The 55910-nt window shown below is 59.4% G+C and carries 57 protein-coding genes and 1 tRNA gene (2 of these 58 cut by a window edge); 21 read left to right on the top strand and 37 right to left on the bottom strand.

Features of this window, described 5'->3' with window-relative positions; all coding sequences use genetic code 11:
* The 5 genes from ACZ9W6_RS10905 to flgA all read right to left on the bottom strand — a co-directional run.
* Positions 1–1290: the 5' portion of a DEAD/DEAH box helicase gene (locus ACZ9W6_RS10905; RefSeq protein ID WP_465191164.1), read on the bottom strand. It extends 117 nt beyond the left edge of the window; only the first 1290 of its 1407 coding nucleotides appear in the window; it begins with the start codon at positions 1288–1290; the stop codon falls past the left edge of the window.
* A gap of 101 nt (positions 1291–1391) precedes the next feature.
* Positions 1392–2306 (bottom strand): CobD/CbiB family protein, encoded by a 915-nt coding sequence (locus tag ACZ9W6_RS10900; protein WP_465191163.1) that lies wholly within the window; start codon positions 2304–2306, stop codon positions 1392–1394.
* A gap of 63 nt (positions 2307–2369) precedes the next feature.
* Positions 2370–2843, bottom strand: a complete 474-nt coding sequence (gene flgN / locus ACZ9W6_RS10895; protein ID WP_465191162.1) for a flagellar export chaperone FlgN — start codon at positions 2841–2843, stop codon at positions 2370–2372.
* A gap of 5 nt (positions 2844–2848) precedes the next feature.
* Positions 2849–3139, bottom strand: coding sequence for a flagellar biosynthesis anti-sigma factor FlgM (gene flgM / locus ACZ9W6_RS10890; RefSeq protein ID WP_465191161.1), 291 nt, complete (start codon positions 3137–3139; stop codon positions 2849–2851).
* A gap of 76 nt (positions 3140–3215) precedes the next feature.
* Positions 3216–3953, bottom strand: coding sequence for a flagellar basal body P-ring formation chaperone FlgA (gene flgA, locus ACZ9W6_RS10885; protein ID WP_465191160.1), 738 nt, complete (start codon positions 3951–3953; stop codon positions 3216–3218).
* A 68-nt stretch (positions 3954–4021) separates the two neighbouring features.
* On the opposite strand from flgA, the gene ACZ9W6_RS10880 reads away from it, so the two are divergent.
* Positions 4022–6103, top strand: a complete 2082-nt coding sequence (locus tag ACZ9W6_RS10880; protein ID WP_465191159.1) for an autotransporter outer membrane beta-barrel domain-containing protein — start codon at positions 4022–4024, stop codon at positions 6101–6103.
* A gap of 72 nt (positions 6104–6175) precedes the next feature.
* Here ACZ9W6_RS10880 and thrC read toward each other — a convergent pair whose 3' ends face one another.
* From thrC to ACZ9W6_RS10860, 4 genes are all read right to left on the bottom strand, one after another.
* The gene (gene thrC / locus ACZ9W6_RS10875; protein ID WP_465191158.1) at positions 6176–7582 is read right to left on the bottom strand and encodes a threonine synthase; all 1407 of its coding nucleotides are present in this window, start codon (positions 7580–7582) and stop codon (positions 6176–6178) included.
* Between the two features lies 1 nt (position 7583).
* A complete protein-coding gene (locus tag ACZ9W6_RS10870) occupies positions 7584–7904 on the bottom strand; it encodes a hypothetical protein (RefSeq protein ID WP_465191157.1) in 321 nt (106 codons plus the stop codon).
* The gene (locus ACZ9W6_RS10865; RefSeq protein WP_465191156.1) at positions 7897–9207 is read right to left on the bottom strand and encodes a homoserine dehydrogenase; all 1311 of its coding nucleotides are present in this window, start codon (positions 9205–9207) and stop codon (positions 7897–7899) included. The genes ACZ9W6_RS10870 and ACZ9W6_RS10865 overlap by 8 nt, the downstream gene beginning before the upstream one ends.
* A 123-nt stretch (positions 9208–9330) precedes the next feature.
* Positions 9331–10560 (bottom strand): pyridoxal phosphate-dependent aminotransferase, encoded by a 1230-nt coding sequence (locus ACZ9W6_RS10860; RefSeq protein WP_465191155.1) that lies wholly within the window; start codon positions 10558–10560, stop codon positions 9331–9333.
* A gap of 139 nt (positions 10561–10699) precedes the next feature.
* Between ACZ9W6_RS10860 and ACZ9W6_RS10855 the strand changes: the two genes are divergently transcribed.
* The gene (locus ACZ9W6_RS10855) at positions 10700–11068 is read left to right on the top strand and encodes an Mth938-like domain-containing protein (RefSeq protein ID WP_465191154.1); all 369 of its coding nucleotides are present in this window, start codon (positions 10700–10702) and stop codon (positions 11066–11068) included.
* An 81-nt stretch (positions 11069–11149) separates the two neighbouring features.
* Here ACZ9W6_RS10855 and ACZ9W6_RS10850 read toward each other — a convergent pair whose 3' ends face one another.
* The 8 genes from ACZ9W6_RS10850 to queA form a co-directional block, all read right to left on the bottom strand.
* The gene (locus ACZ9W6_RS10850; protein WP_465191153.1) at positions 11150–11506 is read right to left on the bottom strand and encodes a carboxymuconolactone decarboxylase family protein; all 357 of its coding nucleotides are present in this window, start codon (positions 11504–11506) and stop codon (positions 11150–11152) included.
* A gap of 149 nt (positions 11507–11655) precedes the next feature.
* A complete protein-coding gene (ubiB, locus tag ACZ9W6_RS10845) occupies positions 11656–13167 on the bottom strand; it encodes a ubiquinone biosynthesis regulatory protein kinase UbiB (protein WP_465191152.1) in 1512 nt (503 codons plus the stop codon).
* A 31-nt stretch (positions 13168–13198) separates the two neighbouring features.
* On the bottom strand, positions 13199–13765 hold the full coding sequence (locus tag ACZ9W6_RS10840) for a ubiquinone biosynthesis accessory factor UbiJ (RefSeq protein ID WP_465191151.1): 567 nt from the start codon (positions 13763–13765) through the stop codon (positions 13199–13201).
* A gap of 1 nt (position 13766) precedes the next feature.
* Positions 13767–14093 carry a DMT family transporter gene (locus ACZ9W6_RS10835; protein ID WP_465191150.1) on the bottom strand — a complete coding sequence of 109 codons (327 nt, stop codon included), beginning with the start codon at positions 14091–14093 and terminating at the stop codon, positions 13767–13769.
* Positions 14090–14614, bottom strand: a complete 525-nt coding sequence (locus ACZ9W6_RS10830; protein WP_465191149.1) for a M15 family metallopeptidase — start codon at positions 14612–14614, stop codon at positions 14090–14092. Before ACZ9W6_RS10830 ends, ACZ9W6_RS10835 begins: the two co-directional genes overlap by 4 nt.
* Positions 14614–15351, bottom strand: coding sequence for a bifunctional demethylmenaquinone methyltransferase/2-methoxy-6-polyprenyl-1,4-benzoquinol methylase UbiE (ubiE, locus tag ACZ9W6_RS10825; protein WP_465191219.1), 738 nt, complete (start codon positions 15349–15351; stop codon positions 14614–14616). Before ubiE ends, ACZ9W6_RS10830 begins: the two co-directional genes overlap by 1 nt.
* Before the next feature lie 4 nt (positions 15352–15355).
* Positions 15356–15727 (bottom strand): gamma-butyrobetaine hydroxylase family protein, encoded by a 372-nt coding sequence (locus ACZ9W6_RS10820; protein ID WP_465191148.1) that lies wholly within the window; start codon positions 15725–15727, stop codon positions 15356–15358.
* A 3-nt stretch (positions 15728–15730) separates the two neighbouring features.
* Positions 15731–16756 carry a tRNA preQ1(34) S-adenosylmethionine ribosyltransferase-isomerase QueA gene (queA, locus tag ACZ9W6_RS10815; RefSeq protein WP_465191147.1) on the bottom strand — a complete coding sequence of 342 codons (1026 nt, stop codon included), beginning with the start codon at positions 16754–16756 and terminating at the stop codon, positions 15731–15733.
* Between the two features lie 250 nt (positions 16757–17006).
* Between queA and aroQ the strand changes: the two genes are divergently transcribed.
* From aroQ to ACZ9W6_RS10785, 6 genes are all read left to right on the top strand, one after another.
* A complete protein-coding gene (gene aroQ / locus ACZ9W6_RS10810) occupies positions 17007–17456 on the top strand; it encodes a type II 3-dehydroquinate dehydratase (RefSeq protein WP_465191146.1) in 450 nt (149 codons plus the stop codon).
* A 24-nt stretch (positions 17457–17480) separates the two neighbouring features.
* On the top strand, positions 17481–17942 hold the full coding sequence (gene accB, locus ACZ9W6_RS10805; protein WP_465191145.1) for an acetyl-CoA carboxylase biotin carboxyl carrier protein: 462 nt from the start codon (positions 17481–17483) through the stop codon (positions 17940–17942).
* 123 nt (positions 17943–18065) lie between these two features.
* Entirely contained in the window at positions 18066–19418 is a 1353-nt protein-coding gene (gene accC / locus ACZ9W6_RS10800) for an acetyl-CoA carboxylase biotin carboxylase subunit (RefSeq protein WP_465191144.1), read from the top strand.
* 5 nt (positions 19419–19423) lie between these two features.
* On the top strand, positions 19424–20314 hold the full coding sequence (gene prmA / locus ACZ9W6_RS10795) for a 50S ribosomal protein L11 methyltransferase (RefSeq protein ID WP_465191143.1): 891 nt from the start codon (positions 19424–19426) through the stop codon (positions 20312–20314).
* Positions 20315–20316: 2 nt separating this feature from the next.
* Positions 20317–21582 (top strand): DUF3426 domain-containing protein, encoded by a 1266-nt coding sequence (locus ACZ9W6_RS10790; RefSeq protein WP_465191142.1) that lies wholly within the window; start codon positions 20317–20319, stop codon positions 21580–21582.
* 63 nt (positions 21583–21645) lie between these two features.
* Complete coding sequence (locus ACZ9W6_RS10785) at positions 21646–22224, top strand: redoxin family protein (protein WP_465191141.1); 579 nt, start codon at positions 21646–21648, stop codon at positions 22222–22224.
* A gap of 34 nt (positions 22225–22258) precedes the next feature.
* Here ACZ9W6_RS10785 and ACZ9W6_RS10780 read toward each other — a convergent pair whose 3' ends face one another.
* The 7 genes from ACZ9W6_RS10780 to hemE form a co-directional block, all read right to left on the bottom strand.
* Complete coding sequence (locus ACZ9W6_RS10780) at positions 22259–23254, bottom strand: NAD(P)H-dependent glycerol-3-phosphate dehydrogenase (protein ID WP_465191140.1); 996 nt, start codon at positions 23252–23254, stop codon at positions 22259–22261.
* Positions 23255–23707, bottom strand: coding sequence for an SH3 domain-containing protein (locus ACZ9W6_RS10775; RefSeq protein WP_465191139.1), 453 nt, complete (start codon positions 23705–23707; stop codon positions 23255–23257).
* Positions 23707–24159 carry a protein-export chaperone SecB gene (gene secB, locus ACZ9W6_RS10770; RefSeq protein ID WP_465191138.1) on the bottom strand — a complete coding sequence of 151 codons (453 nt, stop codon included), beginning with the start codon at positions 24157–24159 and terminating at the stop codon, positions 23707–23709. Before secB ends, ACZ9W6_RS10775 begins: the two co-directional genes overlap by 1 nt.
* Positions 24160–24235: 76 nt before the next feature.
* The gene (gene grxC / locus ACZ9W6_RS10765; RefSeq protein WP_465191137.1) at positions 24236–24493 is read right to left on the bottom strand and encodes a glutaredoxin 3; all 258 of its coding nucleotides are present in this window, start codon (positions 24491–24493) and stop codon (positions 24236–24238) included.
* 47 nt (positions 24494–24540) lie between these two features.
* Positions 24541–25929 (bottom strand): D-alanyl-D-alanine carboxypeptidase/D-alanyl-D-alanine endopeptidase, encoded by a 1389-nt coding sequence (dacB, locus tag ACZ9W6_RS10760; RefSeq protein WP_465191136.1) that lies wholly within the window; start codon positions 25927–25929, stop codon positions 24541–24543.
* Positions 25930–28095 carry a primosomal protein N' gene (locus ACZ9W6_RS10755; RefSeq protein WP_465191135.1) on the bottom strand — a complete coding sequence of 722 codons (2166 nt, stop codon included), beginning with the start codon at positions 28093–28095 and terminating at the stop codon, positions 25930–25932.
* Positions 28096–28446: 351 nt separating this feature from the next.
* A complete protein-coding gene (gene hemE, locus ACZ9W6_RS10750) occupies positions 28447–29511 on the bottom strand; it encodes a uroporphyrinogen decarboxylase (protein WP_465191134.1) in 1065 nt (354 codons plus the stop codon).
* Between the two features lie 500 nt (positions 29512–30011).
* Between hemE and ACZ9W6_RS10745 the strand changes: the two genes are divergently transcribed.
* Positions 30012–30692, top strand: coding sequence for a GntR family transcriptional regulator (locus tag ACZ9W6_RS10745; RefSeq protein ID WP_465191133.1), 681 nt, complete (start codon positions 30012–30014; stop codon positions 30690–30692).
* Positions 30693–30773: 81 nt separating this feature from the next.
* Here ACZ9W6_RS10745 and folA read toward each other — a convergent pair whose 3' ends face one another.
* Both folA and ACZ9W6_RS10735 read right to left on the bottom strand, forming a co-directional pair.
* Positions 30774–31259, bottom strand: coding sequence for a type 3 dihydrofolate reductase (gene folA, locus ACZ9W6_RS10740; RefSeq protein ID WP_465191131.1), 486 nt, complete (start codon positions 31257–31259; stop codon positions 30774–30776).
* Positions 31256–32050, bottom strand: coding sequence for a thymidylate synthase (locus ACZ9W6_RS10735; RefSeq protein WP_465191129.1), 795 nt, complete (start codon positions 32048–32050; stop codon positions 31256–31258). Before ACZ9W6_RS10735 ends, folA begins: the two co-directional genes overlap by 4 nt.
* Before the next feature lie 106 nt (positions 32051–32156).
* Here ACZ9W6_RS10735 and flhB point away from each other — a divergent pair, with 106 nt between their 5' ends.
* The 6 genes from flhB to ACZ9W6_RS10705 are packed head-to-tail and all read left to right on the top strand — an operon-like array spanning position 32157 to position 39278.
* Positions 32157–33323, top strand: coding sequence for a flagellar biosynthesis protein FlhB (flhB, locus tag ACZ9W6_RS10730; RefSeq protein WP_465191128.1), 1167 nt, complete (start codon positions 32157–32159; stop codon positions 33321–33323).
* A gap of 21 nt (positions 33324–33344) precedes the next feature.
* Positions 33345–35423, top strand: coding sequence for a flagellar biosynthesis protein FlhA (gene flhA, locus ACZ9W6_RS10725; protein WP_465191127.1), 2079 nt, complete (start codon positions 33345–33347; stop codon positions 35421–35423).
* A gap of 3 nt (positions 35424–35426) precedes the next feature.
* A complete protein-coding gene (flhF, locus tag ACZ9W6_RS10720; protein WP_465191126.1) occupies positions 35427–36908 on the top strand; it encodes a flagellar biosynthesis protein FlhF in 1482 nt (493 codons plus the stop codon).
* Positions 36905–37768, top strand: coding sequence for a MinD/ParA family ATP-binding protein (locus ACZ9W6_RS10715; RefSeq protein WP_465191125.1), 864 nt, complete (start codon positions 36905–36907; stop codon positions 37766–37768). The genes flhF and ACZ9W6_RS10715 overlap by 4 nt, the downstream gene beginning before the upstream one ends.
* A gap of 2 nt (positions 37769–37770) precedes the next feature.
* Positions 37771–38511, top strand: a complete 741-nt coding sequence (locus ACZ9W6_RS10710) for an RNA polymerase sigma factor FliA (RefSeq protein WP_465191124.1) — start codon at positions 37771–37773, stop codon at positions 38509–38511.
* A 20-nt stretch (positions 38512–38531) separates the two neighbouring features.
* Positions 38532–39278 carry a flagellar motor protein gene (locus tag ACZ9W6_RS10705; RefSeq protein WP_465191123.1) on the top strand — a complete coding sequence of 249 codons (747 nt, stop codon included), beginning with the start codon at positions 38532–38534 and terminating at the stop codon, positions 39276–39278.
* Positions 39279–39340: 62 nt separating this feature from the next.
* Here ACZ9W6_RS10705 and ACZ9W6_RS10700 read toward each other — a convergent pair whose 3' ends face one another.
* The 9 genes from ACZ9W6_RS10700 to ACZ9W6_RS10660 all read right to left on the bottom strand — a co-directional run bounded on the left by ACZ9W6_RS10700 (position 39341) and on the right by ACZ9W6_RS10660 (position 45286).
* Positions 39341–39979, bottom strand: coding sequence for a hypothetical protein (locus tag ACZ9W6_RS10700; RefSeq protein WP_465191122.1), 639 nt, complete (start codon positions 39977–39979; stop codon positions 39341–39343).
* A 24-nt stretch (positions 39980–40003) separates the two neighbouring features.
* Positions 40004–40645 (bottom strand): HAD family hydrolase, encoded by a 642-nt coding sequence (locus ACZ9W6_RS10695; protein ID WP_465191121.1) that lies wholly within the window; start codon positions 40643–40645, stop codon positions 40004–40006.
* An 82-nt stretch (positions 40646–40727) separates the two neighbouring features.
* Positions 40728–41924, bottom strand: a complete 1197-nt coding sequence (locus tag ACZ9W6_RS10690) for a tryptophan--tRNA ligase (protein ID WP_465191119.1) — start codon at positions 41922–41924, stop codon at positions 40728–40730.
* Between the two features lie 28 nt (positions 41925–41952).
* Entirely contained in the window at positions 41953–42591 is a 639-nt protein-coding gene (locus tag ACZ9W6_RS10685; RefSeq protein WP_465191118.1) for a site-2 protease family protein, read from the bottom strand.
* Positions 42592–42604: 13 nt separating this feature from the next.
* Positions 42605–43225: an L-threonylcarbamoyladenylate synthase gene (locus tag ACZ9W6_RS10680; RefSeq protein ID WP_465191117.1), complete on the bottom strand. Its 621-nt coding sequence runs from the start codon at positions 43223–43225 to the stop codon at positions 42605–42607.
* Positions 43207–44100, bottom strand: coding sequence for a 3',5'-nucleoside bisphosphate phosphatase (locus tag ACZ9W6_RS10675; RefSeq protein WP_465191116.1), 894 nt, complete (start codon positions 44098–44100; stop codon positions 43207–43209). Before ACZ9W6_RS10675 ends, ACZ9W6_RS10680 begins: the two co-directional genes overlap by 19 nt.
* Positions 44097–44315 (bottom strand): oxidoreductase-like domain-containing protein, encoded by a 219-nt coding sequence (locus tag ACZ9W6_RS10670; protein ID WP_465191115.1) that lies wholly within the window; start codon positions 44313–44315, stop codon positions 44097–44099. Before ACZ9W6_RS10670 ends, ACZ9W6_RS10675 begins: the two co-directional genes overlap by 4 nt.
* On the bottom strand, positions 44312–44530 hold the full coding sequence (locus ACZ9W6_RS10665; protein WP_465191114.1) for an RNA-binding S4 domain-containing protein: 219 nt from the start codon (positions 44528–44530) through the stop codon (positions 44312–44314). The genes ACZ9W6_RS10670 and ACZ9W6_RS10665 overlap by 4 nt, the downstream gene beginning before the upstream one ends.
* 198 nt (positions 44531–44728) lie before the next feature.
* Complete coding sequence (locus ACZ9W6_RS10660; RefSeq protein ID WP_465191113.1) at positions 44729–45286, bottom strand: AAA family ATPase; 558 nt, start codon at positions 45284–45286, stop codon at positions 44729–44731.
* Positions 45287–45350: 64 nt separating this feature from the next.
* On the opposite strand from ACZ9W6_RS10660, the gene ACZ9W6_RS10655 reads away from it, so the two are divergent.
* Entirely contained in the window at positions 45351–45539 is a 189-nt protein-coding gene (locus ACZ9W6_RS10655; protein ID WP_465191112.1) for a hypothetical protein, read from the top strand.
* Between the two features lie 11 nt (positions 45540–45550).
* Here ACZ9W6_RS10655 and ACZ9W6_RS10650 read toward each other — a convergent pair whose 3' ends face one another.
* Together ACZ9W6_RS10650 and ACZ9W6_RS10645 are read right to left on the bottom strand one after the other, a co-directional pair.
* Positions 45551–46540, bottom strand: coding sequence for an asparaginase (locus ACZ9W6_RS10650; RefSeq protein ID WP_465191111.1), 990 nt, complete (start codon positions 46538–46540; stop codon positions 45551–45553).
* Positions 46541–46637: 97 nt separating this feature from the next.
* Entirely contained in the window at positions 46638–47960 is a 1323-nt protein-coding gene (locus ACZ9W6_RS10645; protein WP_465191109.1) for a sodium-dependent transporter, read from the bottom strand.
* A gap of 370 nt (positions 47961–48330) precedes the next feature.
* On the opposite strand from ACZ9W6_RS10645, the gene ACZ9W6_RS10640 reads away from it, so the two are divergent.
* The 5 genes from ACZ9W6_RS10640 to ACZ9W6_RS10620 all read left to right on the top strand — a co-directional run.
* Positions 48331–48404 (top strand) — tRNA-Gly (locus ACZ9W6_RS10640).
* Positions 48405–48430: 26 nt separating this feature from the next.
* Entirely contained in the window at positions 48431–50596 is a 2166-nt protein-coding gene (locus ACZ9W6_RS10635) for an AsmA family protein (RefSeq protein ID WP_465191108.1), read from the top strand.
* Between the two features lie 128 nt (positions 50597–50724).
* A complete protein-coding gene (locus ACZ9W6_RS10630; RefSeq protein ID WP_465191107.1) occupies positions 50725–54399 on the top strand; it encodes a PAS domain-containing protein in 3675 nt (1224 codons plus the stop codon).
* A gap of 21 nt (positions 54400–54420) precedes the next feature.
* Positions 54421–55608, top strand: a complete 1188-nt coding sequence (locus tag ACZ9W6_RS10625; RefSeq protein ID WP_465191106.1) for a response regulator transcription factor — start codon at positions 54421–54423, stop codon at positions 55606–55608.
* A gap of 51 nt (positions 55609–55659) precedes the next feature.
* A protein-coding gene (locus ACZ9W6_RS10620; RefSeq protein WP_465191105.1) for an ATP-binding protein crosses the window boundary here: on the top strand, positions 55660–55910 show its 5' portion. Its footprint extends 1969 nt past the window's final position; the window shows 251 of its 2220 coding nt (coding positions 1–251); it begins with the start codon at positions 55660–55662; its stop codon lies off the right edge, out of view.

The following is a 55910-nucleotide window of genomic DNA, read 5'->3' as shown; positions in this document are numbered from 1 at the left end:
GAAGTCACGCGGCTTTTCCACCGGCTGCAGCAAGCCGCGCGGTGTTTCGCGCTCACGCTCGCGCCGGAAGTCACGACCGCTGTCATCGCGACGACGCTCGCTGCGTTCGCCACGCTCGGCCCGCTCTTCACGCTCGCGCGGCGGACGCTGGCTGAAACTGTCAGGCAGCGGCAACGGGGTCAAAGTCTGGCGGGTTAGCTTTTCAATGGACTCGTGCTGCTTGGTCTCGTCTGGCGACATCAGCGAAATCGCCACACCGGACGCGCCGGCACGACCGGTACGGCCGATACGGTGCACATAGTCTTCTGGCGAATTCGGCATTTCATAGTTAACCACGAATGGCAGCTCGGAAATATCGAGGCCACGCGCCGCAACGTCGGTCGCCACCAATACGCGCAGGTCACCACTCTTGAAGCGCTCCAGCGTTTCCAGACGCGCACTCTGCGCCTTGTCACCGTGAATCGCCTCGGCCACATGGCCATCGCGTTTCAGATCGCGCGACAGCTGGTCGGCAGAAATCTTGGTCTTGCAGAATACGATTACCTGGCTCATCTCGCGTTCGCGTATCAGGTGCGACAGCAGCGCGCGTTTACGGAAGCCGTCTACGGCGTAGACCAGCTGCTCGACCTGGGCATTGGTCGAATTCTGGCGTGCGACTTCGACAGTCTGCGGCTCGTGCATGAAGTCGGCGGCCAACTTCTTGATCTCGGGCGCGAAGGTTGCCGAGAACAGCAGGGTCTGGCGCTGACGCGGCAGCAGGGACATGATCTTGCGGATGTCCTGGATGAACCCCATATCCAGCATGCGGTCGGCTTCGTCCAGCACCAGCACGTCAACCTTGTTCAGCTGGATGGTTTTTTGCTGGATGTGGTCAAGCAGACGGCCCGGAGTCGCAATCACGATTTCGACACCGCGACGCAGCTCGGCCACTTGCGGGTCCATATTCATGCCGCCATACACGGTGGTGCTGCGCAGCGGCAGATGCTTGGTATAGGCCTTGGCATTCACCCCGATCTGGTCAGCCAGTTCACGCGTCGGGGTCAGGATTAGCGCACGGACCGGATGCATGGCCGGCGATACGCTGGGATTGGCAAATTTTTTCAGTCGTTCGAGGATAGGCAGCAGGAAGGCTGCTGTCTTGCCGGTTCCCGTCTGTGCGGCAGCCAGCAGGTCGCGCCCGGTCAACACCAGCGGAATGGCCTTGGCCTGTACCGGTGTCGGATCGCGGTAACCCAGCTCGTCGATGGCCCGCAGGATTTCGGGCGACAGACCCAGCTCGGTAAAAGACATAGTCAAACTCCATCAGGCTACGCCGCCTTGCGGCCAACCTGCATTATTTAATTAAATGCAAAGCGCCGCCCTCTGCCAGGCGGCGCAAGTTTTGATGACGATCAGGCCAGCAAACCGGCCACGCTGAACAGCAGCACCATGAACAGCCACAGCAGCACCGTACGCCACACCAGCCCTACCGCACTCTTGAGGTAGGATGGATCGGCATCATCGCCAACGCCCAGTTCCGGGCGGTACTTGATGGTGTAGTCCTGACGCAGCGGATCACCCAGACGCACACCCAATGCACCCGCCGCCGAAGCCAACAGGATACCGGTCGCGTAATTACCCCAGGTACGAGCCTGCGAGCGCCAGCAATAGACCGCGTCTTCAAAGTCACCCATCACGGCAAAGCTGATTGCCGTCAGACGCACAGGGATCCAGTCCAGCCATTCACCGGCTCGCTGGGCAAAACGCCCGAACAGGTCATCATCACGCCAGCCCCACTTTTGCGCCAACATCTGGGTGGCGCGGTAGAGCACGGCGCCGGTTGGGCCTGGCAACACCACAAACCAGAACATGGTGCCAAACACATGACGGTAGCTATCCTGTACACCTTGCTCGATCGCCAGACGGGAGACCTCCTCGACCGACAACTCGGCGGTTGGCTGGTTGATCCACTTGCCCAGCTCAAGGCGCGCATCGATATCACGGCCTTCGTTCAGTGCCAGCGAAATACCCGAGAAGCTGCCGGAGAAATGGCGAAAGCCCATGGTCAGATACAGCACGAGCACATTCCACGCCAAGGCCAGCAACACGCTGACCTGCCCCAGCAGGTAATAACCGCCACCTGCCAGCAGCAGCAAAGGCAATACGGCAGCCGCCCACGCCAGTACACCATGGCGGTTATGGCCGGCATTCAGGTTTCGTTCCAGATAATTGGCATAGCGGATGAAAACCAGCCAGACGCGATTGCGATTACCTAGCGGACGAAGCTGTTCTAGTGCCAGGGCAATGACGAGGGAGATCAAAGTCATGGATCAGGAAAGGCGCAAGTATGGGACTTGCGTGCGAAGATAACATAAAAAGCAACAAGCCGCTCAGGCCGAGCCCAAACGGCGTGAAGACGGACCGGATGGTGAGGCGAAGGTACCATGCCGGCCATAACCATCAATCTGGCGCGCCTCGTCACGCAGGGTACGCAAGGCCTTGTCTGCGAAATCCATACGCTCTTGCGCCATGCTGGCATTGATGTCGTTCATGGCATGAACCCGCGCAAGGCTGTGCTCAAGACCAATCCACCCTTGCTGTACAGCTGGTTCGGACTGCGATAGCCAGCCAAGCAGCTGTGACTGTTCTGTCAGACCAAGTTGGCCGCATAGCTCGACCCGCATCTGTTTACACTGCTGCAGTGCCAGCAAGGCATCCTGCTTCTGCTTGGCCAGATCATCAATACGGAAAGCGTCAAAACGCACGATGGCACTTTGTTCTTCTTCAAGCAAAGACAGCAGTGCGGCAAGCACTGCTGTTTCCTGTTCACAGCATTGCACGAATTGTGCAGTCACAGCATCCATAAATCTTACCCGGCGAGCAGCTCTTTGGTACTGGCAATCAGACTGTCAGCAATGGCGTCCGGATTGATCTTGAATTCGCCATTGGCAATAGCGGCCTTGATGGCAGCAACTTTCTCGGCATCAAAAGCCTCAGCAGCCTGCGCAGACTTCTCGACACCCTGAGCACGGCTGGCAAACGAGTTGATGGAAACGCTCTCGCCCGCGACTGCCGGTTTGCCGGATGCCTCGTCTTTTTTGGCAGCGCGTACCGGGGTACCGTAGGCCGCTGCCACTTTGCCCGAATTGTCGATCTTCATTTTTCACCTGCCCGAAAAAATGTTTGCTTATCTAGCTTTATTATCGCCCGAAACAAGCCAGACTTGACGACTTTTTCTAGGGGGATGACAACAAGACTGTCAAGTCGTCTTGCACTACGCCCGAAACAATCTTGCCGGATGGCACCCGCACATTGACCCGATCCCCGACTGAAGCACTTCCCAGCGCGACACCTTCACCATTGATGCTGAAATTGTCACTACGCACCACGATTCTGACCGGCTGACTCATTTTAACCACAATGGGTAGTCGCAGCTGAGTCGCCCGTAAAACCGAGTTGGCCGCAATCGTAGTTAGCGCTGCCTTGCCGACAATCAAAGCCTCATCGCGAATGGCCTGAACCGCCAATGAGCGGTTATCAACCGGCAACAGGCGCACATCTCCTGCCTGCAATACCTCACCAGCCCTGATTTGTCTGACCGAGTAATACGCCATCACTCTTTCACTGGCCGTCAGGGGCATTTGTACCTTCCAGCCCATTGCCGCACAGCTGACACCCAATGCCGTATGCGGCATGCCCCTTTTGGGCAACCACTCGAACTGAAATGCTTCCGGACAAGCTTTTAGCCGCCAGCGCACGTCGGCCTTGGCAACATCATACTGATAAGGATTATCTTCACTCAGTCGCGAAACGAACTCCCGCGCCTGCTGGTCAAGTATGCGCAAGTCTTGTACGGCCGCCATTACCGGGCCTGCCAGCGCCCCCAACAGACACAGAAAAGTCATTTGTTTTTTTGCCATAAGCCATTGTAGCGTGATGTCGCAACTGGCAAAAACATTGACTGGCAAAAACAAACGTTTGACTATTTATGAGCAATAGATGATTACGTATTGCCCACAATACCAACACGGAGGAGAAACCCATGCACAAGAAACTGAAACCCCTGACCCTTGCCCTGCTGCTTGCCAGCAGTCTGCCCGCTACCGCCGGCAGTTTCAGCCAGCTTTATCTGTTTGGCGACAGCCTCACCGACAGCGGTGCCTTTGCCGGCCAGGCTATTCCGAACGGCAGCGGCGGCTTCAGCCTGCTGCCGGCCGGTGCGCGCTGGACCATAGACAATGCGGCCAACCATGCAGATGTGCTGGCTGGCAAGCTGGGCCTCAGTGTCAAGGCTGCCAATGCCGGCAGCACCCTGGGCAGCAGTGGTAACAACTTTGCTCAAGGCGGCGCCCAGTCGGTCAATTACGCTACCGGTGCCACCCTGCCTGGCGGCAGCACCCAAGGCCCGGGCCCTGGCGGTCTGGATATTCGTGATCTGCCGCAGCAGGTACAAGACTATCTGACTGCCCACGGCGGCCAGGCCGATCCAGCCGCCCTGTATTTTGTCTGGACTGGCGGCAATGATATTCCGACCGCCGCCGCAGCCGGCAGCAGCAGTGCCGCTGGCGTTGCGGCAGCCGCAGCACAAAGCCAGGTCGCCCAGATCGCCGCGCTGAAAAATGCCGGCGCCAAGCTGATCATGGCACCTAACCTGCCCTCTTTCGGTAATACACCAGCCGCCTTCTTCGCCATCATTGATGGCAACAGCCTGCTGAACGACACCCAGAAGAACGCACTGAAAGCCGCCACCGCCAACGTGCTGCGCAGCGGCAGCACCCTCGACAGTACCAGTCAGCAGGCACGCATCGGCGCCGCACTCGACCTGTTGGCCGCACAACTCTCCGGCGCGACATCCGGCGCAGCATTTGACACAGTTCGCGGCCAACTGGCCAACGGCTACCAGACCGCCAGCAAATCGCTTAACGATCTGACCACGGTCTACAATCTGGCCGCCGACACCGCCATCGCCAGCAGTGGTGCCAATGTGATTCGCGCCAATGTGAATGCGCTGTTTGCCGAAGCGCTGGCCAATCCGGCCGCTTTCGGCTTCAGCAATGTTACCGGCCCAGCCTGCGGTGGCAATGCCGCCAGCGGGGTGAACTCCTCACTGGTTTGCAGCAGCAGCCAGACTGGCAGCGAAACTTATCTGTTTGCCGATGACCGTCACCCATCGCCGCAAACCCACCAGATGCTGGGCCAGTACTTTGCCAGCCTGGTGCTGGCGCCGGAGTACGCACTCGCCATGGGCAGTGCGGTGGCCAATGATGCCCGTGCCATTGGCAGTCAGCTGCAGGCACGCCTGCAGCAAGACAACGGCAAGGTCGGCAGCCTCGGCGCCTTCTCTTCGGTGCTGGGTGGCAAGCAGAATCTGCCAGGCGGCAAGCAGGATGGTGCGCTGCTGACACTCGGCATCGACTACCAGCAAAGCGACAGCCTGAAGCTGGGTCTGGCCTTCAGCCAGGGCAAGCGTGACATCAGCCTCGGCGCACTGGGCAATATCGATGCCGATCATCAGGCAATCAGCACCCTCGCCGGTTATCAGCAGGAGAACTGGTGGCTCAATGGCAGCTTCACACTGGGCAGCGCCGATCTCGACAGCCGCCGCAGCATCACCCTCGGCGCACTCAATCGCACCGAGTCTGGCAAGACCCGTGCCAACTACCATCAACTGCAGCTGCAAGCCGGCCTGACGATGCCCTATGCCGGCTGGCAAGGCGGCCCGCGTGTTGGTCTCAGCCTGACCGGCGGTCGCGTAGCAGCACTGACCGAAACCAGTCTGTCGAGCACCGGCATGCGCTTTGACAAGCAGAAGCTCGATAGCCAGCAATTGCAGCTGGGCTGGCAAGCGCAGCGTGATCTGGGCAACTGGCAGCCGTATGTCGCACTGGATTTCGTCAGCGAGCTGGGCAACAGCACCCCGGCCCTGAGCGCCGGCCTGACCAGCAATAGCAGCCAGTTCCGCTACGAAGGCCAGAAGCGCGACAAGCAATGGCTGCAGTGGCAGACCGGCGTGCGTGCAAAACTGGGCGACGCGCTGCAAGGCTATCTGCAGGTACAGGGCAGCAGCGGTCGCAGCGGCGAAAACGCCACGCAGTACCAGCTGGGTCTGGCCGCGCAGTTCTGAGCCAGGCACTGATCAGCAAAATGCCCCGCGATTGCGGGGCATTTTGTCTTGCGGCCAACGTCAGTGCTGCGATCAATTCAGTGCATGCTCGACATAGGCTTTGACAGCAGCAGCGTCAGCATCGAATACCGTTACCCGCTGCGGCAGATCTTCCAGCCCTTCGAAACCGGCCGGACGCGGTGCATCACGGTTCAGCGCCTCGCGAATGGTATCGGCAAACTTGGTCGGCAAGGCGGTTTCGAGACACACAATGGTCTCGCCCGGCAGACGCAGTTCCCGCGCCACCTTGATACCGTCGGCGGTGTGGGTATCCACCACCACGCCATCTTCGGCATCCACCTGACGGATGGTTTCCAGACGGTCGGCATGACTGCTCTTGCCCGACACGAAACCGAAAGTCTCGCGCACGGCGGCAAGCTTGGCCGCAAGGTCGAAGCCTTTACCGCTGTCCACGTCCTGCCACAGTGCCTTCACGCTATCGCCATTGCGGCCAACCAGATCGAACACGAAGCGCTCGAAGTTGGACGCCTTGGAAATATCCATCGACGGGCTGGAGGTGACGTAAGTATTGGCGGTGCCACGCGGCTGGTAACGGCCGGTGCGGAAGAACTCGTCCAGCACGTCGTTCTCGTTAGTGGCGACGATCAGGCGCTGTACCGGCAGGCCCATCTGGCGTGCGATATGACCGGCGCAGACATTACCGAAGTTGCCGGACGGCACGCAGAAGCTCACCTGCTCGTCGTTGCTGCTGGTCGCGTTAAAGTAGCCCTTGAAGTAGTACACCACCTGCGCCACTACGCGAGCCCAGTTGATCGAGTTCACCGTGCCGATCTTGTACTTGGCCTTGAAGGCGTGATCGTTCTGGATCGCCTTCACGATGTCCTGGCAATCGTCGAACATGCCCTTGATGGCGATGTTGTGGATGTTGGCATCTTGCAGGCTGTACATCTGCGCGCGCTGGAACGGGCTCATCAGGCCGTCCGGGCTCATCATGAACACATTGATGCCGGCCTTGCCGCGCATCGCGTATTCAGCAGCCGAACCGGTATCGCCCGAGGTCGCGCCGACGATATTGAGCTGCTCGCCCTTTTTCGCCAGCACGTACTCGAACAGATTGCCGAGGAACTGCATCGCCATGTCCTTGAACGCCAGTGTCGGGCCATTGGACAGCTCCAGAATCACCAGACCGTCATGCAGGCGTTTGACCGGGGTAATCGCCTCGCTGCCGTACACCTTGGCGGTATAAGTACGATCGAGGATGTCCTTGAGGTCGGCTTCCGGAATATCGGTCGCAAACAGGCGGATGATCTCGAAAGCGAGATCGGCGTACGACAGATGACGCCACGCATCCAGTTGTTCGCGGCCAACCTTGGGGTAGCTTTCCGGCAAGGCCAGGCCACCATCGGGCGCCAGACCCATCAGGATGGTGTCAGAGAACTCAAGCGGCGCCATGCCGCCACGGGTACTGATGTATTTCATGTCATTGCACCAGATTCTTCAGGCAGGCGACGCCGCTATTGAGCAGACGACCCTGCCATTTCGGATCGGCCAGCACATCCTTGCCCTTGTAGGCCAGCTCGGCCACTTCGCCGTTGCTCAGGCCAGCCATCAGCCGGCCGCCGGCGCACTGACAATAATTGTCGATGCGCTTCGGGGTGGACATCAGCGGCAGCAAGGGGGTGCTGGTGATCTTGTTCTTGCACGAGGCCACCACCTCGTCCTGCACCAGCTGGCGCGGGGCGACGGTGGCACAAGCTGCCAGCGCAAGGCTGGCAGCCACGATAAACAGCCGCTTAAGCATTCAGCTCTTCCATGCGCAGGCGCACCACCTTGCCAGTAACGCTCTCCAGCGCTTCGATGCTGGCAATCGCCTTGTTGACCGACTTCTCGACCACTCGATGGGTGAGAATCACGATTTCGGCCGGCAAGGCAGCAGACGAGCCCTTCTGGATCAACGCTTCGATCGAGATGCCGTTTTCAGCCAGCACGCGGGTAATCTCGGCCATTACACCGGCACGATCGGCAGCCTGGATGCGCAGATAGTAGCTGCTGACCACCTCATCCATAGACAGGATAGGCAGGTCTTTCAGTTGATCCGGCTGGAAGGCCAGATGCGGCACGCGATGCTCCGGATCGGCCGTCAGCAGACGTGCCACATCGACAATATCGGCCACCACGGCAGAAGCGGTCGGCAGCGCGCCGGCACCCGGGCCGTTGAACAGCGCCTGGCCAATCGCGTCGCCACGTACCAGCACCGCGTTCATCACGCCGTTTACATTGGCAATCAGCTCGCGCTCGGGAATCAGGGTCGGGTGTACACGAAGCTCGATGCCCTTGTCGGTACGACGGGTCAGGCCGATCAGCTTGACGCGATAGCCGAGTTCTTCCGCGTACTGGATGTCCTTGCCCTGCAGCTGGCTGATACCTTCCAGATAACAGTTGGCAAAGTTCATCGGGATGCCGAAGGCAATCGCCGCCATGATGGTCAGCTTGTGGCCGGCGTCGTGGCCTTCCACGTCGAAAGTCGGGTCAGCCTCGGCATAGCCCAGCGCCTGCGCCTCTTTCAGCACGTCGGCAAAGTCACTGCCCTTCTCGCGCATTTCGCTGAGAATGAAGTTGGAGGTGCCGTTGATGATGCCGGCCAGCCATTCCACGCGGTTGGCCGACAGGCCCTCGCGCAATGCCTTGATGATAGGGATACCGCCGGCTACTGCAGCCTCGAAAGCCACCATCACGCCCTTTTCCTGGGCGCGGGCAAAGATCTCGTTGCCGTGCATCGCCAGCAGCTTCTTGTTGGCGGTAACCACGTGCTTGCCGTTCTCGATGGCCTTGAGCACCAGCTCCTTGGCGATGGTGTCGCCACCGATCAGCTCGACCACGATGTCCACGGCCGGGTCATTCACCACGGCGAAAGCATCATCCAGCAGTGTCACGTCGTCACCGACGATCTCGCGGGCACGTTCCAGATCACGGTTGGCCGCAATGGTCAGACGAATGTCACGACCGGCACGGCGGCTGATTTCTTCCGCGTTACGCTTCAATACGGTGGCGGTACCGCCACCGACTGTCCCTACTCCCATCAGGCCAATATTGATCGGCTTCATGTTCGACTCCAATTTAGTGATTTATGTTTTGTCCCTGGCGCAAGGCGTCCAGTGCGGCCAACCCTCGCGGATAAGCCGCGCTTGCCGTCCTGCCAGGAGGGGCCAGCCCCTCCACCCGCATGATCAGGCAGTACCGTGTTTCTTGCGATAGTTTTCCAGAAAACGGGCAATCCGGCCAATGGCTTCGATCAGGTCGTCGCTATTGGGCAGGAACACCACGCGGAAGTGGTCCGGCGCCTTCCAGTTGAAGCCGCTACCTTGCACCAGCAACACGCGCTCCTGCTGCAGCAATTCGAGGATGAACTGCTGGTCGTCCTCGATCGGATACACCGCCGGGTCCAGCCGCGGGAACAGGTACAAGGCACCTTGCGGCTTGACGCAAGTCACGCCCGGAATCGCCGTCAGCATGTCGTAAGCCAGATCACGCTGCCGCGCCAGACGGCCGCCCGGCGCGACCAACTCGTCAATACTCTGGTAACCGCCCAAGGCAGTCTGGATCGCATATTGCGCCGGCACATTGGCACACAGCCTCATCGAGGCCAGCATATTCAGGCCTTCGATATAGTCACGTGCATGGCTCTTGTCGCCGGACAGGATCATCCAGCCAGCGCGATAGCCGCAGGCGCGCCAGTTCTTAGACAGGCCATTGAAGGTGCACACCATCAAATCGCCCGCCAGCGCGGCAATCGAGGTGTGTTTGGCGCCGTCGTACAGCACCTTGTCGTAAATTTCGTCGGCGTACAGCAAGAGGCCGAATTCACGCGCCACATCCACCAGCTGCTGCAGGATGTGATCCGGATACAGCGCACCGGTCGGGTTGTTCGGGTTGATGATCACCAGCGCCTTGGTGTTCGGCGTGATCTTGGCACGGATATCGGCAATCGACGGCATCCAGCCCTCGGCCTCGTCACACAGATAATGTACCGGCTTGCCACCGGCCAGACTCACGGCGGCGGTCCACAGCGGATAATCCGGTGCCGGCACCAGCACTTCATCACCATTGTCCAGCAAGGCCTGCATCGCCATCACGATCAGCTCGGACACACCGTTGCCGATATAGATGTCGTCCATATGCACATTGGGGATATGTTTTTGCTGGGCGTAATGCATGATGGCCTTGCGCGCGGCAAACAGGCCCTTGGAATCACAGTAGCCCGAGGCGTTCTGCATATTCGAGATCACATCCTCAATGATCTCGTCAGGGGCAAAAAAGCCGAAAGGTGCCGGATTACCGATATTGAGCTTGATAATGCGGTGACCTTCTTCTTCCATGCGCTTGGCGTGTTCAAGCACCGGGCCGCGAATGTCGTAACAGACGTTGGCAAGTTTTTGTGATTTTTTCAGGGTTGGCATCGGCGGGGTCACCACGGTTCAAATAGTCAGCAATGTCATGTCCGGCAGCTTTGCCGGCCGCGCCGGCTGGGCCGGTCGAGGTATAATCCTATCCGAATCCGTGGTGCACTGCACCAGCTTCTCTTGTCAGGACGAATGCATGAAACTTCACGAAGCAAACACCGCCGGCAACAATCTGTTTACCGGCTATGGCGCAGGCTATGTCGAGATCAACAAGACGCGTTTTGACGGCGCCCAGCTGGTCAGCCCGAGCGAACGTCACGACTGGCAACTGGCCGAATTCGGCCAGCTGGAAGCCGCGCATTTCGAACGCATCCTGGCGCTGCAACCCGAGGTGGTGCTGTTGGGCACCGGCGACAAGCTGCGCTTCCCGCATCCACGCCTGTACGCCAGCCTGACCAATGCCGGCATCGGCGTCGAAATCATGGATACCGCCGCCGCCTGCCGCACTTACAACATTTTGATGCAGGAAGGCCGCGCCGTGGTGGCGGCATTGCTGCCTGGCTGAGGCGGCAGCGGATCACAAAAACATTGCGGCCAACCTTGCACAAGGTTGGCCGCAATGCATTTATCAGCTCGGAAGCACGACTCAAGCCGCTGCCTTTTCCCCGCCAAACGACTCGAACGCGAGCAAAGCCTCCGCAGCCGTCATCAGCGACGGGCCGCCGCCCATATAGGTGGCCACCTGCAACATCTCCATGAACTCGGCACGAGTGCAGCCCAGCCCGACCAGCGCCTTGCTGTGAAACGCCAGACAACCCTGGCAGCGATTGGCGATACCGATGGCCAGCGCAATCAGCTCCTTGGTCTTATTGTCGAGCGCACCGTCGCTATGCGCGGCCTTGCTCATCTGGCCAAAACCTTTCATGGTTTCCGGCATTTCACGACGGAACTCTGCCAACTTTGCACCCAGCTCTTGCGCCAGCTCAGGATAGTTGTGACTCATGCTTCGCCCTTTCAGTTAAATAATTTACGTTATATATTTTTATATATTTAAAGATGAACGGCAAGCACAGGAAAGCGCTTGTTTGCGCCAACGCAAACGGGCCGCCACTGGCAGCCCGTTCGACTTTCAATCATCAGCCCGTCAGGACATCACCACCATTCGCGCAACAGCAGAATGGCCAGCAGCGCGACGATCAGCTTCAGCAGGAAGTTCTGCGTTTTTTGCTCACGCATCAGCTGGATATAGCCCTCGACCAGCAGCTCAGTGGTCTTGCCCGATAGCGCTTCGTTCAACTTGCGCGGAATCGCTGGCAGCGTGGTCGCCCAACCCGGCGCCTCATGCTTCAGCGTGCGCAGCATGCCGCGCCAGCCGATCTGCTCGTTCATCCACTTGGTGAGGAAGGGTTTGGCGGTGTCCCACAGATCCAGATCCGGATCAAGCTGGCGGCCAAGACCCTCGATATTCAGCAAGGTTTTCTGCAGCAATACCAGCTGCGGCTGGATTTCCACATTAAAGCGGCGACTGGTCTCGAACAGGCGCAAGAGCACCAGGCCGAAGCTGATCTCTTTCAGCGGCTTGTTGAAGATAGGCTCGCACACGGTACGCACCGCTGCTTCCAGCTCTTCGGCACGGGTGTCTTTCGGTACCCAGCCAGACTCGATGTGCGCGGTCGCCACGCGGTGGTAATCGCGGTTGAAGAAGGCAAGGAAGTTCACCGCCAGATAGTGCTTGTCGGTCTCGGTCAGGCTGCCGACGATGCCGAAGTCCAGCGCGATGTAACGGCCATCGGCTGCCACAAAAATATTGCCCGGATGCATGTCGGCATGGAAGAAACCATGGCGGAACACCTGGGTAAAGAAAATCTCGACACCGAAACGACTGAGCTGTTTCAGGTCGACACCGGCCTCGCGCAGCCGCTCGATCTGGCCGACCGGAATGCCGTCCATCCACTGCAGGGTCATCACCTCGCGGCTGGTGAAGTCGTAGTAGACCTCGGGCACGATCAGCATATGGCTGCCGATGAAGTTGCGATGCAGCTGGCTGGCATTGCCGGCCTCGTGCATCAGATCGAGCTCGTCGTGCAGGTGACGATCGAACTCGGCCACCACCTCGCGCGGCTTCAGGCGCTTGCCATCCGGCAGGAAGCGCTCGACGAGGCCGGCCAGCACCCGCATCAGCGCCAGATCCTGCTCGATCACCGGCTGGATGCCCGGGCGCAGCACCTTTACCGCCACGGTTTTGCCGTCATGCAAGCGCGCCTTGTGTACCTGTGCCACCGAGGCACTGGCCACCGGCACATCGTCAAATTCGGCATACAGCTCGCTGATGCGGCGACCAAGGCTGCGCTCGATCACCTCGCGTGCCAGCTGGCCGTCAAACGGCTTCACATTGTCTTGCAGATGCGCCAGTGCATCGGCGTAATCGGGCGGCAGCAAGTCGCGGCGGGTAGACAGCACCTGACCGAACTTGACGAAAATCGGCCCGAGGCTTTCCAGCGCCAGGCGCACGCGCTCGGGGCGCGGTGCCGACAGATCACGCGGCCACGGCAGCAGGCGGCACAGCGCGTGCAGCCAGGCGGTCTTGCCATGCATGGCGAGGAATTCGTCGAGGCCAAAACGGTAAATGGTGGCGCTGATTTTCAGCAAACGCGCGATACGCATAAAGATCCAGATCAGATTGAGGGTTGCCGGCTCAGGATTGCGGCTTTTCCAGCCGGGCGAGGCGTTTTTCGAGGCGGGCCACATCGTCGCGCAGGGTATCGACCTCGGCAACGAAAGCATCAACCTGCCAGCGGCGCGCCAGCAGCGGTGCTTCATCACGCAGGTGAGCGATCCAGCTTTCCAGCAGGCGGCCACCGATCTCGCCCTTGATGCCGAACAGGCCGCGCACCGCACCCTGCACCCGCTCGGCAGCGACATCGCCGATCAGCCGTGACAGGTCTTCGCTGGCATCCCAGTACAGCTGGCCGATGATGCGGCCAACGTTGGCCGCCAGCTCGGCATCGCCCTCGAGGCGGATATCGGCCAGATCCGGCGCCTGGCCGCGCAGCTTGCTCAGCGCCACGCCATGGCGCAGGCGCAGCGTGGCTTCCGGCTCGCCGACACAGGCAGCCAGCCAGCCATCGGTATCAATCACGCCGCTGACATCCAGCGGTGGCAATACGATGGCAATGCGCCGGCCGGCATGGCGCGCCAGCTCGGCACGCAGGGCCGGATGCTGGTTCAAGATATGGTTGAAGGCGGCAACGCGCACATCCATTTCAATGTCCTTTACTGCTCAGACTCAGCAATACCGCGCCTGCCGCTACCAGCAGCAGGCCCAGCAGTTTTTGCCATGACACGCTTTCGCCGTAGGCGAAGATGCCGATGGCGGCCACCAGCGCAATGCCGGCACCGCACCAGATGGCGTAGACGATGCCCAGCTCCAGCCGCGTGACGACCTGGGCCAGCAGCCAGAAGGCTAGACTGTAACCACCGATGACCAATAAGGAAGGCAATAGCCGGGTAAAACCGGCCGACAGTTTCAGCGAGGACGTCGCCACTACCTCGGCCACGATGGCCACCGCCAGCATCAGCCAGGGGGTCATGCCCTGCCCTCGTGCCAGCACCAGTGCCACGGCTCGTACAGATAGCCGTCAGGATTGCCACGCGGATAGCTCAGCGCAAAACCGAAGTTGGCCGCATGCTGCACTAGCCAGGCAAAGGCGGCCGTCGTTTCGAAAACTTCTTCGAGCACTGGCGAACCCGGCGTACCGATATCGATTGCGCGGCCGCTATGGTGCTCGCTGAAACCCGGCGCGGCGCTGACTTGCAGGATGTCAGCAAGTGTCTGGCCACGGGCCAGTTTGGCGGCGACGATGTCGTGCTGGCGCGCAATGCTGCGATAGGCCGACACCAGCTGCAGCACCACGCCATCGGCCGCAGCCGCCTCACGCATTGCCTGCCAGGCCGCCGCGGCGGCGGGAATCAGTTCGAACACGCGACCGTCATCATTGCGATCGGCCTCGACCAGCACTTCCGGCTCGGCATGACACACCAGACCGCGTGCGACCAACGTTGACACGTCGATGCCGAGTTCGGCCAGCCGCGCCGCCAGCTCGGCAGTCATCAGAACTTGACGCCCTTGTGCAGCGCGACCACGCCACCGGTCATATTGTGATAGTCGACACGGCCGAAACCGGCCTCCAGCATCATCTGTTTCAGGGTTTCCTGATCCGGATGCATGCGGATGGATTCGGCGAGGTATTGATAGCTTTCCGGATCGTTGGCCACCAGCTTGCCCATCACCGGCAGCGCCTTGAAGGAATAGAAGTCATAGAACGGCGACAGCGGCTTCCACACCTTGGAGAATTCGAGCACGAACAGCTTGCCGCCCGGCTTCAGCACACGGCACATTTCTTTCAGCGCCGCATCCTTGTGCGTCATATTGCGCAGGCCGAAGGCCACCGACACAGCATTGAAGTAGTTGTCGGGGAAAGGCAGCTTTTCGGCATCGGCCAGCGATACCGGCAGGATCATGCCTTCGTCCAGCAGGCGGTCGCGGCCAACCGTCAGCATCGAGCTATTAATGTCGGTCAGCCATACCTCGCCGCTCTTGCCGACACGCTTGGCCCAACCCTTGGCCAGATCACCGGTACCGCCGGCGATGTCCAGTACCTTGTCACCGGCACGCACACCCGAGGTAGTCAGCGTGAAATGCTTCCACACGCGATGCAGGCCGCCCGACATCAGGTCGTTCATCACATCGTATTTTTGCGCGACGGAATGGAAGACTTCGGCAACCTTGCCGGCCTTTTCGCTTTCATCGACGGTCTGGTAACCGAAGTGGGTCTTGTTGCTCATTATTGTTTTACTCCCTGCCCGCGCCAGCAGCGGCGAGCCGATTCAGATAATCCTGCCAGTTCTGGTCGTATTTCTCGCCCAGTTCGTAAAGATATGTCCAGCTGTAAAGCCCGCTATCGTGACCATCATCAAACACGATCTTCAGTGCATAGTGGCCGACCGGCTCCAGCCCGCTGATGCCGACGTTTTTCTTGCCGGTCTGCAACACCTCGTTGCCGACACCGTGGCCGCGAACTTCGGCAGACGGTGAAGACACTCGCAGATACTCGGCCGGCAGATTGAACAGCGCACCATCATCAAAACGGATTTCCAGCGTGCGCGATACAGCGTGCAGCACGATGTCTTCCGGCAACGGGCAATCGCGGGTCAGGCCACTCATGGTTTACTCCTTGCGACTCAGCAACATGGCATCGCCATAGCTGAAGAAACGGTATTCCTGCGCAATCGCGTGCTGGTAAGCGGCACGGATCTCTTCGTAGCCGGCAAACGCCGATACCAGCATCATCAGTGTCGATTTGGGCAGGTGGAAATTGGTCAGCATCTTGTCGACGACATTGAAGCGGAAGCCCGGCGTGATGAAGATATCGGTCTCGCCACGGCCGGCACGCAGAATGCCGTCCGGACGCGCGGCCGACTCCAGCGCACGCATGCTGGTAGTACCCACCGCCAGCACCTTGCGGCCAAGCTTGTGCGCTTCGGCAATCGCATCAACAGTAGCTTGCGGGATGTCGTAGATTTCGCTGTGCATCTTGTGCTCGGCGATATTGTCGACGCGCACCGGCTGGAAGGTACCGGCGCCAACGTGCAGGGTCACATTGCACAGTTTGACGCCCTTGGCCGCCAGCGCAGCCAGGATGTCATCGGTAAAGTGCAGGCCGGCGGTCGGCGCGGCTACCGCGCCCTTTTCGCGCGCATAGACGGTCTGGTAACGCTCGTCGTCCTCGCCTTCGGTGTCACGTTCGATATACGGTGGCAGCGGCAGCTTGCCGGACGCTTCCAGAATATCGAATACGTTGGCCGCATCCAGAAAACGCAGCTTGAACAGCTCGCCGATACGCTCGACCATCTCGGCCTGCCAGCGATCGGCAAAAACCAGACGGGTACCCGGCTTGGGCGATTTGCTGGCGCGCACATGTGCGAGGACTTCGTGATCATTCAAGACACGCTCGACCAGCGCCTCGATCTTGCCGCCACTGTCCTTCTCGCCGAACAGGCGCGCCTTGATCACGCGGGTATCGTTGAAGACCAGTACATCACCCGCCTCGAGGGCATCGGTAATGGTAGCAAAACGGTCGTCCAGCAAGGTCATGCCCTCGACTCGCAGCAAACGGCTGCTGCCACGTTCTGCTGGCGGATGCTGGGCGATCAGGTGTTCTGGGAGGTGGTAATCGAAATCGGAAACGAGCATGGCGGGTATTCTTAAGCTAAACGGTGGAGATTATAGCGTTCGAGCAGGCACCGCGCCTATCGTTCCTTTTATTGCTGCAAATTGCGGCATATCAACTCGCTGCCGATCAAGCGCTGCCAAGCTGGCGCGCACAACCACTGCAATGCAGTATGACAAATGACCGAACGAATGTTTGAAATTCGGCAAATGCTGGACATCTTGCAGACATTTGCGGCAAACTCGCGCCCATATCAAAACCGAGGCCTTCACCTTGACCCGAAAAATCCTTGTGTTGCACGGCCCCAATCTGAACTTACTCGGACTGCGCGAGCCACAGCACTATGGCCGGGATACGCTGGACGACATCAATAATCGTCTGAAGGTACAAGCCAGCGCAGCCGGTATTGAACTGGACTCTCTGCAAAGCAATGCCGAGTATGTGCTGATTGATCGCATCCACGCCTGTCTAACCGACGGCACCGACATGATCATCATCAATCCTGCCGCGTTTACCCATACCAGTGTCGCCCTGCGCGATGCACTGGCGGGTGTGAAGGTGCCGTTCATAGAAGTACATCTTTCCAACGTCCATGCCCGCGAAGCTTTCCGCCACCATTCCTATTTTTCGGATCTGGCGGTCGGTGTCATTTGCGGTCTGGGCGCGCACGGCTACGAGCTGGCACTGGCACACGCCATTCGCCGCCTGTCGCAGCCGGTATAAAACAAACCATAAGAAGGAACACCCATGGATCTGCGTAAACTGAAGAAACTGATCGACCTGGTCGAAGAGTCCGGCATTGCCGAACTGGAAGTGACCGAGGGCGAAGAAAAAGTCCGCATTACCCGTGTATCCGCCAACAACGCCATTCAATACGCGCCGGCACCAATGACCGTGCAAGCGCCGGTAGCGCCGGCTGCTGCACCGGCCGCCGCCGAAGCACCAGCCGTGACCACCGCCTCTGCGGCCAACCATCCGGGCAGCGTCAAGTCGCCGATGGTCGGTACCTTCTACCGCCGTCCTAGCCCGCAATCCGCGCCATTCGTTGAAGTCGGCCAGCAAGTGAATGTCGGCGACACCCTGTGCATCATCGAAGCGATGAAGCTGATGAACGAAATCGAAGCCGAGCGCGCCGGCGTGATCAAGGCCATCCTGGTTGAAGAAGGCCAGCCGGTAGAATTCGGCGAGCCGATGTTCATCATCGAGTAAACCAGACTCCCCCGACACCATGCAAACAGGGCACGCCAACCAGGTCAGTGCCCTTGTTTTGTTTCCCAGCTGGAACACCTGGACGGCAGGCCGACGCAGTCACTGCCGTTGCGGAGAAAAAACATGTTCGAAAAGATCCTGATCGCCAACCGTGGCGAAATCGCCTTGCGCATCCAGCGCGCCTGCCGCGAGATGGGCATCAAGACCGTGGTTGTGCATTCCGAAGCCGACCGCGAAGCCAAATACGTGAAACTGGCCGACGAATCGGTGTGCATTGGCCCGGCACCGTCCAGCCAGAGCTATCTGAATGTCCCGGCGCTGATCGCCGCTGCCGAAGTGACTGACGCCCAGGCGATTCACCCGGGTTACGGCTTCCTGTCCGAAAACGCCGACTTTGCCGAACGCGTCGAGCAATCCGGCTTTGCCTTCATCGGCCCGCGTGCCGAAACCATCCGCCTGATGGGTGACAAGGTTTCCGCCAAGCAGGCGATGATCGAAGCCGGCGTGCCAACCGTACCGGGCGTGGCTGGTGCCCTGCCGGATGATCCGGTCGAAATCACCAAGATTGCCCGCAAGATCGGCTTCCCGGTGATCATCAAGGCTGCCGGTGGTGGCGGTGGCCGCGGCATGCGCGTCGTGCATACCGAAGCGGCACTGATCAACTCGGTGAACATGACCCGTACCGAAGCCGGCGCTGCCTTTGGCAACCCGACCGTGTACATGGAGAAATTCCTCGAGCAGCCGCGCCACATCGAAATCCAGGTCTTGGCCGACCAGCATGGCAATGCCGTGTATCTGGGCGAGCGTGACTGCTCGATGCAGCGTCGTCACCAGAAGATCATCGAAGAAGCACCAGCTCCGGGCATCACTGCCGAGCAGCGCCAGCGCATTGGCGAAGCTTGCGCCGAAGCCTGCCGCCGTATCGGCTATCGTGGCGCCGGCACCTTCGAATTCCTGTTCGAAAACGGCGAGTTCTACTTCATCGAGATGAACACCCGTGTTCAGGTCGAGCATCCGGTATCCGAGCTGATCACCGGCATCGACATCGTGCAGGAACAGATCCGCATCGCCTTTGGCGAAAAAATGCGCTTCACCCAGGACGATATCGTGTTCAAGGGCCATGCCATGGAATGCCGTATCAACGCCGAAGACCCGTTCACTTTCGTGCCATCCCCAGGCAAGATCGAGAGCTACCATCCGGCCGGCGGCCCGGGCATCCGTATCGACTCGCACATTTACCAGGGTTACACCGTGCCGCCGCACTATGACTCCATGGTCGGCAAGCTGATTGCTTATGGTGACACCCGCGAACAGGCAATGGCACGCATGCGCGTTGCCCTGTCCGAAATGGCGATCACCGGCATCAAGACCAATATCCCGCTGCATCAGGAACTGTTCCTGGACGCAGCCTTCCAGCAAGGTGGCACCAGTATCCACTATCTGGAAGAGCGCCTCGCGCACCTGAAGAAAGGCTAAGAAGTATGGCATGGCTGCAAGCTGTGATCCCGGCTGAGTCCGTGATCGCGGAAAAGTTTGCCGATGCACTGATGGAGGCCGGCGCCCTGTCGGCCACCATTGAAGATGCACTGGCTGGTACCGAAGAAGAACAACCGATTTTCGGCGAACCCGGCGAGCCGGTAGACCAGATGTGGGCACACAGCCTGATCAACTGCCTGTTTGAAGAAGACGCCGATGTTCGCGCCATTGTCGGGCTGGCTTGCCTGCAGTGCGATCTGGCGATGCCCGAGTTCGAGGTTGGCCGCGTGGAAGAACAGGACTGGGTGCGTCTGACCCAGAGCCAGTTCGACCCGATCCGCATCTCCTCGCGCCTGTGGATCACCCCGACCTGGCACGAGTCGCCGGATCCGTCTGCCGTCAATCTGCAGCTGGACCCGGGCCTGGCCTTCGGCACCGGCAGCCATCCGACCACCCGTCTGTGCCTGCAGTGGCTGGATGAGGAAATCAAGGGCGGCGAAAGCGTACTGGATTACGGTTGCGGCTCCGGCATTCTGGCCATCGCAGCGATGAAACTCGGTGCCGGCAGCACGCTGGGCATCGATATCGACGCCCAGGCCGTTCGTGCCAGCATCGACAATGCCGAGCAAAACAGCGTGACCGCCACCTTCGGCCTGCCGGATAGCCTGCAGCCTGGCAAGTACGATGTTGTCGTGGCCAACATCCTGGCCAACCCGCTGCGCCTCCTGGGTGGCCTCCTCGCCAGCCATGTGCGTACTGGCGGCCGTATCGTGCTGTCCGGCATCCTGCAGGAACAGGCAGAAGAACTGTCGGCTATTTACGCCCAGTGGTTTGACATGGATACTCCGGTATTTGACGAAGGCTGGACACGCCTGTCCGGCATCAAGCGCGCCTGAACATGAGCCAAACGACACAATGCCCTGCCTGCCAAACCCGTTTCAAGGTTTCCGATGCTCACCTGGCACTCGCCAGCGGCATGGTCAGGTGCGGGCGTTGCAGTCATGTGTTTCATGCCCCAAGCCACTTTGATGCACCGGCTGCCGAACAGCAGCCGGCATCCCCGCCTCCGGTAGTTCCGGTCCCAGCCAGCACGCCGCAACAAGCGACAAGCTTCGAGCCGGATGACGATTTCGAGCTGGAGCTGCCTGACTTCCAGCCCGAGATCGGCGAACAAGCACCGCCACAGACCCGTATCATTCCGGCGCAGCACGAAGCCGCCGCACCGGCCAAAGACGATCTGGATCTGCCTGACTACGAGTTGATGCAGCCCGAGCCGGAAGCGCCACTGGCCTGGGATGATTTCGACGATGAGGATGTGCGCTACACCCCATCCCGCGACCCTGCACCAACCGCGCCAACTGAGCCCGCAATCGATGAATCCGAAGCAAGCCCTGACAGTCAGGCCGAGCAGCAGGATCTCGCCGCCTTCCAGCAGGCGCTGGCCGAGGCCCTGAATACCGGCAGCCGTCCTGCTCGACGCATTGCGCTGTTTGATGATGCGGCCAACGAAAGCAAAACAAGTCCGCCCCCAGCCGCCGAAGCACCGCTACCGGACGACGATTACGAGCTGCCCGGTCGCCAGGAGCCACAGGCAAGCCGCTGGCAAGCGCGTGAAGATATTGAGCCGACTCCTGCTCCGCCTCATAACGAGGACGAAGAGCAGCAAGCTGGCCAGCGACTAGGCTGGCTGAAGAATGTACTTATGGCCAGCATCGGCACACTGGGCGTCTTGCTGCTGGCCGCACAGCTCTTGTTCATCAATCGCACGGCTGTCAGTGCCGAGCTACCCGAATTGCGCCCCGCTTTCGAAAGCCTGTGCCAGCAATTCGGCTGTGAAGTACCGCTTCCGACACAACGCCAGCTGATCCGCACCGAATGGTCCGAGCTGTCCTTCGTGCCACAGCATGATCACCTGATCCAGCTGAATGCCACGCTGCGCAATCTGGCACCCTATCCACAAGCCTTGCCTCTGCTTGAGTTGTCGCTCAAGGATGGCGATGACCAGCTGATCATCCGCAAGACCCTCAAGCCAGAGGAGTATCTGAGCAAGAATGATCTGGCACTGGGCCGCTTCAATGCCAATAGCGAAATCAAGATCGTGACGCGCATGGAAGTCAGCCGGGTCAAGGCTTTGGGTTACAGCCTGCACTTCTACTACCCTTAAGCCATCAGCGCTTGCATTTCACGCCATCTGGGCCACGATACATAGGTATCGAGGAGACAGGATATGGAACAGAATTTCTTCAGCTTCCAGGATGAAGCACTGAGCGTTGCCGGCACTTTCCCGCAAGCTGGCGACCTGCTGCACAGCTTCATGCTGGTCGATGAGAAACTGCACGACGTCGCACTCGAGCAGTTTCTCGGCAAACCCAAACTGCTGCTCACCCTGCTGTCGATAGACTCGCCCGAACAAGGGCTAGACAGCTTGCAACAACTGCGCCGCGCACTGGAGCACTGGCCACAGCTGGTCTGGCTGGTGGTATCGGTAGACTCGCCCTTCAGCCTCGCCAAGGCTCATCGCGAACACGGCCTGCCACATGTCCACCTGTTATCCACCCTGCGCGGTCGCGATTTTCACAAGCATTATGGCGTGCTGATCCAGGACATTCCGCTGGCTGGCTTTACCTGTCCGGCCGTCTGGCTGGCCGATGCCGATGACCGCATCCTGTTTGCCCAGCGCCTTGATCATACCGATGCCGAGTTTGATCTGGCCGGGCTAAAACATGCACTGGGCGAGCTATTCAAGCCGGCTGCCACGCCAGAGAGTGATGGTGAAAACCCGGCAGAAACAACAACGCCAGCCTGAGGCTGGCGTTACATGCTACGGTGAGACTCGGTGCTCAATGGGCAAAGAACTCCGGCTTGGGCGCTCGCCCCAGCAGGCGCTCGACCACATAATGCGGCGTTGCCTGGTGATACAGCAGCTCGCAAACCGCGGCGGTAATCGGCATATCCACTTGTAGCCGCTCAGCCATTTTCAGCACCTCGCGTGCTGTCGGCACACCTTCGGCAACATGACCCAGCTCGGCAAGGATAGTCTCCAGCGACTTGCCTTCCGCCAGTTTGAGGCCAACCTGACGGTTACGCGACAAGGCACCGGTGCAGGTCAGCATCAGATCGCCAACACCGGACAGCCCCATCATGCTTTGCTGGGTACCACCCAGCGCCATCGCCAGACGGCTGATTTCGGCAAGACCACGGGTAATCAGCGCAGCTCGCGCATTCATGCCAAAGCCAAGGCCATCGGCCACGCCGGTCGCAATCGCCATCACATTCTTCACCGCACCACCGACCTCTACCCCGACCAGATCATCGTGGGCATAGATGCGCAGCAGCGGACTATGCAGCTCGCGTGCAAAATCGCGGGCAAACTGGTAATTCTCCGAGGCCAGCGTCAACGCCGCCGGCAAGCCCATCGCAACCTCCTTGGCAAAGCTCGGGCCGGACAATACGCCAATGGTTTTCAGACCCGGCATTTCCTCGGCAGCAACCTGATGCGGTAGCAGACTGGAGCCAGCTTCGAAGCCCTTGCATGCCCACAGCAGCGGCGTATCGACTTTCAGTCGCGCCAGCTCGCGCAAGGTTGGCCGCAAGCCGGCAATCGGCGTGACCAGCAACACCAGCTCGGCACCAAGTACCACTTCGGACAAGTCTGCCGACAGATGCAGACTGTCAGGGAATGGGCAATCCGGCAGATAACGGCGATTGCAGCGCGCAGCCTGCATATCGATCATCTGCGCCGGGTCACGCCCCCACAGGGTAACGTGGTGCTGGCGACAAAACGCCATGGCAAGCGCGGTTCCCCAGGCACCAGCGCCAAGGACGGCAATCTTCATTTACAGCCCCCACAATCCGTCAATTGGCGCATACGCCACGGTATTGTCACGGTGTCTGACCTTGACCCAGCCACTTTGCGGTGGCTCGACCAGCTCCAGCACCAGATCCTTGCCAGCCAGAAACACCAGCTCGGCCTTGTCGGAAGGCGCGGCGCGCACCGGCAGGCGATCGTTCATCACCAGCAGCATACGGCGGGTAGACAAGGCAGCGCTTGGAATCCAGGCAATGCCACCGGTCGCGTCACGCACGCGCGCCCAGTCTTTCTGATTCTGCAAGACCTCAACCGGATAATAACGGCTGACGGCAAACAACTTCTTGGCCGAGAGTGACGGTGCCTCGTACAGCGCGACACCGGTCTCCTTGACCGAGCGGAATTCGAGCGCGAAAGCCGTGCCGGCCGCAAGGGCCAGCACGGTAGCGGCGCATGTTCTGACTATGCGCTTCATGCTCATCAGGCAGTGCCGGCTTCAGCCTGGGCAGCGCGCTGCTGCATGTACAGGGCTTCGAAGTTGATCGGTGCCAGTTGTACCGGCGGGAAGCCGGCACGGTTCACGGTGCTGGCAACTGCCTCACGCGCGTACGGGAACAGGATGTTCGGGCAGGCAACACCCAGGATAGGCTCGATGTCTTCGGCCGGAATGTCGCGGATCTGGAAGATGCCGGCCTGTGCCACTTCGCACAGGAAGACGGTTTTTTCTGCCAACTTGGCAGTCACGGTCACGGTCAGCGCCACTTCAAAGAAACCGTCTTCCAGCATGCGGCCTTCGGAAGCCAGCTGCATATCGATCTCTGGCTGCTCCTGCTCGAGGAAGATCGCCGGTGCGTTAGGCACTTCCAGCGACAGATCCTTTACATAGACTTTCTCGATGGAAAAAACAGGTTGCAGCTCTTGTTGTTCGCTCATGTTTTCTATTCTCTATGACACCTGATCAAGGTGTAGTGGGTTCAACGAGCCGGCCAATCACCGGCTCTCGGGCTACTCAGTCTGCGAGCAGCACATCCAGTTTGCCGGCACTGTTCAGTGCCGTCAGGTCATCGCAACCGCCGACATGCACGTCGCCGATATAGATCTGGGGCACGGTACGACGGCCGGTCTTGGCCATCATCTCGTCACGTTGCTCCGGGTCCAGATCGATACGGATTTCCTTGATGTCCGTCACGCCCTTGCTGGCCAGCACTTGCTTGGCACGTACGCAGTACGGGCAGTAGGCGGTGGTATACATGATAACGGGTTTCATCGAGCCTCCTCGACTGTAAAAACTGATTATAAGGCCACAGCCCAGTTTCAGGGCAAGGCCCGGGAAGTTGTGCCATTACCGGCCTGTGCCAGCAATAGCTCGCTAACGATACGATCAAGCTCAGGCAGCAACTGCGCCGCCCGCGGCGAGTTGAGCAAGGCCACCACGGCAAACTGCCGGCCATCGGCGCGTTGCCAGTAACCGGCCAGCGCACGTACATCATCCAGCGTGCCGGTTTTCAGCCGCAGCATCGCGCCGAGCGTGGCGAAACGCCGCCGCAACGTGCCCTCGCCACCGGCCAGCGGCAAGCTGGCGCTGAACTCGGCTGCATACGGGCCGCGCGCAGCATCAAGCAAGACCTCGCCCAGCAACTGCGCTGACAATCGTTCACGCCGTGACAGACCGGCACCGTTCTCCAGCACCAGCGTCTGTGCGGCCATGCCCTTTTGCGCGAGCAAGCCCCGCAAGGTCTGCTCTGCCGCCTGCACGCTATCGCCGCTTGCGGCCAACTTGCTGCCCAGACTCAGCCACAACATGCGCGCCATGGTGTTATTGCTGTATTTGTTGACATCGCCTATCACCACGGCCAGCGGGTCAGATTCCTGCCGCCATAACAGCCGCGCATTATCCGGCGTCTGGCCACTACGCCAGTTGGCCATGCCACTGCCGCCCGACTGCTGCCACAGTGCCTGCATGCTGGCCGCTGCAAATGCCGGCGGTGACAGTGGCAGGCTGACAAAAGTGCTGTCACCGTCACACGCCGCCGACAGCTCGCCATCAACACGAATCTGCTGCGCGCTGACCGTCAGTTTCACTTGGTCGCGGATACGACCACATTCCTTACGTGCGGCCAAGCTGAGGTGATTATCCAGCGTGACACCAGCCAGTGGCGGATCCAGCGTCACAGCCATGTCTTTGGTGTTGGCGGCAAAGCGCAGCCAGGCCACGTTCAGATTGCTCATATGCGCATCAGGCGGCACCACAAAGGCCTGGCCGGCATCGGCATCAAAACCCTCTGCCGTGCTGATGCGGCTGTACAAACGCCCGTCCAGCACCAGATCACCACGGATATGGCGTATGCCGCGCAAGCGCAACTGGCGCAACATCTCGGCCTGACGCATGCTATCCAGCCGCGGGTCGCCGCCGCCCAGCCAGTACAGATTGCCGCGCAACTCGCCATCGACGATTTCGCCATCGCTGCGCAATTCATTACGCCAGCGATAATCCGGCCCCAGCAATTGCAGACCGGCCCAGGTAGTCAGCAGCTTCATGGTCGAGGCCGGATTCATCGCTGCCTCGGCACGATGCTGGTACAGCACCTGCCCGCTATCGACCGGCGCCAGCCACAGTGCGATCTCGTCTTCACGGATCGCGCCAAGGTTGGTCGCCAGTGCCGGCATGGCCAGCAGGGAGAAAATCAGGGCAATCGCTTTCATTCAGAATTCCATCGGATCAACATCAACAGACCAGCGCAAGGCCTTGCCATACGGCCGTGCCAGCGCCGGCAACAGCGGCAGCAGGCTGCGCAGATAACGATGCAGGGCGGCACGATTGGCCGCCTCATAAGTAAGCTGCACACGCTCGCGCCCGGCCAGACGCAGCATCAGGGCCGGAGCCGGGCCGAACACCGTCACCCCCTCACCAGGCTCGCCCGCCTGCTGCAACACATCCTGCAAGAACTGCATGGCTTGCGCGCCTTCCGCCGCATCCGCCCGCAACATGATCTGGCTGGCCGCAGGCGGAAAACCCGCCTCCTGACGCTCGGCCAGCAGGCTCCTGGCAAAACCGTCAAAATCATGCTGCTGCAAATGCTGGTAAACCGGATGCTCTGGGAACTGCGTCTGCACCAGCACCCGCCCTTTCAGCTCGCCACGACCGGCACGGCCGGCCACCTGCAACAGCTGGGCAAACAGCCGCTCGCTGGCGCGAAAATCCGCCGAGTACAAACCGCCATCGCAGCCCAGTGCCACCACCAGCGAGATACGTGCAAAATCGTGGCCCTTGGCCAGCATCTGGGTCCCCAGCAGGATATCCACCTCGCCGGCATGCACCCGTTGATAAATGGCATCCCACGCCGCCTTGCTGCTGGTGCTGTCGCGGTCGATACGCAAGATGCGCGCCGACGGAAAGAAGCGCTGCAAGGCCGCCTCCATGCGCTGGGTGCCCTCACCCAGAGGATGGATGTCAGGGTTGCCGCACGACGGGCATTGCAGCGGAATGCGCTCTCGTGCGCCGCAGTGATGGCAACGCAGCTGGCGTTCGTTCAGATGCAGTACCATGCGCGCCGTGCAATGGCGGCAGGCCGATGTCCACGCACAAGCCGTGCACGCCAGCACCGGCGCATAGCCGCGCCGATTCAGGTATACCAGACTCATCTCGCCGCGCTGCAAGCCCTGCCCCAGTGCCTGCACCACCGCCGGTGACAGCCCCTCCTGCAAGGCCAGCCGGCGGGTATCGACCAGGCCAACCTCGGGCAAGGTCGCCGCCGCATGGGCGCGCCCGTCCAGCCGCAACAGCCGGTAACGGCCAGCCGCCACATTCGCCATGCTTTCCAGACTTGGCGTGGCACTACCCAGTACCACCGGCAGCTGCGCCTGACGCGCACGCCACACCATCAGATCGCGCGCGTGATAACGCAGGCCGTCTGCCTGCTTGAAAGAGCCATCGTGCTCTTCATCGACGATAAACAGTCCCGGCCGCGCCAGCGGGGTAAACACCGCCAGCCGCGTGCCGATCACGATATCGGCCTCGCCCTGCCATGCAGCATGCCAGGCTTGCAGGCGCTCGCCATCGGCCAGATTGCTGTGCAGGCTGACGATACGACTGGCGTGAAAACGCTGATTGAAACGCTGCAAGAGCTGCGGCGTCAGATTGATTTCGGGAATGATCAGCAAGGCCTGGCGGCCGGCACGCAGCACCTCGGCGATCAGCTGCAGATACACCTCGGTCTTGCCGCTGCCGGTAATGCCGTGCAGTACAAACGGCGCAAAGCCCTGAGCGGCAGCTTTGACCTCGGCTACCGCCGCGGCTTGCTGCGCATTAAGCGGCGGCCCTTCGGCATGCTCAAAGGCGGCACGTTCCGGCTCGACCATATCGATCTCGCCTGCGGCCAACCTTTCCGCCAGAAACGCACTGCCGCGCGCATGCAGCTGCTGCAGGCTGCTGCGCGACTGCGGCTCGTGCAAGGCTTGCCACAACTGCAACTGGACCTTGGCCCGCACTGCCGGCGGCCGAGCCAGCCCGACATCATTCAGCCGGTAGTAATGGCGATCAGGCAAACGCACCGGTCTGGCCTCGCGCATCGCCGTCGGCAAGGCGGTAAACAAGGCCTGACCGAAGGGGTGCAGATAATACTGGCTGGCAAAGCGCACCAGCTGCCACCAGTCCTCCGGCAAGGGCGGCAACTCGTCCAGCACACGATCGATTGTGCGCAGCTTGTCAGCTGCTACCGGCTTGCATACCGCATCGTTGTCCACCAGCCCGCACAGCAGGCGATTGCCGAACGGCACTTGCACGCGGGTACCGCTGGCCAAGGCATGGGGATGGAGGTAACTGAAGGCCTCGGGTAAAGGTACATCCAGCCAGACAGGAATTTGCTGCATTGCAATCCTAGCGGGAGAAACAGCGGCGAGCCAATAGCAGCAAGGCTTTGCCGCAACTGTACACAGAATCTGTGGATAATTTTGTGGAGAACATCAGCATTTGCCGGAGAAATGCCCAGCCAGCCTTTGCTTTGCCAGATTGCACAAAAATTAATCTGAAAAATAAATCATTAAAAATCAACAACTTATTTTTTCAAGCCGTTTTGGCACTTGCCAGCCGATGCTGGACTGCCATGACTCACCAATCTTGTGCATAACTTATGGATCAACAAGCCGGCAAGGTGTCAAGCGCTGAAAAAACAAAAATGGCAGGCCATTACCCAAAGAGAGGAAAGGCCTGCCAAATCAGGGTCAAACGTTGTGATATTGGCGCGACAGCTTATGCACGGCAGCGACCAGGGCGGCAGCGTGTTCCGGATTGGCATGCTGGGAAATGCCATGCCCCAGATTAAACACATGGCCGGAACCTGCACCATAAGCAGCCAGGATGCGACCAGCTTCGGCTTCGATCGACGCTGGCGTACCGAACAGCGCCTGCGGATCGAAGTTGCCCTGCAGCGCAACCTTGTCACCGACACGAGCGCGAGCTTGGCCGATATCGGTGGTCCAGTCGAGGCCGACGCAATCGGCACCGATCGCAGCAATCTCTTCCAGCCACTGGCCACCGTTCTTGGTGAACACGATTACCGGCACACGACGGCCATCGGCTTCGCGCTTGAGGCCGGCAACGATGCGCTGCATGTAAGCGAGCGAGAATTCCTTGTATGCAGCATGGCTCAGCGCACCGCCCCAGGTATCAAAGATCTGCACGGCTTGTGCGCCGGCATCGATCTGCGCATTCAGGTAGGCGATCACCGATTGTGCGGTCACATCCAGGATGTGGTGCAGCAGATCCGGACGACCGTACAGCATGGCCTTCACGTGACGGAAATCATCCGAACCGCCACCTTCGATCATGTAGCAGGCCAGAGTGAACGGGCTGCCGGAAAAGCCGATCAGCGGCACGCGGCCATCCAGTGCCTTGCGGATGCTGGAGACGGCATCAAACACGTATTGCAGCTTTTCCATCGGCGCCACTTGCAATGCCTTAGCCGCTGCTTCGTCACGCAGATTGCGCTCGAATTTCGGACCTTCGCCTTCGGCAAAGTACAGGCCCAGACCCATGGCGTCCGGCACCGTCAGGATGTCTGAGAACAGGATTGCCGCATCCAGAGGAAAACGCTCCAGCGGCTGCAGCGTTACTTCGGTTGCGTAGTCCGGGCTGGTGCACAGGCCCATGAAGCTGCCGGCGCGTGCGCGGGTGGCGCGGTACTCAGGCAGGTAGCGACCGGCCTGGCGCATCATCCAGATCGGGGTGTATTCAACCGGCTGCTTCAGCAGCGCGCGCAGGAAGGTATCGTTTTTCAGCTGGGTCATGTCAGGGTCCGACGATAAAAGGTTGGCCGCATTATACCTGCGCAAATCCCGCTGTGCTTTGATCTGGGCAAAACCTGGCCAAAACCGCCAGGTGATACAGCGGCAATCAAAATCAGCCGGTTTGTCGATGCTCGGTAAAACTCAGGCAAAAAAAAGCCTCCCCGTCTCTGGGGAGGCAACACCCGTGTCGTACCTGCAAGGTTCCAAGATGGAACGCGCAGCCTGAGCTGCTCTTGAAGAACTGTCCGAACCATTTCCAGGCGAGCCACTAATATGATGTTAGCCCCTCATGAACCTCGCGCGGCCCTGATTAAAACAGTTGTTTGAACTTTACTGACAAGCGCGAGCGCTTGCAACTTTTTTTGCGCCCGCGCGGGGAACTGATGACAGCTTGCGACAGCCTGAGCATGCGCGCCGGCATGCTAGAATGCGGCCAACGTCCGATTGCCGGACAAAATACCGTTTCAAACAATAAGCAGTAGCGCATTACAGGATGTGGAATGAGTTTTAAAGCCAGTGACTCCCTGACAGAACAGATCGCCCAGTTTCTGGGTAACCAGATCATTATCGGCACCATGCAAGCCGGGGAGCGCATACAGGAGTTGCGCATTGCCGCCGAACTTGATGTCAGCCGCGGCTCGGTACGCGAAGCGCTGCTGATCCTGCAACGCCGCCACCTGGTAGAAATCTACCCGCGCCGCGGTGCCATCGTCGCCAGCATGACTACACGTGACGTCAGCGAATTTTTTGATCTGTGGTTCGTCCTGCTAGAGCAGTCGGTCTGCAAACTGGCCAGCAACTGGCAAAATGATGATCTTGCCACCTTCTTTGACCTGATGACCCAGTTGGGCGAATGCCAGCGCAAGGAAGATCTCGACGGTTTTTACCAACACGGCGTGCGTTTTCTGTCGGCGCTGTATCAGCATGCCGGCAATCGCTACCTGAGCCAGACGCTGAACGACTTGCTGCCGCTATCGCAACGCTGCCTGTTTGCCATCCTGCGTGCAGGCAAAAGCCGCATCGACCAGACTCATGACTTTCTGGAAAAGCTGCTGCAAGCGATCATCGCGCGGGATCTGCCGCAACTGCATGCCATGATCCGGCAATTCGGTCAGGAATACAGCAAGCTGGCTCAGCTGTCGGTGGCAGCCCTGTCTGACAAGGGCGGGCAAGATATCTGAGCAAACTGGCGCGAGCCGCCGGAAGCGGTAAAAAAGCACCGTCAAACGGTGCTTTTTTACTTTAGTCACGACAGCCAACGATCAGCGCTTGCGCTGGTAGTCGACAAAGCGATAGCGCAAGCCATTGGCCGCCGTCTGCCACTCGCCTTCTGTCGGCTGCCATTCTTCAGCCGGGAAAGCCGGGAAACGCGCATCACCGGCGACAGCCAGATCAATATGTGTCAGGCAAAGGCGATCCGCCAAGGGCAAAGCCTGGCGGTAGATTTCGGCACCACCGACAATGCACACCTCTTCAAGGTTGGCCGCAAGCGCCAGCGCGTCTGGCAAGGAGTGCACCACGGTGACGCCCTCATGCTGCCAGTCAGCCTGACGCGTAATCACGATATTCTGCCGGCCAGGCAAAGGACGGCCAATAGAATCAAAAGTCTTGCGGCCCATGATGACGGGCTTGCCCAGCGTCGTGGCCTTGAAATGCTTGAGATCCTCCGGCAGATGCCAGGGCATGGCATTATCCAGACCAATCACATTGTCTTGCGCCATAGCGGCGACCAGCGTCATCGTCGTCATACCGCCACCTCCGCCTTGATGTGCGGATGCGGATCGTAGCCCTCAAGGATGAAGTCCTCAAAGCGGAAGGCAAACAGATCGCTCACCTCAGGGTTCAGCTTCATCTGTGGCAACGGTCGGCAGTCACGGCTCAACTGCAAGCGGGTCTGCTCCAGATGATTGCTGTACAGATGCGCGTCCCCCAGTGTATGCACGAAGTCACCCGGCTTCAGGCCGCACACCTGCGCCACCATCATGGTCAGCAAGGCGTAGCTGGCAATATTGAATGGCACGCCAAGGAAAATATCAGCCGAACGCTGGTACAGCTGACAGGACAACTTGCCGTCGGCGACATAGAACTGGAACAGGCTGTGACACGGCGGCAGTGCCATTTCATCGACCAGCGCCGGATTCCACGCCGATACGATCAGGCGGCGCGAGTCCGGATTACGCTTGATCATCTCCAGCACATTGCTGATCTGGTCGATATGGCGACCGTCAGGCGCCGGCCAGCTGCGCCACTGGTAGCCATAAACCGGGCCAAGATCACCATTCTCGTCAGCCCACTCGTCCCAGATCGACACGCCGTTTTCTTTCAGATAACGGATATTGGTATCCCCGGTCAGAAACCACAGCAGCTCGTGAATGATCGAGCGCAGATGCAGTTTCTTGGTGGTCACCAACGGAAAACCTTCGGACAGGTCAAAGCGCATCTGGTAGCCGAATACCGAACGGGTACCGGTGCCGGTACGGTCCGACTTGTCGACGCCGTGCGTCAGCACATGCTGCATCAGCTCATGGTACTGTTTCATCTTTGCTCCCCATCACTAAACCGCCCGATTCTACTATAAAGATCCGCCGGCTTTAGGCTAACATCGGCAAGATCCCCTCAACCCGCCCCGAGAGAGTGCCTGCTGCATGGCTGAAGATTCGGATAAAGAAGATCGCACGGAAGCCCCCTCGGGGCGAAAACTGGAGCAAGCCCGTCAGGAGGGCAATGTTCCGCGATCGCGCGAACTGGCCACTTTTGCCGTCACCATGGCCGGCGTCGCCTTGCTGATCTCCATCGGAGCCCAGGTCTTTGCCGGCCTCAAGCAAAGCATGCGCTACTGGCTGAGTTTCGATCAGGAACGGCTCAAAGACCCGATGGAGATCATGGTCGAGTTTCGCCAGAGCCTGTTCGACATCACCGTCGAACTTGCGCCGATACTTGGCGGGCTGTTTCTGGTAGCACTGCTGACCCCCTTGCTGATTGGCGGCTGGAACTTCACCAGCAAGGGCTTCATGCCCAATTTTGGCAAACTGAATCCGCTGAATGGCATCAAGCGCCTGTTTTCTGTCGATGCCGCCACCGAAGGACTCAAGGCCATCCTGAAGAGCGGGCTGATCGGCGGCGTGGCCACCTGGGTAATCTGGAGCGAGCGCGACGAGCTGATCGGCCTGGTGCGCATGCCGCTGGATGCCGGCCTGCTGAAGCTGGCTGATCTGATGGAGCATACCTTTCTGATTGTGGTCGGCTCCATGTTGCTGCTGGTGGTCATCGATGTGCCCTTCCAGTTATGGCAATACACCCGCAATCTGCGCATGACCAAAGAAGAGGTCAAAAAAGAATTCAAGGAGCAGGAAGGCTCGCCCGAAGTCAAAGGCCGTATCCGTCAGCTGCAACGCGAAGCGGCGCGCCGGCGCATGATGCAGGAAGTCCCCGGCGCCAGCGTCATTGTCACCAACCCGACCCACTACGCGGTGGCTATCAAATATGAAGACAAGATGGGTGCGCCCGTCATGGTCGCCAAAGGCACCCTGAAGCTGGCCGAGAAGATCATCCAGATGGGCGAGGAAAACAAGGTCACCATCCTGCGCACGCCAAGTTATGCCCGTGCGCTGTATTTCAATATGGAACCCGGCGACGAGATCCCGGCCAACCTTTATACCGCCACCGCCCAGGTACTCGCTTACATTCATCAACTCAAGCATTTCGAGCAACACGGCGGCATGGCGCCGATCTTCCCCGAACAGCTGGAAGTCCCGCCCGAGCTTGACCCGGAAAGCAAACGACAGCAACATAGCCCGCCAAAAACCACATAGCGAATGCCAAAACAATAACGCATGGATGCCCTGCTGAATCTATTCAAAAAAATAGACATCAACACGCTGGCAGGACCGGTTCTCATCATCCTGGTATTGGCCATGATGGTGTTACCGCTCCCGCCCGTGGTGCTGGACATCTTTTTTACCTTCAATATTGCCGTCTCCATCATCGTGCTGATGGTGGGGATCAACACGCGCGAGCCGCTCGAGTTCTCCTCCTTCCCCTCGGTATTGCTGATCACCACCCTGCTGCGGCTGTCGCTGAACGTCGCCAGTAGCCGAGTAATCCTGATGGATGGCCACACCGGGCCCGGGGCAGCCGGCGCGGTGATCGAATCGTTTGCCCACTTCCTGATCGGCGATAACGTCGCCATCGGTATCGTGGTCTTCGTGATCCTGACCATCATCAACTTTGTGGTCATCACCAAGGGTGCCGGCCGTATTGCCGAAGTCTCGGCTCGTTTCACACTGGATGCGATGCCCGGCAAGCAGATGGCGATTGATGCCGACCTGAACGCCGGCCTGATCGGCGAAGAAGAAGCGCGCACCCGCCGCAGCAAGATTACCGAAGAGGCCAACTTCTTCGGTGCGATGGACGGTGCCTCCAAATTCGTTCGTGGCGATGCGGTTGCCGGCATCATGATCATCGTGATCAACATTGTCGGCGGCCTGATCATCGGTATCCTGCAGCACGATCTGCCGCTGGCCGATGCTGCACATACCTATACCCTGCTGACCATCGGCGACGGTCTGGTTGCCCAGATTCCGGCGCTGATCATCTCGACCGCCGCCGGTATGGTGGTATCGCGCGTCGGTACCGAAAAAGGCCTGTCGGAGCAGCTGCTTGGCCAGCTGTTTACCAATCCTTCGGTCATGTATCTGACGGCCGCCGTCATCGGCATGCTGGGCCTGATTCCAAACATGCCGCATGCGGCCTTCCTGACCTTTGCAGCCATTCTGGCCGGCACCGCGCGCTGGCTGGAAAAGCGTGCCATTGCCAAGCAAGGCCAACCCGTCGAAGCCGCCCCGCCGCCAGTTCTGCCCGATCAACCGCTGGCCGAGGTCAGCTGGAAAGACGTACAGCCGGTGGACGCACTGGGGCTGGAGGTCGGCTATCGCCTGATTCCGCTGGTAGACCGCGACCAGGATGGCGAGCTGCTGCGCCGCATTCGCGGCATCCGCAAGAAAATGGCACAGGAACTGGGCTTTCTGGTGCCGCCGGTACATATCCGTGACAACCTGGAAATCCGCCCGAATGCCTATCGCATCCTGCTCAAAGGTGTAGAAATCGGTCAGGGCGAAGCCTATGTCGGCCAGTTCATGGCGATCAATCCCGGACAAGTCAGCGGCGATCTGCCCGGCACGCCAACCACCGACCCGGCCTTCGGCCTGCCCGCCATCTGGGTCGATGCGGCCAACCGTGAACAGGCACAGACCCTAGGCTATACCGTGGTTGACTCCAGCACCGTCGTCGCCACCCACCTGTCCAATCTGCTGCAGACCTATGCCGCCGAGCTGCTGGGCCGCGAAGAAGTCCAGGCACTGATCGACCATCAGGCCAAGGATGCGCCAAAACTTATCGAGGATCTGGTGCCCAAGGTGGTGGCCATCGGTACCCTGCAGAAGGTGCTGCAGCAGCTGCTGACCGAAGGTATCCATCTGCGCGATTTCCGCACCATCATCGAAACGCTGGCCGACCACGTCGGCATTACCCAGGATATCGACGAGCTGACCAGCGCCGTGCGCACAGCACTGTCACGCGCCATCGTGCAGCAACTGTTCCCCGGCGAGCAGGAACTGCCGCTGATGACGCTGGATCCGCAGCTCGAGGGCATCCTGATGCAGGCGGTTCAGAGCAAAGGGGGCGGACTGGAACCCGGCCTCGCCGAAAATCTGCTGGCCAATGCTGCCGCACAATCGGAGCAAGTCGAGAATCAGGGTTACAACCCCGTCTTGCTGACACCGCCGGCATTACGCCCACTTCTGGCACGCTTTCTGCGTAGGGCACTACCCCAATTACGCGTGATTTCGCATAATGAGATACCGGATAGCAAATCCATTCGTATAATTGCGGTGATCGGGGGGAGCAAAGGCTAAAGAATGGTAGTCAGAAAGTTCTACGGCAAAACAACACGGGACGCATTGCGCCAGGTTCGTGAAGAACTTGGCGCTGATGCATTGATCCTGTCCAACCGCCCGACACCGGGCGGCGGGGTAGAGATCATGGCCGTGGCGGATGCCGATGTTTCTGCACTGGCCACCACGCTGAATCCGCCCGCCCAGCCCAAGCATCCGCCGCGCAGCGCCCAGGCGCAGGTACAGGCACAAGCCCACACGGCAGCGCCAGCACCGCAGGCCAGTGCCAGTGTCAACCGCGCACTGGCACGTACCTATGCCATGCCGGTAGAGCCGCTGGAAGCACCAGAGCCGCCACCCGCACCGCCGCCAGCGCCGCGTCCGGCCCGAAACGAGCCAAGGCCCTTCCTGGATCACGTTCGTCAGAGTGCGCCGCCTCCTGCCCCTGAACCACGGCCAGCAGCGGCAAGCGCTAGCGCGCAAGCCAGACCTGCGGCCAACGCCAAGCCTGCGCCGGCACAAGTACCTCCCGCGCATGATGCCGAACGCGAACAGATGGCGCAGGAGCTCAAGCAGATCGGCGACGAAATCAAGCAATTGCGCAGCCTGCTGCAAAGCCAGCTGGCCGGCTTTGCCTGGTCGGACATGGAGCACAAGACGCCGAATCGCACCGAGCTGTTCCGCCATTTGCTGACAGCCGGCTTCAGCGCGACCCTGATTCGCCAACTCACGCAAAAACTGCCGCCACAATACGAGGGCGAGGTTGCGCAAAAATGGGCACGCTCGGCGCTGATCCACAATCTCAAGTGCATGGACCCGCAACACGATCCGATCGAACGCGGCGGCATTTACGCCCTGGTCGGCCCGACCGGTGTCGGCAAGACCACCACTGTTGCCAAGTTGGCCGCAAGGGCTACCATGCGCCACGGTGCGCAGAATGTCGCGCTGATTACCACCGATACCTATCGTATCGGCGCGCAGGACCAGCTGCGCATTTACGGCAAAATTCTCGGCGTGCCGGTGTTTTCGGTACAGAACGAAGGCGATCTGCAGCTGACACTGGCCGACCTCTACAGCCGCAAGATCATCCTGATCGACACCGTCGGCATGAGCCAGCGTGATGCCCGCGTGCAGGCGCAGCTGGAAATGTTCAGTCAGACCGGCCGGCCGGTGGAGCGACTGCTGCTGCTCGCGGCCAACGCAGACGGCCATACCCTTGAAGACGTGGTGCGCCACTATCGTGGCGATGGTCTGGCCGGGGCCATCATTTCCAAGATTGACGAAGCACTGGCGCTGGGGCCGGGGCTGGACGTGGTGATACGCCACCGCCTGCGCCTGTTCTACGTCACCAATGGCCAGCGCGTGCCGGAAGACATTCACGCTGCCCATGCCGAGCTGCTGATCGATCGCGCCATGCGCGCTGCACTGCAAAACTCGCCGTTCAATGCCGACGGCCAGGGCGAAGCCGCCATTCTGAGTGCCGCCCAGTCCGGATGGCTGTCATGAGTCTGTTTGACCAGGCTGCCAGCCTGCGGCAGCAAATTGCCCTGCCCTATCCGCCATCGTTCGCCTTTTTCGGTGCCGAAGGCAGCGGACGCAGCACGGTCAGCGGAGAACTTGCCTCCGCCTTGGCCTTGCTCAAACATCGCCCCTTGCTGGTCGAGCATAATGCCGGCCAAGGTCTGGCCAGACGACTCGGCCTGCCTGCCGCCGGCACACTGGCCAATATCAATATCAGCCTTGGCGATCTGGCCGAGCTGCTGGTCAGCAACCGTCACGGCATGAGCCTGATCAACCTGACCGCCAGCGTCGAAGAAAGAACCCGGCTGTCGCCACGCATCTGGCGCCGGCTGATTACCGAATTTGCCCTGGTCGAGCATGATGCCTCGATGATGTTGCTGGATACCCCGCCGCTGGCGGAGGATCCGGCCCCCTGTTGCATTGCCGATAATCTGGTACTGGTGATTTCATCGGCAGCCGACAGCCTGACCGGTGGCTATGCCATGCTGAAAAAGCTGGCACACGAATACGCCCAGCGCCGCTTCAATGTGCTGGTCAATGCTGCGGCCAACTTTGACGAGGCGCAGTCGGTGTTTTATCGCCTGCAGAGTGTGGCCGGTGACTATCTGAACGTGGGCTTGCGTTGGGTAGGCTTCGTGCCGGACGACAACACCATACGCAAAAGCCAGACCTTGCGACGACCCGTAGTCGAGGCCTTTCCCGACAGCGATGCCGCCCAGGCCTTCATGCAACTGGCAGCCCTGCTGCCGCAATGGCACACTGCCGACACAGCGATGCCGCGAGGCAGCTATCTGGAGCAGCTACTGATGACAAGCAAGGCGCTTGCAGATTTGACAGGTAACTAGACATGCCGGCACCACCAAAATGGCAAGCCTACCAGCAGCACCGGCCAAGCCATGAGATCGACATTACCGCCTACGCGCCGCTGGTGAAAAAGCTGGCCAGCATGATGATTGCGCGCCTGCCTGCCAGTGTCGACATCAACGACCTGATCCAGGTCGGCACCATCGGCCTGATCGAGGCTGCCCGCCAGTTCGACCAGAACCAGGGCGTGCAATTCGAAACTTTTGCCAGCCAGCGCATTCGCGGTGCCATGCTCGACGAGCTGCGCCGCGAAGACTGGCTGCCACGCCAGACCCGTCGCAATCTGCGCCAGATCGAATCGACCATCCACAAGCTCGAGCACGACTTTGGCCGTCCGCCGTCCGAGAGCGAGATCGCCGAAGCCATGCAGCTGCCGCTGCCCGAGTACCAGAGCATGCTGTCCGAGTGCAAAGGCATCTGCCTCGTGCACTTCGAAGACTTTCACGGCGATGATGAAGGCCACAGCAATCCGGTCGACAACATCATGGACGAGAATCTGGCCAGCCCGCTGGAACAGCTGTCTGATGACGGCTTCCGCTCGGCCCTCGTCGATGCAATCAAGCTGCTGCCCGAGCGCGACCAGCTGGTGATGAGCCTGTACTACGAACAGGATCTCAACCTCAAGGAAATCGGCGCCGTACTAGGCGTCTCCGAATCCCGCGTCTCGCAACTGCATAGCCAGGCCATTGCACGCCTGCGCTCGCGCTTGCGCGAGTGGACCTGAGCGGCGAGGGGAAAGCCACATTGGACAAGATCAGCATCATTGCCATCATCGGCGGCCTGACCGCCATTCTTGCCGGCCAGGCACTCGAAGGCGGCCATATCGGCTCGCTGCTGCAAGTTACCGCATTTCTGATTGTCATCGGCGGCACCGCCAGTGCCGTCATGCTGCAATGCACGCCCAAGCAGTTCATCAACGGCATCAAGATGGCCGGCTGGATTTTCAAGCCGCCACAGTACGAACATGAAAAACTGATCCGCGACATCGTCGGCTGGAGTCAGGCCGCCCGCCGTGGTGGCTTTCTGGCGCTGGAAGGCTTCATCAATCTGCAGAAAGACCCTTTTGTCAAAAAAGGTCTGCAGATGCTGGTGGATGGTGCCGAGCCGCAAGTCATCCGCGATGTGCTTGAAACCGAAATCGACATGAACGAGCAGGCACGCAAGCAATCGGCCAAAATCTGGGAAGCCGCCGGCGGCTATTCGCCGACCATGGGCATCCTCGGTGCCGTGCTGGGCCTGATTCATGTAATGGAAAACCTGTCCGACCCGTCCAAACTCGGTGGCGGTATTGCGGTGGCCTTTGTCGCGACCGTCTACGGCGTCGGCGTGGCCAACCTGCTGTTCCTGCCGATGGCCAACAAGCTGAAAAACCTGATCATGCTGGAAAGCAATATCAAGGAGCTGACCGTCGAAGGGCTGATCGCGATTGCCAACGGCGAAAACCCGCGCATCATCGAGGCGCGCCTGCGCAGCTTTACCGCCCTCGCCTGATCACCACGACACGCCAACAACAAGGCCAGCCGACAGGCTGGCCTTGTCACATGCGGCATCCGCTATCTCAGCCAGCCACTGCCGATATCTGCCAGCAGCCAGCTATTCCCCTCTCGCCGGAACTGCAAACGCAGTTCCAGCCAGCGATCATCCCCGCTTCTTTTCTCCAGCGTCCACAGCACTTTCCCCTTGGCCGGTACGATGGCATAGCAATCGCCACCGCCCTTCAACAGCAAGGTGAAGCCATCCTGTTGATCATCTGCGGCATCGACAAAACTTTGCAGGGTGTAGTTATCAGGAAATGCCGGGCACAAACAGACAAAGCGGGCACCGCTATCCAGCAGGTTCTTGCGCCACCAGCGCAAGCGGGTAAACACGACCGGCATGCACTGCACCTGAATGGCTTCATCACCATGCAGCACAAAGTCGCGAAAACGCAGCCACGCTGATTCGCCTGCGGCCAACATTACCGACTCCTGCCAGATGGCATCCTTCGCCGCGGCAGACAGCTGTCGACGATCGTGCCAGGCGGCCAGCAGATACCAGACAGTCAGACCGGCAATCGGTAGCAGCCAGAACAAGGCCACACTCTCCAGCCACCAGCCCAGCACTATCCCCGCCAGCAGCCATGCGGCCAACACCGGCAACAGATAGCGCTTTGCCGTCATCGCGATTGTCAGGGTCTTAATCGCCGAAGCCATGGCTATCCTTCTGTCGCAGCGTCATCACAATGCGGCCAGTGCCAGCCACTGCTGCGGTGTATCCAGCAGATGATCGGGTGCGTAGTGCTGCAGCTCCTCCTCGCTGCCATAGCCCCAGCGCACCGCGCAGCAGGCCAGGCCATTCTCGCGGGCGGCAATCAGGTCATGCTTGCGATCGCCTATCATCAGCGCCTGCCCATCTATCAACCCCTCGCGCAGCAAATCGGCCAGCTGGCTGCCCTTGCGAATACCGACATCGCCGCCGCTGACAAAGGCAAAATACTGGCGAAGGCCGAACAGGCTGAGAATGGCCTCGGCAAAATCGGCGCGCTTGCTGGTACACAGCCCCATGTGCACCCCGCTGGCAGCCAGGCTGGCCAGCGTTTCAGCCACTTGCGGATAGAGCGTATTTTCGGCGTAGCCAAGCCGCGCATAACGCTCGCGATAGCTGCTCAATACGCTCAGCTGGCGCGCCGGATCGGCAGCCGGTAACAGCTGCGCTATCGTTTCATCCAGCGGCGGCCCGATGCGCGAGCACAGCTCGGCCCGTTCACGCTCCGGCTCGCCATGCTCGCGCAAGGCATGATTGAGGCAAAGCATGAAGCCCTCGAGCGGATCGCTCAAGGTTCCATCCAGATCAAACACCAGCGTGCTGTACTTTTGCATTCACTCCCCCATCACCTGCTGATACAAAAAAGGTTGGCCGCATATTGCGGCCAACCTTTTGCTCCAATCAACGCCTCACGGCTCAGTACACCAGACCCATGGCCTGACGCACATCATCCATCGTCGCGCGGGCAACCTTCTCGGCGCGGGCATTGCCCTCGTTGAGAATCTCGGTCACCAGTTTCGGGTTGGACAGATACTTCTCGGCACGCTCGAACATCGGCTGCTGCTCGCGCACCACGGCGTCGATCACCGGTTGCTTGCAGTCCAGACAGCCGATGCCGGCGCTGCTACAGCCGGCCTTCACCCATTCCTTGGTCTCGCCGCTGCTGTATACCTCGTGCAGCTGCCATACCGGGCACTTGGCCGGATTGCCCGGATCGGTGCGGCGCACACGCGCCGGGTCGGTCGGCATGGCGCGGATTTTCTTCGATACCGCTTCCGGCGCTTCGCGCATGGTGATGGTGTTGCCGTAAGACTTGGACATCTTCTGGCCATCGAGACCCGGCATCTTGGAGGCGGCAGTCAGCTTGGCTTCGCACTCCGGCAGGATGGTCTTGCCCTTGTTTTCCAGCCAGCCCATCAGGCGCTCGCGGTCAGCGCCACCAAGGTTCTGGCTCATGGCCAGGATTTCGCGTGCCTTTTCCAGTGCCTCGACATTGCCGTCCTGCAGATAGGCGGTGCGCAGTTGCTCGAATTGCTTGCCGGCCTTGCCGATTTTCTTGACGGCGGCCTTGGCCAGCTCTTCGAAATTCGGCTCGCGACCAAACATGTGGTTGAAGCGGCGTGCCACTTCACGGGTCAGTTCGATATGCGGCACCTGGTCTTCGCCCACCGGCACGAGGCCAGCCTTGTAGATCAGGATGTCGGCCGCCTGCAACAACGGATAGCCAAGGAAGCCATAGGTAGTCAGATCCTTGTGGCTGAGCTTTTCCATCTGGTCCTTGTAGGTCGGCACCCGTTCCAGCCAGCCCAGCGGCGTCACCATCGAGAAGGCCAGATGCAGTTCGGCATGCTGCGGCACGCGCGACTGCACGAAAATGGTGGCCTGTTCCGGATCGACACCCGAGGCCAGCCAGTCGATCACCATCTCGTGGATGGATTTGCCGATGATGGACACGTCGTCAAAGTTGGTGGTCAGCGCATGCCAGTCGGCCACCATGAAGAAGCACTCGTGGCTGCTTTGCAGCTCGACCCAGTTCTTGATCACGCCATGATAGTGGCCAAGGTGCAGGCTGCCGGTTGGGCGCATGCCGGAGAGGATACGGTTGGCAAACATGTAAGGGTTCCGAAAAGGTTATTCCGGCTCAGACCAGCAGGCCGAGCAGGTCGTACACAAGATTGATGAAGGGTCGCAAGATCGGTGACAACAGGCCGGTAAACACCAGCGCCAGCAAAATCCACATGCCGTAAGGCTCGATACGCGAAAAGCTGTAGGCCAGCCGCGGCGGCAGGAAGCTCTCGAGAATGCGGCCGCCATCCAGCGGCAACAGCGGCATCAGGTTCAGCACCATCAACACCACATTGATGCTGATGCCGGCCTGGCTCATCAGTGCCAGCGGCCGGGTGTAATCGTTGTCCATGGTGATGGCGAGCTTGAACAACAACACCCACATCACGGCCATGACGAAGTTGGCCGCAGGACCAGCCGCCGAGACCCAGCGCATGCCGCGGCGCGGATCACGCAAGGCGCCGACATTGACCGGCACCGGCTTGGCCCAGCCAAACAGGAAGCCACCCAGCGTCACCGCGATCAGCGGCAGCACGATGGTGCCGAGCGGGTCGATATGCTTGATCGGGTTCAGTGTTACCCGCCCCAGCATATAGGCGGTCTTGTCGCCAAAAATCTTGGCAGCATACGCATGCGCCGCCTCGTGCAGGGTAATCGCCAGCAGCACCGGCAAGGCATACACCGAGATTTTCTGGATCAGATTGAGCTCTTCCAATGTTTTTCCTTTGTCACAGGCCAAGAATGGCAGCGTCGCCCTTGCCGCGCCGGATCAATTCGACACCGTCAGTCATGTCGACCACCGTGGTCGGCTCGGTACCACACCAGCCACCATCGATCACCAGCTCGACCGCGTGTTCCAGCCGTTCGCGGATTTCATACGGGTCAGTCAGCGGCTCTTCGTCACCCGGCAATTGCAGGGTACAGGACAAGATGGGTTCGCCCAGCTCTTCCAGCAAGGCCAGCGTAACCGGATGATCAGGCACGCGCAGACCAATGGTGGCGCGCTTCGGATGCAGGGTGCGCTTGGGCACCTCGCGGCTGGCCTGCAGAATAAAGGTAAAACTGCCCGGCGTCGCCGCCTTCAGCATGCGGTACTGCGCATTATCAACCTTGGCGTAATTGGCCAATTCCGACAGATTGGCGCACACCAGAGTCAGGTGGCGCTTGAGATCGATCTGGCGGATCGCCAGCAGCCGCTCCATCGCCTGCTTGTCACCCAAGTGGCAGCCAAGCGCGTAACAGGAGTCGGTCGGATACACGACCACCCCGCCATCCCGAATGATCTTGGCCGCCTCGCGTATCAGCCGCGCCTGCGGGTTTTCCGGATGAATCATGAAGAACTGCGACATGCGAGCTCCTGTACGTTGGCCGCAGGACGATGGATGCGCGCCTGCAGCGCGTCCCACACCGGCTGGCAGATCGGCGGCAAGGGCTGGGTGCTGCCGACATCGCGGCCACCCTCGCCCGGGGCGTGAAAATCGCTGCCGGCGCTGGCCAGCAAGCCATGTTTTTGCGCAAACAGCGCAAAGCGCAGGCTGTCGTCCAGGCTATGACTGCCGCTGACGACCTCGACCCCCTCACCACCGGCGGCCTTGAAATCGGTAAACAACCGCTCAAGCAAGGTGCGGCCCATATCGTAGCGCCCCGGATGGGCGACGACGGCAATGCCGCCCGCCGCGCGGATCCAGCCAACGGCTTCTTCCAGGCTTGCCCACTCGTGCGGCACATAGCCGGGTTTGCCGGTCGTCAGATATTTGCGGAATACGGTTTTGACATCCTTGACCTGGCCGCTTTGCACCAGAAAACGCGCAAAGTGGGTGCGGCCAACCATCTCGGGGTTGGCCGCAAAGCCCATTGCGCCATCAAACGCCCCGTGGATGCCGACCTTCTCCAGCGAGGCCGACATCTGCCGCGCACGCTCGACCCGTCCGTCGCGGATGGACTTGAGTCCAGCGGCCAGCGTCGGCTCGTCCGGGGCTATGCCCAGGCCAACGATGTGCACGGTATGGCTGCGGCCCCAGCTGACCGAGATCTCGACACCGTCGAGAAAGGCTACACCGGCCGCCAGGGCCGTTGCCCGCGCCTCGGCAAGGCCGGCAGTGCAGTCGTGATCGGTCAGCGACAACAAGGTGGCGCCACGTTCGGCCGCGCGGCGGATCACCTCGGCCGGTGGCAGACCGCCATCAGAAGCCGTCGAGTGAAAGTGCAGATCGATGCTGTTCATTGCCCTGCCTTTGCCTGACGCTGTGCTTCACGCAGCTGCCAGGCCGCCAGTTTCTCGCGATACTCGATCAGCGCCGAATCATAGAAATCCCAGACGCAGGGCTGGCAACCACTATGACAGCAGGCGTTGTCATCCGGCACTTCGGGCTTTTCCGGCTCCGGGTCGAATTCGTCGTCCCAGGCCGGCTCGGCCGGCAGTGGCGTCAACGTGCTCATGCTGCCGCTACCACGCGAATCTCGAAGCCCTCGCCCGATACGATCTGGCCAGCGCGAATCTTGTTGGTCTTGCGCAGCTCAAGCTGACCATCGACAAAGACATTGCCCTCGGCAATGAACAGCTTGGCATGGCCGCCGGTATCCATGATGCCGGTGGTTTTCAACAGGTCACACAGGGCGATGTACTCACCACGCAATTCGAAGGTTTCTTTCATTTTTCACACAGTCTTTTGACAGTCTTGTGAATCCACTGTGGACAAGCAAGACAAGTCTTTGTTTGTAAATATACTTTTTTTGCTGATCATTTTTTGATCAGCCTGCATCCGCTTTCCACACCGCCAAGGGACAGGCTTGTGCACCCCTTGTGGACAACTGCTGCAAGTCATTGCTGCAGCAAGGCTTTTAGCCATTGCTTAAAAAGCAGGCAGTTCCGGCAGACAAGTTTGCAAGGCCGGCCAGGCTGCGGCCAACCTTTGAGTCACGCTGCCCGACAATACCTGGTAATCCACCGCCAGCTCGGCCAGCAAGGCCTGATGCCGGGCAAACAGCATCTCGCGGGCTTGCGGATGCGAACGCAGCGGGTCTGCCTGCCACGGTATATCGGGCTGCATCAACCAGGTCAGCCGGTAGCGGCTGGCATGATCGGCCGCAGACAAGGCTGCCGGCGAGACGCCAAATCCGATTTCGGCCCAGAGGCGGCAAGTCAGCCGCGTGGTATCACACAATAACACGCGGTGCTGTGCTGCCAGCCGTGTCTCAGCCGCCTGCTGGCCGGCGGCAATCGCCAGCACATCATCCAGCGTTGGCCGGTATTCACGGCTCGCGTAATACTCGCGGGCATATTCATCCACCACGGCAACATCGATGCCGGCTTGCTGCAATCGTGCAGCCATGGCCTGACAGAAGGTGGATTTGCCGCTGGACTCGGGGCCGACAAGCGCAATAAGCAAGGGAGAAGACGCAACTGACATGGGCTGAATTATACGCTGCACGGCAGCAATTCAGAAATCACCCACACGCAGCGGGGAAAGTCATGTGAAAGGGCTGTTGGCCAACTATGGACAAGCACAACAAGCCCTTGATGGCAAAAAGACTTTTCAAGGCTGCTCAAAAAACAGTCAGCACTGGCCGCTTATGCACGCCAGTGCTGAACAGGCTTGTGAGCGAGCTGTGGATAAATCAGGCAAAGCACTGATAGTACTGGCCTTTTTTATCAACGCTTAAAAAACAGGCAATCAGCCCAGCTCACCGCAAAGGTTGGCCGCAAGCCAGGAAGCGGCATCGCCACTGGCGCCGCCCGACAGCAGACACAGCAGCTTGGCCTGCGCTGCCTCCGGCGTCATGTCGGCACCACTGATGGCACCCGCACGGAACAAGGGCTGGCTGGCGGCATAAGCACCCACCTCGACTGCGCCGCGCTGGCACTGAGTCAACACCAGCACCGGCACCGCGCGCGCTTTCAACTCGGCAATCGCGGCAAACAGCGCTGGCGTATCGGGCACATTGCCATTGCCGTACACCTGCAGAATCGCCGCCTCGGGCGGGCTGGCGGCCAACCATTGGCCGGCACTGACCGCCATCGCCCCCGGCAGCAGGCCGACAAAACGGATATCCGCCTCACGCGGCAGTACCGCGCGGAATTCGCCGCCAGCTTGCAGCCAATGCTCGCGATGCCAGGCCGGGTGAATGCCGAAGCTGGCCAGATGCGGGGCATTCGGCGTGTCAAAGCCGGCAAAGCTCGCGCAATCCACCTTGCGCGCACGGCAGCCGCGCAGCAGTTTCTGGTTGAAGGCAATCACCACCTCGTGCAGATCGCTCTGGCAGGCGGCTTCGATGGCATCCGCCAGATTGCCCCAGCCATCGCTGCGCGGATGAGCAAGCGGCAGTTGCGAGCCGGTCAGCACCACAGGTTTGCCCAGTTGCTGCAGACAGAAGGCCAGCACGCTGGCGGTGTAGGCCATGGTATCGGTGCCGTGAATCACCACAAAACCGTCAAACGCCTGATAGTCAGCGGCAATATCCCGCACCAGCTGCTGCCAGTGCGCGATGGTAATGGCCGAGGAGTCGATCAGCGGCTGGTAGCTGCGTACTTCCCAGCTGACGCCATCACGCGCCAGGCGCGACAGTTGCTGCTCAAGATAGCCATCGGCCGGTGCCAGACCATCGGCGGTCGGCAGCATGCCTATGGTGCCGCCGGTGTAGAGAATCAGTAAGCGTTTCATCATCGGTACTCATGGCCAGCTTGGCCGCAATTCGGAAATAAAAAACGGCGCGATCGGTAAATCACGCCGTCTTGATCATCTGGTGATTGCCAGTCGGCAATTACAGATTATGCACCAGGATGCCCGCAATCAGCGCTGGCGCCACAAAGCGGCAGAAGCCGCGCATGGCCAGCAGCCAAGCTGCAGGTTCATTGTTGCCGGACAGTTCTTTCTCGATCACCGGCCATACCTTCCAGCCGACAAAGAGCGCCAGCAGGATCTCGCCTACCGGCATCAACAGCTTGGAGGTCAGGAAGTCCAGCAGATCAAAGAAAGCCATGCCGAACAGCTTGTACTCGCTCCAGATACCCAGCGACAGCGAAGCCGGCACACCAAGCAGGAAGATCAGCAGCGTCACCAGCAGTGCTGCCGGTGTACGTTCCATCTTGCATTCCTGCATGGCAAAGTTCACCACCACCTCGAGCAAGGACACCGACGAAGTCAGCGCCGCCACCAGCAGCAGTACGAAGAACAGGATCGCGAACAGCTGGCCGGCCGCCATCTTGGCAAACACCGCCGGCATGGTAATGAAGGTCAGGCCCGGGCCGGCAGACGGGTTGAAGTCAAAGGCAAACACCGCCGGCAACACCATCAGGCCTGCCAGGAAGCAGGTCAGCACGGTCAGCAGGATCACCCACATCGACGAACCCAGCAGATTGGCCTCTTTGTCCACATACGAGCCATAGGTAATCATGATGCCCATGCCCAGCGACAGCGAGAAGAAAGCCAGGCCCATCGCATCGACCAGCATCGCACCGGTCACCTTGCTGAAGTCCGGCGTCAGGAAGTACAGCAGGCCATCCACCGCACCGGGCAGCGTCAGACCCCGCACGATCAGGATCAGCATCAGCACGAACAGCGCCGGCATCAGGAATTTGGACAGGCTTTCAATGCCCTTCTGCACCCCGCCCAGCACCACGCCAAGGGTCAGGATCGCAAAAGCGGCATGGAAGATCAGCGGTTCCCATGGATTGGTGATGAAACCGGTAAAAATACCTTCCAGCAGCTTGGCATCAGCCGTGAGGATTTCACCGCTGATCGACTTGCCGATATAGGCAATCGTCCAGCCGCCCACCACGCTGTAAAAAGAATAAATCAGGAAGCACACCAGCACGCCGACAAAGCCGACAACCGGCCAGCGGCCACCGCGCAGCTCGCGGAAGGTACCTACCGCACCATTACCCGAGGCGCGACCAAGCGCCATTTCGCCCATCATCAGCGCCAGACCGACGCTGAGGCAGATCGCCAGATAAATCAGCAGGAAAGCACCGCCGCCGTTGGTCGCGGCAACATAAGGAAATTTCCAGATTGCACCAAGGCCGATTGCCGAACCGGCAGCGGCCAGAATAAAGCCGAGGCGTGAGCCCCATTGAGAGTTAGCCATACATCACTTCTACATAAACGGAACGAAAAAAAACCGGATTACCGGTCTGCATCAACAGGCAGGGGTACTGCCGTCTAGCGATCGTTGCTCCCTGTCGTGCGGGATAGCGCGCTACAAGGTTGGCCGCAAGCGGATAGCTTGCCCGTTACGATTCAGCCTTTCACCGGACATGGGTCAGCCGGCACAGGTAAACCGTATCTGGAATGAACGCAGGGACTATCAGTCCATGATCTTGGGTGCGATCATTTGTATTCACAATACAATATCCAAAATATCACAGATACTTTCCATTGAAAATGCCGGCTTACCCCGACGGCCAAAGCGATGACGATTGCCAGTCTCATTCGCTCTGCGTATACTGGCGCCCTCTGCGGGTGTAGCTCAATGGTAGAGCAGAAGCTTCCCAAGCTTACGACGAGGGTTCGATTCCCTTCACCCGCTCCAGCGATTCCTCCTCCCCCGCCCAGATCATGAAGTGGAACTCCGGCCGGCTTTGGCTACAAATTTCTGTATACGCCTTGCTGGTGGCTGCCTTGTTCATGGGTGCAGCACTGCTTTACATTGCCCATCTCGATACCGAAGGCACCAAGGACAAGCTTGAACGTGCCCTGAGCGACACGGGCCGTGTCTTGAAGATTCATGGCGATATCTCGCCGCTGCTATTCCCGGCCCCGGGTTTGCAGATTACCGACCTCACCCTCAGCGAAACCGACGGCAAGACCACCTTTGCCAGCATTGCGCGTGCCGAAGCCCGTCTCGCTTGGCTGCCACTGATTTTTGGCCGTCTCGAAATCGACTATCTGGCAACCGAAGGCAGCAATATGCGGCTGGTGCGCCAGACTGATGGCAAGCTCAACATCAGCGATCTGCTGCAACGCCGCCAGCAAACCCGCTTCCAGCTGAATCTCGACGCCTTCTCGCTGCAGATCAACCGTCTTGACTATCAGGACCGCTTTAACGGCCAGTCATGGCGGCTGGAAAACGCGGTGCTGGATATCGACTCGCTGCACGACGATGCCAGCCTGGATTTCAAGGGCCGCCTGCAATCGGCAGGACGCGCCGTCGACCTTGCCGCGACCGCACCGTTTACCCGCATTGATGACCAGATCGACATTCCACAGCTCGATATTCTTGCCTCGCATCAAAGTGTGGAACTGGGTGAAATCAAGGCAGAAGGCACCGGCAAGCTGCAGCTGAATCTCGCCACCATGCTGGCACAAGGTCAGGACCTTAAGCTGACGCTGGGCAGTACGCATCCGCATAGCAAGAGTGAATTGCTGGTGCCGTCTCTCGCCGTCAGCCTGGATGAAATGTCTGCGCCGAATGCCAGCCTGACCGGCCTGATCGACTACGAAAAAACCCGTTACTCGTTTACCAGCCACTTTGCCGATCTCAACGTCAAACCGGGCCTGATTGCCGCCGGCAAGACCAATCACGATTTCAAATGGCAGGTTGGCCCGCACTCGCTGGCCATGTCGCTGCAATCGCCCCTGCAGATCGAGCAGCTGGCCAAGCTCAATATGAAGCCGATTGCGCTGACCGCCCAACTGAAGACGCCGATTCTGCCGCGCGGCCAACTGCGCGCCCAGCTGAATGGCGAACTGGATGGACAACTGGATGAAGCCCGGCTCGAATTGCGGGTAAATGGTGAACTTGACGGCTCCAAGCTGGCCACCACCATCAAGCAGCAAGGCTTCATGCTGCCCAGCCATGACTTCCTGCTGTCGGTAGACAAACTCGACCTTAACCGCTACCTGCCCGAAAACAAGACGCAAAGCACAACGGCCTTGTTCGACAACAAGCAAGCTTTGCAGCTTGACTGGATGGACTACATCAATATCAGCGGCAAAACCAATATCGGTGAATTGCTGGTAGACAACTTCAAGATTGGCGGCATCAGTGCCGACCTGACGGCGAACAGTGAAAAACTGCAACTGAGCAATCTGTCAGCCGACATTTACGAAGGCCAGCTCAATGGCGAAATCAGCCTGTTGCGCGAAAAACAACCCAAGCTGCAGGTGCGCCAACAACTGACCGGCATGCAGATGAAACCGCTGATGTCCGATCTGTTCAACTTCAGCCGTATCGAAGGCTCGGGCAATGGCTGGATTCAGCTCGAGTCCCGAGGCACATCCATGATGGCGCTACGCAACTCGCTGACCGGCAATGTGGCCGCACGGCTAGAGAAAGGCGCGCTACTGGGTATCGACCTCGTCAAGACCTTGCAGACTCTGCCGGTCGGCACTTCCGACTGGACCACCGAGCTGGACGATGCGCCCGATCAGAAAACCACATTCTCCTCGCTTTCGGCACAACTGCAGCTGCAGGATGGCATTGCCAGGAATCAGGATCTGAAACTCGCGTCCTCGCTGGTCAATGTACAAGGCAATGGCAAGTTTGATATCACCCAGGGGCTGATTGACTACAGCCTCGACGTCAACCCGAACCCTGTCGCATTCAACAAGCTTGGCAAGGTCAACATCCCGCTGAAGATCACCGGCCCGGTCAACAAGCCGGTGTACTCGCTCGACTTTAACGCCATTGTCAAAGGCAAGAAAACCGAGAGCGAAAAGCAGCAAACGCTGAAAAAAGAGCTGGGCAAACAGCTGAATGCCATTCTGCCACGGGTAAATTAGTATTTTTTGATAAAATATGCTTTAATCTCTCGAAAACAAACACTCAATGCCATATGAGTTACAATTCAAGATAACTCACTGGAGCAGCTCGCTCCGCGCACCTGGCAGCTATCACGAGTGGACAGATCATGAAAATCCCGGTCATTCAGACAGCACACAAGCAAGCACTCAAGCTTTCGCTGCTGGTCGCCATTTTCGTCAGTCTGCTACATGAAGCCGGCCACTACATTCACAACACTACCCTCGCACTGCTGGTGAATATTTCGGTAATTGCCACCCTGCTTTTTACCATTCACCGCTATCTGAGCCGCCTGCAACGCGGAGAATCCAGTCTGCATAACGAGCTGCTGATACAGGCGCTCAAAAACCGCATCCTGTTTGAAGACGCGCCGGTTGCCATGCTGGAAATACACGACGAGCAGATCGTGGTAAGCAATCTGAGCGCCAGGGCTCTACTTGGCCGCAGCCCCGAAAACGAAAATTTTTATGATTTCCTGCACCCGGCCGACCAGCCCGTAGTTCGCGCCTGGCTGGAAAATCCGCATCGTCTATCTTCACTCGAGCAGCGGGTAAGCCTGATCGGCCAACAGCACAAAAATGCCACGGTCGAATTATCAATGATCGAACAGTCCGACTGGCAAAGCAGCATCCTGCTGGTACTGTACGATGTCAGCGAACAGGCCTCGCAAGAGGCACTACTCAAGCAGTCGCAACAGCGACTCGAGCTGGCGCTGATGGGCTCGCGGGATGCAACCTGGGACTGGGATCTAGCCAGTGGCACCATTTATTTTTCCTCGCGTGGCTGGCAAATGCTGGGCATGCAGCAAGACGAGATCGTTTCGACTATTCACTCGTGGAAACAGCGCATTCATCCGGATGACATTCCGCAGTTGCAGGCACAGATCAGTCATGCGCTGAAAGGCAATGACGAACGCTATGAAGTCAATTTCCGGCTGCTGCACAAGGAGGGCTATTACCTGCCCTTGCTGTCTCGCGGCTTCATTCTCCGCGACAGTACCGGCAAAGCCATCCGGGTTTGCGGAACCAATAGCGATCGCAGCAGCCAGGCCTCATTTGAACAATCCCTGCTGGAAGACGTGCGCCAGATGGGTGCCTTCATCGCCAATTTGCCGGGCTATGTCTACCGCAGCCGTTACCTGACGCCCTGCACGCCAGACTTCATCAGCACCGGGGTCGAAAGTATTACCGGCCATACACAGGATGATTACCTGCTGCATCAGAACACCCTGCATGGCCAGGAAATTCACGATGAAGATCACCACCGCGTCATGGAAACCATTCGCCATGCCCTGCTAAGGCAGAATGCTTACGAGGTGGAATATCGTATTCAAGCCAAATCCGGTGCGCTCAAATGGGTATGGGAACGTGGCCGCGGCATTCTGTCCAAAGATGGCCTGCTGCAGGGTCGTGAGGGCTTTGTCACCGAAATCACCGATCGCAAAACTGCCGAACAGGCACTGGCCGAAAGTGAATATCGCTGGAAATTTGCCCTCGAAGGCGCTGGCGATGGCGTGTGGGACTGGGATCTTGCCTCGGACCGGCTTTATGTCTCGCCACGCTGGAAACAAATGCTGGGGCATGATCCAGAAACCGTCATTACCTCGCCTCTTGAGTGGGACAAAAAGCTGCATGCCGATGAGGCCAACCTTGTCCGGATGCTGCTCGGCAACCATCTGGCCGGACTCAGCGACAGCTATACCAGCGAGCACAGGCTGCGCTGCCACGACGGTAGCTGGAAATGGGTGCTTGATCGCGGTCTTGTCGTAGATCGCGATGCCGATGGCAAGGCGCGGCGCATTATCGGCTCGACTACCGATATCACCGAACGCAAACAGATCCTGCAGACACTGCAACAACGCGAGTCTCTGCTCAGCCGCATGGGGCAAATCGCCAAGATCGGTGGCTGGGAGCTGGATCTGCAAAAAAACCAGCTCTCGTGGTCAGACCAGACTTACCGCATTCATGAACTGTCGCCCCAGACCGAAATTGACCTGCAAGGTGCAATCGACTTTGTAGAGGCAGATTTCCGCAGCCAGCTGTCGGGCGTTATCAGCATGGCCTTGCAAAATGGCCAGGCTTGGGATCTCGAACTCCCCATCATCACCGCCTCAGGGCGTGAAAGCTGGATCCGGATGCAAGGCGAGGCACTTTACGAAGGCGAGCACATCCTGAAACTGCATGGTGCCTATCAGGACATTTCCGAGCACAAGCAGATCAAACAGGCCCTGCATCAAGAAAAGACCCGGTTGAATGCCATCTTTGACAGTGTGGTCGACTCAATTATTGTCATCAATGCAGAACTGAATATAGAAGAGCTTAACCCCTCGGCCTGCGATACCTTTGGCTATCAACGCCACGAAGCCAAGCAACTGAATATCCGCCAACTGATCAGCCCGGACCAGCACAGCGTGCTTGACACCCTGCTGGACAAGGCCGGCGCCCCCCAGCGACGCCTTGGCGAGCGTAAAGGCAGCGAACTATTGATGCAAAAGCACAATGGCGACAGCTTTCCGGCAGAAATTACCCTTGCCGACTGGCAGGAAAACGACGAAACCTACTATACCGTTGCCATCCGTGACATCACTGCGCGCAAGGCTGTGCAGGCGCAGTTGATCCAGAGCCAAAAAATGGAATCGCTGAGCCTGCTGTCCGGAGGCCTTGCCCATGATTTCAATAATCTGCTAGGCATCATCACCGGCAACCTCGATTTTCTGGAGCCTCGGCTTGAAGGGGACGAGAAGGCACTGCTGCGCCTGCAATCCGCCATCCGCGCCACCGAGCGGGGCGCCGACATTACCCGTCGCATGCTGGCACTTTCCAAGCAACGCAGCAGCAACCGCAGCAACCAGGCCTACCAGGTCAATACCCTGATCAACGAAGTCCTGAAGATCGTGCAAAGAATGCTGGGGCCCAATTTCAGCCTGATTACCGATCTGGCTACCGATGCCCACCCTTGCCAGCTTGACCCGGCTGAGTTTGAAAACGTCTTGCTGAACCTGACTGTCAACGCCAGAGATGCCATGCCGGATGGTGGTGAAATCCACATCAGCACCCGTAATCTGGCCGCCGGCGAATTACTGGCGCCGACTCGTCGCGCACTTGACCCCGGCCGGCAGTATCTGGAGATCTCCTTCAGCGACAATGGCTGCGGCATGAGCGAGGATGTCAAACAGCGCGCCTTCGAACCTTTCTTCAGCACCAAGGAAGCCAAGGGTACCGGTCTCGGGCTGGCTATGGTGTACACCTTCATCAAGGATCTTGGCGGTCAGGTACGGGTCGAGAGTACCCCCGCCATCGGCAGCACTTTCTATCTATACCTGCCCGCGTCAGAACAAGCCAGCATCGCCACTGCGGCCAAGCCGCGCAATGAGCTTCTACCCACCGCCACGACTGGTGAAACCGTCCTGGTGGTCGATGACGAGCCCGATCTGCTGAGCACGACGACAGACCATCTGCAGCAATTGGGTTACCAGACGCTCGGTGCGGCCAACGCAGGAGAAGCATTGGCCATTCTGGACAAGCAGTCCGGTATTCACCTGTTACTCAGCGATGTCGTGATGCCTGGTGGCATGTTCGGCACCGAACTGGCCCTGCGCGTACAGGAGCGCTATCCCGACATCGCCATTCTGCTTTGCTCGGGCTTTCCGCAAAAGATCAAGGACGACCCCGAGTATCAGACTCTGGCCGCCCACCTGATCAACAAACCATTCAGAAAATCTGAGCTAGCCATCCGCGTGCGCGAACGCCTGGATGAACAGGCACGAAACAAACAAGCAAGCTGACACTTTCAAAGGGAATGCAAGATGCACGATATTCATGTGCTGATCGTTGATGATGACGATGATTTCCGCAATATGATTGCGGACAGTGTTGAGCAGTACTTCCCTATCCGGCAAGCCGCATCGGGACGTGAGGCATTAGCCTATATTGCCGAGCAACCTTGCGAGATCGCCCTGCTGGATGTGCAAATGCCGGGCATGAATGGTTACGAACTCTGCGAAACCATTCTGGCCACCCACCCTGATACGCGCATCATTTTTGTGTCGGGTGATGACACCCTGCAGGCTCGTATGACGGCCTACGATGCCGGTGCCGATGATTTCATTGCCAAACCTTTCCGTGTTGCCGAGCTGATCCTGAAGCTCAGACGCATGAAAGAGGTGATCCAGAACGCCAAAGAACTGCAGGACTCCATCCAGCAAGCCACCGAAGTCGCCATGCAGGCGATGAGCAGCACCGGCGAAATGGGCTGCGTGCTCGAATTCACCCGCAATCTGTCGCAGAGCCACAATGTTGATCATCTGCTCAAGTCGCTGATCACTACCGCCTCATCCGGCTTTGGCCTGAAAGTGTCAGCACAAATCCGGCTGGATGATCAGCAAAAAACGCTGGACAGCATGGGCCGCGCCAACCCGCTGGAAGCCGAAATGCTGCGTAGCCTGTCGCAGGACAGCAATCGCATCTACAACATGGGCAAGCGCCTGATCATCAACTACCCGCGCATCACGCTGCAGGTAAAGGACATGCCGCTTGATGACCCGGACAAGTGTGGCCGCCTGCGTGACCACATCGCCTTGCTGGTTGACGCCTCCGAGCAACGGCTTGACGGCATCGTGATGGACCAGAAGCTGCGCCGTCAGCAACAGCTGATGCAGTCTTCGATGATGGAAACCCGCCAGACTATTACGGATCTGGACCTGATCTACCGCCAGCAAGCATCAGAAAACATGGCCGTGTTTGACCAGATTCGCAGTGAGATGGAGCAGGCAATGGTCTATCTTGGCCTGACCGAGAGCCAGGAGCGCACCGTGATGAAGATCATCGATGCCGGTGCCGCACATGCCGGCGCCCTGTACGACCAAGGGCTGGCGCTGGATGACAAGTTTGCCGGCATTCTGTCTTCACTTTCAGATGCGGCAGGGCAAGAGGTGAGCGCGCCGGAAGCACCACAAGAAACCGACAGCGATGCGGGCTCCATCATTCTTTTCTAGCCAGCAGATCTCGCCTGCCTCGAAATGAAATACTGAACCGGGTTTGCAGAAATGGTAGCCACGACAAACAACAGCAAGGCGCACTTGTACTCGGATGGGCCGCTGATCTGGCATGGCCTTGTGCTCATGCTGTGGCTACCACTGACCCTGCTCGCTTTCTACCTCGCCGAGGCAGCATTTCTCAATACGCCAGGCCAGCTGCCACCAGCACAGCTGAGCTGGCTCGCCCCATGGCGATGGCCATTGGCACTGAGCCTCATGCTGATAGCAGCGACACTCCCCTATCACTATCACCGCAGGGT

The sequence above is a fragment of the Vogesella lacus genome (assembly GCF_979366295.1).
Note: the sequence above shows the minus strand (reverse complement) of the source record. Positions and strands in the feature narration are given on the sequence as shown.

Excerpts from the sequence above, each read along its gene's own strand:
- accC (WP_465191144.1), top strand. The coding sequence starts at position 18,066 with ATGTTCGAAAAGATCCTGATCGCCAACCGTGGCGAAATCGCCTTGCGC.
- ACZ9W6_RS10715 (WP_465191125.1), top strand. The coding sequence starts at position 36,905 with ATGAGTCTGTTTGACCAGGCTGCCAGCCTGCGGCAGCAAATTGCCCTG.
- flgM (WP_465191161.1), bottom strand. The coding sequence starts at position 3,139 with ATGAAGATCGACAATTCGGGCAAAGTGGCAGCGGCCTACGGTACCCCG.
- ACZ9W6_RS10710 (WP_465191124.1), top strand. The coding sequence starts at position 37,771 with ATGCCGGCACCACCAAAATGGCAAGCCTACCAGCAGCACCGGCCAAGC.
- ACZ9W6_RS10860 (WP_465191155.1), bottom strand. The coding sequence starts at position 10,560 with ATGCCAACCCTGAAAAAATCACAAAAACTTGCCAACGTCTGTTACGAC.
- ACZ9W6_RS10700 (WP_465191122.1), bottom strand. The coding sequence starts at position 39,979 with ATGGCTTCGGCGATTAAGACCCTGACAATCGCGATGACGGCAAAGCGC.
- ACZ9W6_RS10650 (WP_465191111.1), bottom strand. The coding sequence starts at position 46,540 with ATGATGAAACGCTTACTGATTCTCTACACCGGCGGCACCATAGGCATG.
- ACZ9W6_RS10755 (WP_465191135.1), bottom strand. The coding sequence starts at position 28,095 with ATGCAGCAAATTCCTGTCTGGCTGGATGTACCTTTACCCGAGGCCTTC.
- flhF (WP_465191126.1), top strand. The coding sequence starts at position 35,427 with ATGGTAGTCAGAAAGTTCTACGGCAAAACAACACGGGACGCATTGCGC.
- ACZ9W6_RS10855 (WP_465191154.1), top strand. The coding sequence starts at position 10,700 with ATGAAACTTCACGAAGCAAACACCGCCGGCAACAATCTGTTTACCGGC.
- ACZ9W6_RS10880 (WP_465191159.1), top strand. The coding sequence starts at position 4,022 with ATGCACAAGAAACTGAAACCCCTGACCCTTGCCCTGCTGCTTGCCAGC.
- prmA (WP_465191143.1), top strand. The coding sequence starts at position 19,424 with ATGGCATGGCTGCAAGCTGTGATCCCGGCTGAGTCCGTGATCGCGGAA.
- ACZ9W6_RS10690 (WP_465191119.1), bottom strand. The coding sequence starts at position 41,924 with ATGTTTGCCAACCGTATCCTCTCCGGCATGCGCCCAACCGGCAGCCTG.
- ACZ9W6_RS10900 (WP_465191163.1), bottom strand. The coding sequence starts at position 2,306 with ATGACTTTGATCTCCCTCGTCATTGCCCTGGCACTAGAACAGCTTCGT.
- ACZ9W6_RS10645 (WP_465191109.1), bottom strand. The coding sequence starts at position 47,960 with ATGGCTAACTCTCAATGGGGCTCACGCCTCGGCTTTATTCTGGCCGCT.
- flhB (WP_465191128.1), top strand. The coding sequence starts at position 32,157 with ATGGCTGAAGATTCGGATAAAGAAGATCGCACGGAAGCCCCCTCGGGG.
- dacB (WP_465191136.1), bottom strand. The coding sequence starts at position 25,929 with ATGAAAGCGATTGCCCTGATTTTCTCCCTGCTGGCCATGCCGGCACTG.
- ACZ9W6_RS10850 (WP_465191153.1), bottom strand. The coding sequence starts at position 11,506 with ATGAGTCACAACTATCCTGAGCTGGCGCAAGAGCTGGGTGCAAAGTTG.
- ACZ9W6_RS10670 (WP_465191115.1), bottom strand. The coding sequence starts at position 44,315 with ATGAGCACGTTGACGCCACTGCCGGCCGAGCCGGCCTGGGACGACGAA.
- ACZ9W6_RS10660 (WP_465191113.1), bottom strand. The coding sequence starts at position 45,286 with ATGTCAGTTGCGTCTTCTCCCTTGCTTATTGCGCTTGTCGGCCCCGAG.
- ACZ9W6_RS10665 (WP_465191114.1), bottom strand. The coding sequence starts at position 44,530 with ATGAAAGAAACCTTCGAATTGCGTGGTGAGTACATCGCCCTGTGTGAC.
- grxC (WP_465191137.1), bottom strand. The coding sequence starts at position 24,493 with ATGAAACCCGTTATCATGTATACCACCGCCTACTGCCCGTACTGCGTA.
- ACZ9W6_RS10630 (WP_465191107.1), top strand. The coding sequence starts at position 50,725 with ATGAAAATCCCGGTCATTCAGACAGCACACAAGCAAGCACTCAAGCTT.
- ACZ9W6_RS10835 (WP_465191150.1), bottom strand. The coding sequence starts at position 14,093 with ATGACCCCCTGGCTGATGCTGGCGGTGGCCATCGTGGCCGAGGTAGTG.
- ACZ9W6_RS10840 (WP_465191151.1), bottom strand. The coding sequence starts at position 13,765 with ATGGATGTGCGCGTTGCCGCCTTCAACCATATCTTGAACCAGCATCCG.
- ACZ9W6_RS10745 (WP_465191133.1), top strand. The coding sequence starts at position 30,012 with ATGAGTTTTAAAGCCAGTGACTCCCTGACAGAACAGATCGCCCAGTTT.
- secB (WP_465191138.1), bottom strand. The coding sequence starts at position 24,159 with ATGAGCGAACAACAAGAGCTGCAACCTGTTTTTTCCATCGAGAAAGTC.
- ACZ9W6_RS10695 (WP_465191121.1), bottom strand. The coding sequence starts at position 40,645 with ATGCAAAAGTACAGCACGCTGGTGTTTGATCTGGATGGAACCTTGAGC.
- accB (WP_465191145.1), top strand. The coding sequence starts at position 17,481 with ATGGATCTGCGTAAACTGAAGAAACTGATCGACCTGGTCGAAGAGTCC.
- ACZ9W6_RS10870 (WP_465191157.1), bottom strand. The coding sequence starts at position 7,904 with ATGCTTAAGCGGCTGTTTATCGTGGCTGCCAGCCTTGCGCTGGCAGCT.
- flhA (WP_465191127.1), top strand. The coding sequence starts at position 33,345 with ATGGATGCCCTGCTGAATCTATTCAAAAAAATAGACATCAACACGCTG.
- ACZ9W6_RS10680 (WP_465191117.1), bottom strand. The coding sequence starts at position 43,225 with ATGTCGCAGTTCTTCATGATTCATCCGGAAAACCCGCAGGCGCGGCTG.
- ACZ9W6_RS10675 (WP_465191116.1), bottom strand. The coding sequence starts at position 44,100 with ATGAACAGCATCGATCTGCACTTTCACTCGACGGCTTCTGATGGCGGT.
- thrC (WP_465191158.1), bottom strand. The coding sequence starts at position 7,582 with ATGAAATACATCAGTACCCGTGGCGGCATGGCGCCGCTTGAGTTCTCT.
- ACZ9W6_RS10830 (WP_465191149.1), bottom strand. The coding sequence starts at position 14,614 with ATGACTGCCGAGCTGGCGGCGCGGCTGGCCGAACTCGGCATCGACGTG.
- ACZ9W6_RS10785 (WP_465191141.1), top strand. The coding sequence starts at position 21,646 with ATGGAACAGAATTTCTTCAGCTTCCAGGATGAAGCACTGAGCGTTGCC.
- ubiB (WP_465191152.1), bottom strand. The coding sequence starts at position 13,167 with ATGCGTATCGCGCGTTTGCTGAAAATCAGCGCCACCATTTACCGTTTT.
- ACZ9W6_RS10820 (WP_465191148.1), bottom strand. The coding sequence starts at position 15,727 with ATGAGTGGCCTGACCCGCGATTGCCCGTTGCCGGAAGACATCGTGCTG.
- ACZ9W6_RS10775 (WP_465191139.1), bottom strand. The coding sequence starts at position 23,707 with ATGAGCATGAAGCGCATAGTCAGAACATGCGCCGCTACCGTGCTGGCC.
- flgN (WP_465191162.1), bottom strand. The coding sequence starts at position 2,843 with ATGGATGCTGTGACTGCACAATTCGTGCAATGCTGTGAACAGGAAACA.
- ACZ9W6_RS10625 (WP_465191106.1), top strand. The coding sequence starts at position 54,421 with ATGCACGATATTCATGTGCTGATCGTTGATGATGACGATGATTTCCGC.
- ACZ9W6_RS10865 (WP_465191156.1), bottom strand. The coding sequence starts at position 9,207 with ATGAAGCCGATCAATATTGGCCTGATGGGAGTAGGGACAGTCGGTGGC.
- hemE (WP_465191134.1), bottom strand. The coding sequence starts at position 29,511 with ATGACCCAGCTGAAAAACGATACCTTCCTGCGCGCGCTGCTGAAGCAG.
- ACZ9W6_RS10735 (WP_465191129.1), bottom strand. The coding sequence starts at position 32,050 with ATGAAACAGTACCATGAGCTGATGCAGCATGTGCTGACGCACGGCGTC.
- queA (WP_465191147.1), bottom strand. The coding sequence starts at position 16,756 with ATGCTCGTTTCCGATTTCGATTACCACCTCCCAGAACACCTGATCGCC.
- ACZ9W6_RS10780 (WP_465191140.1), bottom strand. The coding sequence starts at position 23,254 with ATGAAGATTGCCGTCCTTGGCGCTGGTGCCTGGGGAACCGCGCTTGCC.
- ACZ9W6_RS10635 (WP_465191108.1), top strand. The coding sequence starts at position 48,431 with ATGAAGTGGAACTCCGGCCGGCTTTGGCTACAAATTTCTGTATACGCC.
- ACZ9W6_RS10790 (WP_465191142.1), top strand. The coding sequence starts at position 20,317 with ATGAGCCAAACGACACAATGCCCTGCCTGCCAAACCCGTTTCAAGGTT.
- folA (WP_465191131.1), bottom strand. The coding sequence starts at position 31,259 with ATGACGACGATGACGCTGGTCGCCGCTATGGCGCAAGACAATGTGATT.